Origin of the sequence: Aphanothece hegewaldii CCALA 016 (genome assembly GCF_003007785.1) — a bacterium.
GTDB lineage: Bacteria > Cyanobacteriota > Cyanobacteriia > Cyanobacteriales > Microcystaceae > Chroococcus > Chroococcus hegewaldii.
In genome coordinates this window covers 173,014-230,510 of the sequence record NZ_PXOH01000004.1, presented here as the reverse complement: position 1 = coordinate 230,510, position 57,497 = coordinate 173,014, and the positions used below count along the sequence as shown (strand labels likewise).

Below are 57,497 nucleotides of genomic sequence, written 5' to 3'. Positions count from 1 at the left end.
GTATTATTTTATCGGGTGAAGCTTGGCCAAAACTGCGAGCAAAAACGAAACCGTTACTAATTGCGATCGCTATTCTTTGTGGGTTCTGTTTATTAACCTTTTTATTCGTCAATCTTCCTAATAACGGTTTGTCTAAAGGATTAATAGGAATCAAAATATTACTCGGTTATATTCCTTTAATACTGTGCGGCTATTATTTAATACAACAACCCAAAGATTTATCTACAATTACCCGTTTATTAGTCGTTTTAATTATTATTTGCTGTACGCTCGGTCTAGTTCAATATTTCTTGTTATTACAGGGAATTTGTCCGAATAATATCACTTTAAATAAGCTTCCTTCGATAGTTGATTTGTCTCAAACTAAATATTATCCAGATATCACCAACAAAGCAACACTTAAAGCAAATTGTTTAGTAGGTGGTTCTATCCTTTATAATCCAAAATTGGACTTAATTCGTCTTTCTGGTACATTTTCCGATCCTTGGCAATGGGGATGGTTTCTCATTTCTAGTGCATTTATTACCTATGCTGTTTGTTTTAGTGATCCGTCGAAATCTTGGCGGATTATTAGTTGGTTTGCTATGGGAATAGTTTTAGTTACAACACTCATTTCTGGCCAAAGAATCGCTTTAATTCTAGTTCCTATAATTTATATAATTTTATTATTAGTGACCGAAAAGCGAAAACAAACATTAGTTATTAAATTAATAATATTATGTACATTAGTTGTTTTCCTAGTCACTCAAATTGGTATTGTAGAGCAGCGTGTTGATGATTTAGTAGAGCGATGGATGTACTCACCACCACATGAATTTATCGCTAAACAATTTGTTTGGATGTCGAGTCGTCTGAGTTTATTCGGACAAGGTTTAGGTGGTTCTACCAGTGGTGCGCGTCGTTTGACGGAAGAAGGAACGTTATTAATTGAAACCTATTACGTTAAATTACTGTATGAGATTGGAGTACTCGGATTTATCGCATTTATGACAGTCGTTTCAATTCTTTCTTTTCTAACATTTAAAGCTTATCGTTCTATTCGTAATCCTGCTTTACGACATTGGGGGCTTTGTGTTTGGATTTTCGTTTTATTTATTAGTTATAATCCATATTATTATCCTTTATCTGTTGAACCTGTTTCGATTTACTATTGGTTATTTGCTGGAATATTATTAAAATTGCCCGAAATCGAAAATAATATTAATCCTACAACAAAAACAATTGAGCCAGAAATTGAACAAGGCGAGCCTTGAGTAAAAATACTGAGAAAAAATTCCTTAAATTCTCTGAGGACAAAAAGATTAAAGATGAAGTATCTTAGAAATAGACATACTATCGGCGCTTTTGTCAAGGCTAATCACTCCTTAATGCTAGATTCTAGGGTCACATTTCATCAACAATTAAATGCTGAAGATTTAATCTGGCGATATGAACAAGGTGAGCGTGAGTTCGGAGCCGTCGATCTTCAACAAATTGATCTGATTCGTCTTAATCTTAGGGACATTAATTTAAGTCGTTGTTCTTTGGATTGGTCGAATTTAAGTGCATCCGATTTAAGTCATGCTAATCTAAACCGTGCGGATTTGAATCATGCGAAGTTATTAGGAACCAATTTAACTGAAGCTAATTTAGCGAGTGCTAATTTTAGTGAGGCTGATTTAAGTTGGGTAAATTTACAGGGTGCAATTCTCACGGGTGCGGATTTTAGTGAAGCCAATTTGAGACAGGCTAAATTGATTAATGCGGATTTAAGTTGCGCGAATTTGAGAGGAGCAAATTTAACAGGAATTGATTTAACTGGCGTTAATTTATGTCGAGCCGATTTGAGACAAGCTAATTTATCGGGCGTTGATCTCAGTGGAGCTAATTTATGTCGAGCCGATTTGAGTGGGGCTAATCTCAATGGGGCTGATTTAAGTCATACTAATCTTTATAAAGCTGATTTAAGTAATAGTTATCTTCGACAAGTTAATCTAGAAAATGCTTTTTTAAAAAGAGCTAGTCTCCGTCGAGCTAATTTAAAAGGTGCTAATTTAAGTGGTGCTGTTTTTCGAGAAATTAATTTAAGTATTGTTAGTTTATCAGAATTTAATTTACAATCGGTTCTTTTATCCAGTCGAATTAATTTAAGTTCAGCGAATCTCAGCGAAGCAAATTTATCAAAAGCCATTCTTACAAAATCTAATTTAAGTTATGCACTTCTCCACGAAACCGCTTTAATAGAAGCTAGTTTACAAGGAGCTAATTTAACTGACGCTTCCTTACTTAATGCCGATTTACGAGGAGCAATGTTAAAAAATAGTAGCTTAAGTGATATTAATTTAACTGAAGCAACAATGCCAGATGGTAGCGTTCATCCTTAAATCAAAGGGATTAGACATCATCTTAATCACCTTCAATAATAAACCCAACTTCAGGAATATACATTACGGCTTTTCCTAATGTTAATGGATCAAGATTGCCCCAATCATAAGGTTCATATTCATCAAGTTGAGATAATTCAGAATCTAACCACGCATCATCTTCAAAAGATTTATGCAAAATAAGTTCGTCATTATTTGTTTGTTGTTTAAGAGGGTCAATAAATTGAGTCATAAAACTTACCTTAAAAATTAGTCCTTATTATCTTAGCAATTTTCTCAATTTGTGCGAAAAAGGGGGGAAAATCCCCCTAATTTTGTTTACTCTGATTTGCTTAACATCAGAATTTCGTAAGCAATTTTCATGCTTTCTGCATACAATACATCCAGTCCCCAGCGTTGTAATTGATGGCTGAGTAACTGTTCTGTTTTTTGATCAGCTAAAGACGTAACTTGTTGAATTCTACAAGATTGTGCGCCGCCTCCTGCTTCCATTCGCATACAGCCCGCCGTTTCTGAACACAATACAGTACAACAGTCCGCCTCTTGATTCGTCGAACTAAGACGTAAACTAATGAGATCCCCCAAAACATTACCCCAGTCTGCTAAAGGAATTCCAGCTAGTTCAGCAGTAATGGTACGATTTTCGCTATTGGTAAAGGTGACTTTTTTCACATCATAATCGCCCCCTTCGTAGGAGTAAGCAACGGGTCGCCATTTTAAACGACTCGCTACCCAACCCAGATACAACAAGGCTTGTACGGTGTTGCCTTTTTCGTAGTCGATCGTAATTTGATCAATTTCCATCGCTGCGTCGCGTCGTTCTGGCGCATCAAAAGCTTCAGCCGTTAATTCTTGCCAAGCGGCAATTCTGCCCCAGTTGAGATCGGCAACTGGTACATCATGTTCTAGCAGTTGTCCAATTTTGAGTAAATCTTCTTCAGGATTAATAAAAGTGCTAGAGTCAAAGATTATGGTGTCACAATGTTCGATCAAGCGTTTAAACAGACCATATTCGCTTTCAGGGCTTGCTTTCCACCAAAGAAATTTAGGCAGATCACTGATCATTAATTCCGAGAGAAGACCACTGATTCGCTCTAGGGCAGTAGCTGTTCCTTTGAGTGTAATATACTCGCAGCAGATCAATGTATTCTGATTTCGTTTGTTGATGGGGCAATAAGCCGATACTTGTGCGGTTACGCCTTCATCTTCCTCAGCCGTCGGACAAAGTGTAATAATTCGACAAGGGTTAGAAGCAGCGATCGAATCTGCAATATTACTACCCTCTAAGTCGGGCGCATAGGTATTAACGATCTTACTTTCTAGTTTTCCCTCGGCTTTTTTTAGTGCGAATTCTTCTTGTACTCTTTTGGAGAAAGCAGGATCAGAAGTTCCGGTAACCTCCATACCAAAGCTTTTTTGAGCGGATTTAATCGCCGCCGTTGTACGGGGGCCAGCAATTCCATCAATAGGACCCGTATAAAAGCCTAAAGCCGCTAAAAGTTGTTGTGTGGCTTCAGGTTCATAAACAATAAAAGTGAAAGTCGTTGCCCGCATAGCGGAAACACCGTCATCATTATTGCTGTATGTTTGCCAAATTCGGCGTAATTCCGACTCAATATCATCAATTGAGACATCCTTGGGAGCTTGTAAAGATACTAGAGAAGGGGATTGTGTAGTCATAGTCAGTTATGGGTATTCGGGTTTTAATTAACTTTTAAGTTTTCTTTTTGAGGATTCACTTTTTAAAGTCTTCTCCATCGTCTACCGTCGCGGTTCAGTAAAAATTCGGCTTCGGTGGGTTCCCAAGTTCCTGCTTCATAGGTGGGAACTGCTGACGGATCAGAAGGGGCATCCCAGACGGATAATGCGGGGGTAACGACACGCCATGCTTCTTCGACTTCATCCGCCCGTGTAAAGAGGGTTTGATCCCCACTCATCGCATCCAGCAAAAGACGACTATAAGCTTCAGCAGTCGCTACACCAAAAGATGAGCCATAACTAAAATCCATTTCAACGGTACGAGTGCGTAAGTCGGCACCTGGCATCTTTGCTTCAAAGCGTAAAGATATCCCTTCGTTTGGCTGAATTCGCATACTCAGTACATTTGCATTAGTTTGATTAGCCACCGATTGGAAAATGAGTAAAGGAACTTCTCGAAACTGAATGGCGATTTCCGAAACTTTTTTCGGTAGACGTTTTCCGGTACGCAGATAGAACGGAACTCCTTTCCATCGCCAGTTATCTACCATTAATTTTAATGCAACAAAGGTAGGGGTTGTCGATTCGGGATTTACGCCAGGTTCTTCTCGGTATCCCGCAACGGGTTTACCTTTCATCCAACCGGCTGTATATTGTCCTCGGATGGCTGATTTTTCTAGGTTATGAATATCAGCTAGGTGCATTGCCTGTAAGACTTTCACCTTCTCATTGCGGATGCTATCAGCATTAAGGGCATTTGGGGCATCCATCGCCGTCAAACAAAGTAGCTGCATCAAGTGGTTTTGCACCATATCTCGCAAAGCACCCGATTTATCATAATAGCCCGCTCGTTCTTCTACGCCAACGGTTTCGGCTACTGTAATTTGAACGTGATCCACAAATTGACGGTTCCAAAGGGGTTCAAAAATCGCATTTGCAAAACGGAAGACTAAGAGGTTTTGTACGGTTTCTTTGCCTAGATAGTGATCGATGCGATAGATTTGATTTTCTTGACAAACTTTCTGTACGATGCGGTTTAACGCTTGGGCTGATCCTAAATCTTTACCAAAGGGTTTTTCAATCACCAGTCGATGTTTTAGGGGATCTGCTAACATTCCTGCTGCACCCAGTTGTTTAATACCAGGTGGGAAAAAGTTCGGCGATACGGCTAAATAAAAGACTCGATTTCCTCTAGTGCCGCGTTTTCCGTCTAAATCGTCTAAAAAAACTTTTAATTTCTCATAACTTTCGGGTTCATCCATATTACCCGAAAAATAAAACAATCCTTGAGCAAAATCAGCCCAAATCTCCTCATTCCCAATGCCATCGGAAAATTCTTCTACGCCTTGGCGCATTTGTTCTCTAAAATAATCATGGCTCCACTCACGTCGCGCAAAACCGACGATCGTTGTTTCTGGAGAGAGTCTTCTTTCTTTTCTCAGTTGATAAATCGCAGGAATTAGCTTTCTTTGGGTTAAGTCACCCGATGCGCCAAAAATGACGAGTATAGAAGGTTCTGGGGTTTTTTGTTGTGATAGTCCAACTCGAAACGGGTTTTCTAATAATGTGACCATAGAATTGAATTTTGCTCCTTGATAGTTTTAAGTTTAGCGGTCAGAATTAAGGTTTATCTATAAAACCTTCCTTAAGGTAATCAAAAATTCTTGACTTTTAATGACTGCTCTGGCTGTTCCTATTTGAACTTTCTTGCCTTTTTGATTAATATTAATGACTGTGAGAATACTCCCTTTACTCACAAATATTTTCAAGATAATGTATCAGTTTGTCTACGTTTGTGTTCACTGATAAAGGATTCAACTAAGTTAACATCTTCTTTGCTACCAATGACTAGGGGTGTTCGATGATGTAGTTTTTCTGGCACAATATCTAATAAGTTTTGCTCTCCATTGCTGGCACGTCCTCCCGCTTGTTCAATCAAAAAGGCTAACGGGGCTGTTTCATAAAGTAATCTGAGTTTTCCTTGTGGATTTTTCACCGTTCCAGGATACAAGAAAACACCACCTTGCATTAAAATTCGATGAATATCGCCGACTAATGCTCCACTATAACGGGCGGTATATCCTTCATGACGATGGACATAACGAGTATAATCTCTAATAGATTCATCCCATTGCCAGAAATTCCCCTCATTAGTGCTGTATATTGGCCCATGTTCGGGAATCTTGATATTTTCTTGAGCGAGAATAAATTCCCCTAAACTGGGATCAAGAATAAACGAGTGAGCGCCACGACCAATAGAATAAACTAACATGGTCGAAGGTCCGTATAAAATGTAACCCGCAGCGATTTGCTGTCGTCCATTTTGTTGTAGTAAATCTTCTGCTTCTCCGTTAAGATCTTCGCCTTGTTGTTGACGAATTGCAAAGATTGAACCAACATTAATATTAATATCGACATTCGATGAGCCATCGATCGGGTCATACAATAGGGTATAACGACCAATGGGACAATTTTCGGGAATGTAATAAGGTTTTTCCATCTCTTCTGAAGCAAGGCGACAGACTAACCCACTTTGTTTAAAAACTGATATAAACACCTCATTGGCGTAGATATCCATCTTTTTCACTGATTCCCCTTGGACATTCGTTTCCCCAGTAAATCCCAAGACATCCGCCATTAAACCCGCACGACTGAGACGACGAGAGATTAATTTTCCAGCAAGGGCAATACGACTCATAATCGCACTAAGATCCTGTGCTTCTGGGGAAAAACTTTCTGATTGCTGTAGAACATGGCGCGAAAGAGTTGTACAATCTCGATCTAATGCTTGTTCTGGAATGTTAAAGGATTGAAGAGTGCTTGTCATGATTAATTATTTTACTCCTGACTTTAAGCTAAACCTGTTTTAAGGCGAAAGCTCCCTACTATTGATCTATCTTAGGGAAAAAAAACAGGGGATTTATTAAAGAGACATTAAAATCTTTCTTTCTGCTAGGCAAGCTACGCAATACGCTTTCATACGGTATAGTGGTGTTGGCTTTTTAACGAGATAACAGCCGAATAACCGATAATATAATTAACTCCCCAAATGTAGGAACTCTGGGGGATGGAAAAATCTTTCTACTAATAGGAGTTTAGCACTCAATGTCCACACTTACAGAAGGCGATTTAAAGCGGTTAGAAGATTTAATTAACAATGGGTTTAGTGAGTTAGACCGAAAAATAGACGAGAAAGTAGATGCTCTTGAGAAAAAGTTAGACGAGAAAGTAGATGCTCTTGAGAAAAAGTTAGACGAGAAAATAGATGCTCTTGAGAAAAAGTTAGACGGTAAAATAGATGCTCTTGAGAAAAAGTTAGATGTTTATATCGCTAAAACCGATGAACAGCTAAAAGGCATTGAAAAAAGACTTGATGATAACAATGCACGTTTAGGAAGTATTGATACTCGTTTCAATACCTTTATGATTGCTTTTTTAAGCATCATTGGTGTTCTTACCGCAGGAATTTTAGCGATTTTCAGTAGAATTGTTTTTTCTCAAAATCCTTAAATTACCGATAGGGGGGACCACACATTACCCCTATTTTTTCGAGGCGTAAGGGTGAATTAGTACATTTACTGCTAAAAAAAGGTAGATAAGTAGGTTGGCATTTTTTGTGCTTTTAAAGGTTGACAAGGCTTAATTTCTTGAAAGCATACATAACGGCAGCAAGACGAGATTGAACCCCAAATTTATTGTAGTTGCCAGGCTTCCATCGGTTTACGGGCAATTCCGCAACCCTGACCATTTTTCCACCCCGTTAACCGTTCTGAACGGGCTTAAGCGTAATAGTCAAAACATGGGTGGCAAAAAGTCACCCGATTTAAATCATTTTAGATAGGTTTTAGGTTTAAAATCGAAGCGCATGAATGCGGTACTCACCCAAAGATCCTTTTATCATGGAAAAAGATACTGTTATCTTTGTAAAAATAATATGCAACCAGTTGAAGCACAAGTCACAACCTCCGACGCGATGGATACCCCAAAGTTGGGTTTACCCGTAACGATTATTACAGGTTTCCTCGGTAGTGGGAAGACGACCTTACTTAATTATATTCTGACGAATCAGCAAGGTTTGAAGACAGCCGTTTTAGTTAATGAGTTTGGTGAAATTGGTATTGATAATGAATTAATTGTCACTACCGATGAAAATATGGTGGAACTCAACAACGGATGTATCTGCTGTACGATTAATGAAGATCTTGTGCAAGCTGTTTATAAGGTTTTAGAACGTCCTGAAAAAATTGATTATCTAGTGGTTGAAACTACGGGTTTAGCCGATCCTTTACCCGTTGCGCTGACTTTTTTAGGCACAGAATTACGCGATATGACTCGACTCGATTCGATCGTTACCCTTGTCGATTGTGCTAATTTTAGTCTAGATTTATTTAATTCACAAGCGGCTTACAGTCAGATTGCTTACGGAGATGTTATTGTTTTAAATAAAACTGACTTGGTGGATGAAGCCGATGTTGACCTTTTAGAAGTCAGAATTAGAGAAATCAAACAAGATGCGCGAATTCTTCGTACCACTAAATCTCAGGTTTCTTTACCGCTTATTTTAAGTGTTGGTTTATTTGATTCTGAGCAATATTTTGATCAAGTTGAAGATCATCACGAACACGATCATGTACACGATGAACACTGTCATCATGATGATCATGAGCATCATCACCACCATGCTCATGAGCATCATCATCACCATTCTGATCACTTAGAAAATGATGGTTTTACTTCGATTTCTTTTGCAAGTGATCAACCTTTTTCAATTCGTAAATTCCAATATTTTCTCGATAATCAATTAAGCGCAAATATTTTTCGTGCTAAAGGTATTCTTTGGTTTGATGAAAGTCCAAAACGTCATATTTTTCATTTGAGTGGAAAACGATTTACTATTGAAGACGACGAATGGAAAGGAAAACCGAAAAATCAACTCGTTTTAATCGGGCAAAATTTGGATCACGAAAAACTCAAAGAACAGATTAATCATTGTCTCTGTTTACCTTCTACCACACGCGGTAAAGGATTTGGTAAATAATTATTACGGGGTGGACTAAACCACCCTATATTGTGTTTGGATCAACACCAAGCGATCGCAATATTTCTTCTAATTGTTGACTACGATTTTGCGCTTCTAGGGCTTGTTGTTGGGCTTCTAAGGCTTGTTGTTGAGCTTGTTGTGTTTGTTCTTCTGGAGACAAATAACGCCTTCTGTGCTCATCATACCAGTATAGCCATTCACGCTCAACGCGATCGTGTATGCCCCAAGCTCGTCCAATTCCTAAACCGACTTCAGGCATCCAAAACGGTTCACTAATAAGTCTTTGATAAATTCCATCCACTAAACGATACATCTCAAAGGGTTCGTGTTGATCTCTTAGCCAGTATTCGGGATTATAGATAAGATAGTACAATACGCCTAATTTTGCGTAGATTTCCATCTTTTCGTCATATTCATCGCCAGGTGTTTGTGAGACGACTTCTAGGGCGAAAATGGGTACAATATTTTTTTCTTCCCAAACCACATAACTTGAGCGTAATTTTCCTTTGCGTTTTGGTAAAAGTCGATCAATTCCTAAACTCAGAAAACCATCGGGAACAATCGGAATTTTTAGATTAATGCCTGTAGTATGATATACTCCCATATTAACCCCAAAAAACCAGTCTAAACGACTCGACCAGATAAAACTCAGGATAAAACGCAGAAAATTAGGGACTAGAGTATGTAATTCATTATCCACAGGTAAATCGTCCGAGTCGAGAAGTTCGTCACTGGTAGGAAGTTGTAAAGTTGGGTCAAACTGTACCATAATTTAAAATGAACAATACTATTGTTCTATCAATCTAAATTATATATTGATTTATGCGAGTTGTAATTCAACGGGTCAAATCTTCACAGGTGAAAGTGAATGATCAAATAATTGGAAAAATCGATAAAGGCTTAAATTTATTACTAGGAATTGTTACAACCGATACAGACATTCAATTAGATTGGATGGTGAAAAAATGTTTAGAATTACGGTTATTTCCAGCCGAAAGCGATGGCGAAAAATGGGAAAAATCAGTACAAGATATTCAAGGCGAAATTTTAGTCATTAGTCAATTTACGCTATATGGAGACTGTCGTAAAGGTCGTCGTCCTTCATTTAGTGATGCAGCACCCCCCGAACAAGCCGAAAAACTTTATAATCGATTTGTCGAAAAGTTAAAAACCAGTGGTTTAAAGATAGAAACAGGACAATTTGGCGCAATGATGCAAGTGAGTATTGAAAATGATGGCCCAGTTACTTTAATTTTAGAAAAATAGAGACACGCTATAGCACGTCTCTACATCATGTTATTATTTACTACCAACAGTTGCGCGATCGTTACTTGTTGTAAAAGCGGCTTTTTTCGCTCTTGCTTCAGCTTGTTTGAGAGGGTCCATCCGTTTTTCTAACCATTTAAAGAAATAAGAAGCTAAGGTTGTTAGAACCAGATAAACAAGAGCAACTGCAATATAAATTTGAAACGCTTTATAAGTGGTTGCTACCCCTAATTGTCCTTGACGAAATAACTCTTCAAAACCAATTACCGCCGCTAAACTGGTATCTTTAATTAAGGTAATAAATTCATTTCCTAGAGGGGGCAACATTCGGCGAAATGCTTGCGGAAAAATGACCTCTTTCATCGTTTCTACTGAATTCATACCTAAAGATTGACAAGCTTCCCACTGTCCTTTATCAATGGATTCAATCCCACCGCGCATAATTTCAGCTAAGTAAGCAGCAACGTTTAAACTAAGAGCAATAATCGCCGCCGGAAGTCGATCTAAACTAAAATCAAGTCCAATTCCTTTAAAGAGTGCAGGTAAGCCAAAATAAATAATAAATAACTGCACCAACATCGGCGTACCTCGGAAGAAATCGACATAAATTCTACAGATAACTTTTAGCCATTTGTAGGGAGAAATCAGCGCAATTGCGACCGCAGTTCCACCCAATAAACCAAACAAAAAAGACAAAGAAGTTAATAATAATGTCCAAGGAACACCGTAGAAAATTAGTCTACGGAAGGTATCACCCCAAGCAAAACCCGATTTTGTTTCTCCTTGTAAACCCGGTGCGACTGCGGGTAATGGTGGTGCTTTTCCCGCAAACCATTTTTGAAATATTGCTTCATATTTGCCGTTTTCTAAAAGCGTACTTAAAGCATTATTGATATCATTAACCAAGGGTGAATTCTTGGGTAAAGCAATTCCATAATATTCTTCTGTAATTTGCTCTCCAACTACTTTAACACCTTTTAATCCTGCTTCTTTCACCGCGTAAAGAGTTACGGCTGCATCATTGACAACAGCATCAACTTTTCCGTTTAATAGTTCCTGTAAAGCTAAAGCAGCAGAATCGAATTGAGAAACTTTCGTACCTTCAATTGCAGTGGCTGTACTTGCACCGGTTGTCCCAATTTGAACAGCAATTCTTTTTCCTTTTAAATCATCAAAAGATTTAATACTATCATTGCTTTCTTGAACGGCGATCGCTAAACCTGCTTTAAAATAGGGACGAGAAAAACTGAGAGTTTGGGCGCGTTCTGGTGTAATTGTCATTCCCGAAACGGCTGCATCAATACTACCCGATTGTAAGGCGGGAATCAATCCATCAAAGGGTAAACTTACCCACTCAATGGGTCTTTTTAATTCTTCCCCAATTGCTTCTAATAATTCAATATCGAACCCAGTTAGTTTTCCCGTATTCTTATCCTGCATTTCAAACGGGGGGAAAGTCGGTTCAGTTCCAATTCTTAAAGGTTTGCTATCTTGAGAAATCGCTGGAATTGCACTAAGAGTCAAAGCTATAATTAGTCCAATCACACCGAGCGCTAAACCCCGTATTTTTTTAAACCGCCTAAATTTAAACATTTTTATAATTTCCTTCTCAATATTGAGATAAGTTATATAAGTTTTAAGGATATGATGCCATCGATAGTATCAATCCTAAACTTGTTGCAAAATGTAACATCACATACAATAAGCCTGAAAAAACTACGATAATTTAGATGAAATAGATAAATCAGCTAATTTTTAAAGTTATGCCAGATTCGACAGCCGTTATATCCTGTAATAATTTACGCAAAAGCTTTGGTTCTCTAGAAGTTTTGAAAGGAGTAACGAGTCAAATTCATAAGGGCGATGTCGTTTCAGTAATTGGCCCTTCTGGATGTGGTAAAACAACCTTTATACGCTGTCTGAATCGTTTAGAAACCATTACCAGTGGACAGTTAGAAGTAATGGGGATGGATATGTCTTCCTCAAAAGTGAGCCAAACCGCTTTGAGAACAATGCGGAGTAAGGTCAATATGGTGTTTCAACACTTCAACCTGTTTCCCCATTTGACGGTCTTAGAAAATTTGATGTTAGCTCCTCGTAAAGTTCTCAAGCATCCAGACAGTGAATGTAAAGATAGAGCAATGTATTACCTAGATAAAGTAGGATTGTCCGCGAAAGCCGATTTTTATCCCGATCAACTTTCAGGAGGACAAAAACAACGAGTGGCGATCGCCCGCAGTCTATGTATGAAACCTGAAGTGATTCTCTTTGATGAACCGACTAGCGCACTCGATCCCGAACTCGTTGGCGAAGTTTTAGAAGTGATGCGGAAAATGGCAGAAGCAGGAATGACAATGGTTGTTGTTACCCATGAGATGCAGTTTGCTTCAGAAGTCGCTAACCGAGTCTTCTTTTTTAATCAAGGTGTGATCGAAGAGGATGGAGATCCTAAAGTTGTTTTTAATAATCCAAAAAGCGATCGTCTTAAAGCTTTCCTAAGTCGCATTAATAACTAATTTTTTTCAACAACTCTCCTTCTTTTATTCTTCTCCTTGAGTTAGGGGGAGAATTTTAGTTAAGATAAGAAGTTGGCAATTATTACCCATAGGAGGATAATCATATGTCTCGTAGATGTGACTTGACTGGCAAAAAGGCGAATAATGCCTATGCTGTTTCCCACTCGCACCGTCGGACGAAAAAACTACAACAACCTAACCTACAATGGAAACGCATTTGGTGGGCAGAGGGCAACCGTTGGGTTAGACTCCGTATTTCGACTAAAGCCATTAAAACCCTTGAAACCAGAGGGATTCAAGCAATGGCGAAAGAAGCTGGGATTAATCTTAATCACTACTAATTTCTGTAGTATAAATGAACAGGACTTGGGGTTTCAATACCCCTTTTGTTTTTTTAGGATCTTAACTAATGGCTCACCAACTGGCTTTTCTTGGACTCGGCGTAATGGGCGCACCAATGACCGTTAATTTAGTACGTCATGGCTTTTCTGTCAATGCTTGGAATCGTACCCCAAACACAATAGGTGTAGAAATCGTCAAACAATCTGGGGCGAATGTGGTAGATTCGATTCAAGAAGCTGTAGCGACGGCTGAAATTATTTTTACCTGTGTCGGAGATGTTGCCGATGTTGAAGAAGTTTTATTAGGGGATAATGGGGTGATTCATTTTGCCCAAGTGGGTACATTAATTGTAGATCTAAGTACGATCGGTTCTCAAGCAGCTAAAAAGATTGCCTCGGAATTAGAAAAATATGATTTACGGTTTCTCGATGCGCCTGTGTCGGGCGGTGATATCGGCGCACAAAAGGGAACACTAACGATAATGGTGGGTGGAGAAGAACAAGATTTTATTGAGTGTCAGCCTTATTTCGCAGCAATAGGCAAAACCATCCGTTTATGTGGTGCGGTGGGTAGTGGGCAAGCGGTGAAACTCTGTAATCAGGTTTTAGGGGCGGTTCATATGGTAGCCTTGTGTGAAGCGATCTATATGGCAAAAATCCAGGGAATTGACCCTAGTTTAATGATAGAGGTTTGTCAAACAGGGGCGGCAGGTTCTTGGGCCTTATCGAATTTAGGACCGAAAATTGTCGCATCAGATTTAGAACCCGGTTTTATGATTAAACATATCCTAAAAGATTTACGATTTGTTCAAGAAATTGTAGCCGCTAGTGAAGAAAATTTACTTGGTGTTGAATTAGCCGATCGCTTATTTAAAATTGTAGCCGAATTAGACCAAGGTGCACAACAAGGCACACAAGCTATGATTCGCGCTTATCTAAAGGATGAGTAAAAATATAAAAAAACCGCCAGACTATTGACAAATCTGCGGTTTAATGCTAAGAAAAATAAAGTTTACATTGAAGAACCTAAACCAGCGTAGGCTCCATAAAAGAAAATTCCAACAACAGTGATAATGCCCATACCAGCGATTGTTGCAACGATCCAAAGGGGAATTCTACCTTGAGCGAACATAATTTTATCCTCCTAATTGCTTCTAAAAATGATCTAATGAATTCGTCTAGTTAAAGAAATAACTGGAGAATAGAATACCGAGAACAGCAATCAACAATAAACCGAGGTACAAAGAAGTACGGTTTAATTCAACGGGCTGTCTGTTGGGGTTGACTTTTCTTTCCATTTTCGGCTTCTCCTATCGCTGAATAAATTGCATTGCGGTAATTGCGCCAATGAAAAAGACGCTAGGAACAGCTAACGTATGAACCGCTAACCATCTGACGGTAAAAATCGGATAAGTAATGGGCTGATTGGGGTTTTGAGTTGCCATCGTATGAATGCTCCTTCTCTATTTTAGATTTACTTCTTAAACTCTTGAATTTCTTGACTTGCTTTAAAGCGGTCAGAAATGATTGGTAATTCTTGACGATCTTGGGTAAAGTATTCATCAGGACGAGGGGTTCCAAAAGCATCATAAGCTAGACCTGTGCTGACAAATAACCAACCCGCAACAAATAACATCGGAATGGTGATGCTGTGAATAATCCAGTAACGAACACTGGTGATAATGTCGCCAAAGGGGCGTTCTCCGGTACTACCTGATGACATAATTTGTTCTCTCCTACAAGGTTATTGATGTAAAAAAATCCAATGTCTATAATAGAGAATTATCTTGTCTCTACACAAGTTTTAGGCCGCTTCGGCTTTGGGAGTATACTTGAGTACTATCCCGTCTTGACCAAGGATAAAACCTTGATCTGGACTGATAAAATCAATTTTGTAGAAATTAGTGGGTACACTTTCTACTTCTCGATCTTTTTCCCAAGTTTTGCCATTATCGAAGCTAACCAGTAAGTTACCGCTACCACCTGCAACCCAAATTTCTTCGGGAGTTCGATAGGTGATGTCTAGTAAACCCCAACTGGTACCGGGTTCAGGATAAATAACTTCATCCCATGCCCCCTCTTCATCCAAGTTAGCCACATCGGGTTTAGTAAATTGAAGTTGTCCACCTCTAGCAATTAACCAAATGCGACCATCTTCACTGTAACCCATACGCTGCAAACGTCGAGAAGAATTACGATTATAGGGTTTCCACTCAGAGTCGCCAGGTGTCCAAGTCGAGTAAAAATTCCCTCTAGCAGAAACAGCAACATATTTACCATCTGTAGAACGTTCAATCGTGCGGGCAACACCAACTGCACCTTCTACTAAGGCTTGCCAGGTGCGACCTCCGTTCTTAGTCCGGTAAATCGCCCCTAAATCTGTGACCATTTCCGCCGTTTGCGGTCCTAGGGCAATCACGCCATCGGGTGCGCCTGGTAATTTATCACTCAAAGGAATCCGTGACCAAGTTTTACCACCATCCTCTGTATGTAATAGGATAGCAGGTTTCCCCGTGATCCAGCCTTCTTGACCATCAAAACTAACCGCATTAAAGCTAACTTTTTCGTCTCCTAGGTCAAGCTTTCTTTCTTGCCAAGTTTCGCCCCCATCGGTGCTTTCAAATAAAGCATTTTTGGTTCCGACTAACCAACCGTGATTTGGATCTGATGTAAATGCGACATCAGAAAAAGTAGCGTCAGTTTGTAAATTTAACACTTTCCAAGGGTTATAGCTAATTGAAGGCAGACGACTACAACTGATACAGAATACGCAAACGATAAGTAATATTACGATTTGTTTTAGTCTTCTCATTAATAAGTTCATAGACCGTTAAAGAAAGGCAGGGTTTTTGAGTCCCTGAATTTAAAGCAAAATTTATCTTTTGGGAGCTTAGTTTAAAGTGTATAAACTCAGAAAGAAGAGGAAGGCTACAACGAGTCCTCCATAAATCAGAAGACTTTTTTGTCCAGGTGTCAAGTTATTGACCCCTAAACCGTAATTTAAGTTTTCCTGAAAACCCGAAGGAGCATTAGTCGCCCCAACATTAGCAAATTGGGAACGCGGAACACCACATACGGGACATTTCCAGTTAGTGGGTAACTCTTCAAATGCAGTCCCTGGCGGAATATTGGCTTTACTATCTCCCTTATCGGGTTCGTAAACATAGCCGCAGGCACGACATTCGTAATTAGGTGAGGCAAGTTCTGCCAGTGTGAGTTCTTTGGGTCGTTCGCTCATGGCTTTAAAATTAAGCAAATCTTTAAACTCTGTTACAAATTATCGCACAAAGTTACACTTTCATCTGTTGTCGTCGCGCTTCATATAAAATTACGGCAGTAGCGATCGCCACATTCAAGGATTCAACTTGACCCGCTAAGGGAATTTTCACGGCACAATCAGCTAATGAGGTTAAGCTTTCCGATAATCCTGCTCCTTCATTCCCCAGTATAATTAAACTGGGTTGAGTGTAATCAATTTCCCAATGGAGTTTAGTCGCATTCAGGTTAGTAGCGATAATTTGTACCCCTTGCTTTTGATAATTTTTGATCACATCTGCTAAATTTTCACTCACCGTCATCGGTAAACGAAACCATTCACCCGAAGAAGCGCGAATTACTTTAGGATGATCTAAATCTACGCTATCTGAACTTAACCAAAGTTGCTCGACTTCTGTCGCTGCTGCAGTCCGAATAATTGTACCCAAATTACCAGGATCTTGTAAACGTTCTAAAATTAATCCCAGTCTTAGAGTTTTTGGGGAGATACTTTGAAACGATTTTCGCTCAACTGTTGCAATCACACCATCAGGGTTAACGGTTGTTGCTAAGGCGCTTAAAACTTCTTTTGTGACAATTTCGACCCTTTTCGCTTTTTTTGCGATTTGTTCAGATAATTCTAAATGCTGTTCTTGCCATTGCTGTGTAAAACAGACTGTCATGATGGAACTATCCACCTCACAGGCCGTCTCAAGCAGATGTGTTCCTTCAATTAAAAAGAGATGATGTTCTCGTCTCCCTTTAGGAAGATGTAACAAGCGGATTTGCTTAACCAAAGGATTTTGTAAACTGCTAATCATCTGTTATTTTTTGATGCGGAACTCGGGACTTGAACCCGAAAGTCCTTGCGAACACTAGAACCTGAATCTAGCGCGTCTACCAATTCCGCCAGTTCCGCAGTTTCTACACACAAACAACCATTATAAATAATCTAGAAAAATAAGTCAATATGCTAACTTTATAACTATCTTTTAGATAGAATTCTTAGCAAAATTGTGAAATAATCCGATATGATTCTCTAGGTTCTGAAGGATTTTCATCATAAAACACCCATTTAGATTAACGGATAATTCCATGCTCATTTCTGACAATCAACCCTATCTTGAAATCAAAGGACGTACTTCTTTATCTGGAGAAGTAACGATTAGCGGAGCGAAAAACTCAGCATTAGCGATTATGGCCGGAGCGTTATTATGTTCCGATGAATGCCGAATTACTAATGTGCCGTCTTTGGCCGATATTGCTCGCATGGGAAAAATTTTATCCGCGTTGGGGATCAAAATTACTCAACAAGGTAATGTTTTAGACATTGATGCGCGTCATTTGGTTCAATCTCACGCCCCTTATGATCTTGTTTCTCAAATGCGGGCTAGTTTCTTCGTCATTGGCCCATTATTAACCCGCTTAGGAGAAGCTAAAGTCCCTTTACCTGGGGGTTGTGCGATCGGGGAAAGACCTGTAGATTTACACGTAAGAGGACTTCAGGCGATGGGGGCTGAGGTTTATATTGAACATGGAATTGTCCACGCTAACCTTAAAGGAAGTCGGAAACGCTTAACGGGAGCCAAAATTTATTTAGATTATCCGAGTGTGGGAGCCACTGAAACAATTATGATGGCGGCAACCCTCGCCGAAGGTGTTACCATCATTGAAAATGCAGCCAAAGAACCAGAAGTATCGGATTTAGCTAACTTTTGTAACTCAATGGGTGCAAAAATCTCTGGAGCCGGAACCGATACAATTATTATTGAAGGGGTAGAGCGTTTAGGCACAACCGATTATCCGATTATTCCCGATCGCATCGAAGCAGGAACCTTTTTAATCGCTGGTGCAATTACTTATTCAGAAATTAGCTTGTATCCCGTACTGCCCGATCATTTAGTCCCCGTTATTGCCAAACTACAGGAAATCGGCGCAAAAATCATCGTTGAAGAGCCTCGTCGTTTGCGAATCATTCCAGGAGAACTAAAAGCGGCTGATATTGAAACCTTACCTCATCCTGGTTTTCCGACTGATATGCAGGCTCAGTTTATGGCATTACTAACGCTGAGTGAAGGGAGTTGCGTAGTGACTGAAACCGTCTTTGAAAACCGTCTGCGTCATGTTGCCGAGTTAAAACGCATGGGCGCGGATATTAAAGTAAAGGGAAATGTGGCTTTAGTTCAAGGAGTACCATTCCTATCAGGTGCACCCGTTATGGCGACTGATTTACGCGCTTCTGCTGCTTTAGTCGTTGCAGGTTTAGCAGCACAAGGTACCACAATTATTCAAGGATTACATCATCTTGATCGCGGTTACGACAATATAGAAGCTAAATTACAACGCTTAGGAGCTTCCCTACGGCGCGTCACCCCATTAGCGGATGATCCTTTTCTTAATCTATCAAAAAAGACTGAAGTGATGTCTTGATTCTAGCTCCCCCATCTCCTTGTAGGAGAGGGGTTGGGGGTGAGGTAGATTAGCTATGATCTAAAAATAATCCTACTAATTAAACATACATGACTGAGGTTTTACAGATTGCCCAATTGGGACACCCAATTTTAAGACAGATTGCTTCTCCCGTAGAAAATATCAGTGATCCCATCATCCAAAATTTAATTGATGACTTGACAAAAACTGCTCAATGTGCTAATGGAGTGGGGATAGCTGCTCCGCAAGTTGCCCAGTCTTATCGCTTGTTTATTGTCGCCTCTCGCCCTAACCCTCGGTATCCTGACGCGCCAGAAATGGAACCCACCGCGATGATTAACCCTTCAATTGTCGATGTTTGGGGTGAACGGCTAAAAGGATGGGAAGGCTGTTTAAGTGTACCTTCTTTGCGGGGATTAGTGCCGCGTTATCAGACGATCAAAGTAGAATATCAGGATAGAGAAGGAAACTTACAGCGTAAAATATTTAGTGATTTTGTCGCCAGAATTATTCAACATGAGTTAGATCATTTGGATGGTTTAGTCTTTTTAGACCGTCTAGAAAGTACACAAGACCTTTATACTGAGCAAGAGTACGAGCAACTGTTACAGGAAACGCAATGAGTAAAACGGTTATTGGGATTGATTTAGGGGGAACAGCGATTAAATTAGGTCGCTTTTTAGCTTCGGGAACCTGTTTAAGTTCCTTAACTATTCCGACACCCCAACCCGCAACCCCAGAAGCAGTAACAAAAGCGATCGCAATAGCCGTTCAACAAATCAATACTGATGGAACTTGTTTAGCCATCGGACTTGGAACCCCAGGGCCTGCCGACGTATCCGGAAAAGTCGCTCTTGTTGCGATAAACTTATCAGGATGGCATGATGTACCCTTAGCAGAATGGTTAGAACGCAAAACAAATCTACCGACTATCATAGCGAATGATGCCAATTGTGCGGGTTTAGGCGAAGCTTGGTTAGGTGCAGGACAAAAGTACCAAAATTTAATTCTTTTGACTTTAGGAACGGGAGTCGGAGGAGCAGTTATTCTCGATGGTAAGCTATTTACAGGTCATCAGGGAGCCGCCGCCGAGTTAGGATTGATTACAATTAATTTAGATGGACTGCCTTGTAATAGCGGGAATCAAGGCTCTTTAGAACAATATATCTCAATCGGAGCGATTCGCCGTCAGACGGGAAAAGAACCTATAGAATTAGGATTAGCAGCCGAACAAGGAGACAAAGACGCGATCCATTTTTGGCATCAATACGGCAGACTTTTAGGAGTAGGTTTAGCGAGTCTAATTTATGTCCTAACGCCAGAAGCTATTATTATCGGTGGTGGCGTGAGTGCAAGTGCTAAATTTTTCCTTCCATCAGCTTATCAAGAAATTGAAAAACGAGTGATACCGATTTCTCGTGTCGGATTAAAATTATTAACAGCCCAATTAGGAAATAATGCGGGAATGGTTGGGGCTGCAAAATTAGCATGGCAGATAGTAGCTCAAAAACCCGAATAAAAAATACTCTTAAATTAAAGCTTCTTCAACATTTCTTCATCAACACGCTTCCACACCAAAGCTTAAAATAAAGTGGAGTTGGCTAGATAAAATTCCCAAAGCATTAGATAGAAATGGTAAGACAAAGAATGCTAAACAAGAGTACATTGATTTGGACTATTATTCCTGTTAATCTGATATTAAACACATTTCCAGCGATCGCTTTAAGTTTAACAGGTAAAGTGAACAGTGGTAATCTGACTCCGTTGGGCAACTCCACCGTTTCTCTTTACCAAGCAGGAAATAGTAAAAGTCAACCAGCAAATCTTTTACAGTCTGTTCAAGCTGATGCTCAAGGAAATTTTTTCTTTGATTACACACCAACTAATTCAAGTGATTTACTTTATGTGGTTGCCAGTGGGGGGACTGTAGGGGGCGCCAATAATAATAACACTCGTCTAGCAGCGATTCTCGGTTCAAGTACACAAGCTCCAGACAACGTTATTATAAACGAATTAACAACCGTAGCTACCGCTTGGTCAATGTCCCAATTCCTCACAGGGAATTCTATCTCAGGGAAATATCCCGCACTACCTGTAGCTGCTGCCACTAATCGTAACCTTGTTGATGTTACCACAGGAGAAGCCGCCTCACGTTTAGTTAACACTACCCCAAGTTGGCAAAAATTTAACACGATCGCTAATATTTTAGCTGGATGCGTCAATCAAAGTACTTCAACAAGCTGTAGTGATTTATTTACCTCTGCGAGTGCAACCAATGGTAGTCAACCAAAAGATACTCTACAAGCTGCCCTTAATCTCGCTCAAAATCCCCTCAATACCTCAACTGAATTATTTGCTCAGTCTTTCGTCAATCCAGTATATGCTAACGCCTTACCTGCAACAAGTCCCCCTCAAGCGTGGGATATTTTTATCCAACATTTCGGCAATGATCCCAATAATTCCCCGTTTGATGGGCCTGGTAATTTAGCGATCGACAAAGATGGGAATCTGTGGATCACCAATAATTTTATACCTGGAAGTTCTAACAATGGAGAACCGCCTCTACCAGGTAATACGCTGATCGGTTTGACCCCTGGTGGCGATTTACTCACAGGTGCGCCGATCCAAGGCGGAGGCTTATACGGAGCGGGATTTGGCATTACCATTGACCCTGATGGTCATATCTGGTTAGGAAATTTTGGCTTTGGCAATGATAGTATTCTTGGTATTGTGGGTAATGGTAATAGTGTTTCTGAATTTGACCCTAATGGTAATCCTCTGTCTCCTCCTCGCACAGATTTTTCTAATCTTAGAGAACCGTCTGGGGGTTATACGGTGGGTGATTTTTTTGGACCTCAAGGAACTGTTTCAGATCAAAAAGGGAATATTTGGATTGCGAGTAATGATCCTGGTCAAGGAAGTGGTCGAAGTAAGGTAGTTTTGTATATTAATGGCGACCCGAATAATCCAAATAATCTAACGATCGATAATGGACAACTCAATCCTTTTGATATTGCCATTGATGCTGCGGGGAATGCTTGGGTTACTTACCGAGGAAGTAATAGCATTGCTAAAATTACTCCTCAAGGAGACTCTCAGATTATTACAGGTGGCGGTTTACAAGAACCCCTCGGAATAGCGATCGATAGTTTAGGTAATATTTGGGTTGTCAATAATAATAATCTTGCTGGTAATAGTGTCAGTGTCTTTGATGCACAAGGAAAACCCTATCCTAACTCTCCTTTTTTCTTAGCTCCTTCTTCATCTAATGCGTCTGGACCCTGGGGAATTAGCATTGATGGTAATGATAATGTTTATGTCGCTGGTTTTAGCGGAGAGCAATTATTTGTTTTATGTGGTTTTAGGACAGAACGGTGTTCAGGGGGGAAAAAAACTGGAGAACTTTTATCCCCTGCTAATGGCTATCAATACTCAGATTTTATCCTACGTTTGACGGGAGTTGAAGTAGATGCGGCTGGGAATGTTTGGGTCATGAATAATTTTAAGACTGATGCTTTGTCGTTAGATCCCGGGGGAAATAGTATCGTACAGTTTGTGGGGTTAGGATCTCCAGTGCAAACGCCTTCAATAGGCCCAGTAAAACCCTTAGAAACCGTCCCTGAACCTCGTTCTTGGCTGGGATTTTTAGCGATCGCTCTCTTTGGGAGATCACCAAATCCGACAAAAACATAATAAATAATCATTAATTTTTATATGAATGACATTCCGCCAAGTCCCTGTGTATGGTTTGAAATTCCGATCGCTCGCCCAGAAATTACTCTCAATTTCTATCAACAGGTGTTTCAATGGCAATTAAAACCATTTAATGATGCTCCCGAAGACAGCCGCCATCAACTATGGCACATCTACGAATCACTAGATCTTCCCTGTGGTGGGCTGTATGTAAATCCTGACTCGGCTGGAAAAAACGGGATCGAATTGTATTTACGGGTCGAAAATGTGGAAAAAACCCTAAATTTAGCTAGAAAGTATAATGGCTCTATCGTTCTCGAAAAAACGAAACGTCCTGATGGTTCTGGCTTCTATGCAAGGATTCAAGATCCTGATGGGAATTATTTAGGTGTATGGGGAATTATTTAATTATGCTTTACTCAAAAAAATTTATTGATCAATCATTGGACAACAATGCTTAAATTTTCAACTTTTTCTAGTGTGCTATTATCTGTAGGGACTACGATCTCTTTCTCGTTAAGCGCATCTGCAACGACCCTCGAATCTTCTACTATTAACAATGCCACCCCTCTAGAAATTGCAGTACAGGCTTATATCTGGGGCTATCCTCTAATTAGTTTAAGACGAACAGAAGCACTTAGTTTGGTATCAGAAGCCCCGATTAATCAGTTTTCTTATCGTTCTACCTTGGCGACTCCTGCTGATACTGCGGTAGTCCGTCCCAATAATGATACCCTCTATGCGAGTGCTTTTTTGGATCTCAGTCAAAATCCCTTGATTTTAGATATTCCCGATACGAACGATCGCTATTATTCCCTACAATTTTTAGATGCGTATACGAATACCTTTGCCTATGTGGGAACGAGAGAAAATAATATAACGGCGGGACGATACGGAATTATTGGACCAAATTGGCAAGGAACCCTACCAAATGACTTAACAAATACTATTCAGGCTCCCAGTAATACTGTTTGGTTATTGGGACGTACTCTCGTCGATGGGCCCGATGATGTGGCTGCTGCCGATGCTGTTCAACAACAGTATAGCTTGTCTTATTACCCCGCGCCACCTACTCAGCCCTTTCCGCCTGTCCCCATTACTGGTAGTCCTCAAACGATCCCAGATAGTGGTTTAGAGTTTTATAGTGAATTAAATAATAATTTAATTACGAATCCTCCGCCAGCAGACCAAGCAGACCTACTGCAAACTTTTGCTATGATCGGAGTCGGGGCAGGACTCACCCCCACCATCGACCAGGCAACAGCCGAACAAGCGATCGCCATTGGTGAATCTTTAATCGCTCAGACCATATCACAAGTTAGTGTAAATGTCAATAATTGGCTAGTCAATTACAGTATTGGTGATTATGGTGATAATTATTTATTAAGGGCGGCTACGGCTAAATTCGGTCTAGGCGCGAATACGGCCGAAGAATCTCTCTATTTTAACGCTTTTAAGGATGTACAGGGGAATGCTTTAGTGGGTAATAAATCCTATCGGTTAAGTTTTAAAGCTGGTGAGTTACCTCCAGTTTCCCCCTTGGGTTTTTGGTCATTGACCCTTTATGATGCTAATGGGTTTTTGGTCGAAAATCCAATCGATCGCTATTCGATCGGGAATCGTACTTCTGGTTTGCGATATAATCCTGATGGCTCTCTCGATATATATATTCAAGATCAGCCCCCCATCGGTTGGGAATCTAATTGGTTACCTGCACCGACAGACTCTTTTAATTTAACCCTGCGGACTTATTTACCACAAGACGCGCTTTTAGATCAATCATATAAACTTCGAGGTATTCAAGCCGTTTCCGAACCTTCAACTATTCTAGGTCTTTTTGCTATTCTGGGTTTTAGTTTTTTAGGACAACGGGAAAATAATACATCTCAAAACCAGAAAGATTCAGATTAAAAGTAAATTTTTGTTAAAAAGGTTTTATTCTTTTTATAAATCTTATAAAGCATAAAATATGATTCGGACGTTACTAATTACAGGTGGTGCAGGTTTCATCGGTTCTAATTTTGTTCATCATTGGTGCGAAACTTATCCAGACGATCGCGTTGTCGTCCTAGATGCTTTGACTTATGCGGGTAATAGAAAGACTCTCGCTAAATTGGAAAATAGCAATAATTTTCGTTTTGTACAAGGGAATATCTGCGATCGCTCTTTGGTTGATTCTCTGTTTAGGGAAGAAAAAATCGATACGGTTGCCCATTTTGCCGCAGAATCTCACGTCGATCGCTCTATTTTGGGGCCAGATGCTTTTATTCAAACCAATGTCGTCGGCAGTTTTACCCTTCTCGAAAGTTTTCGCTACTTTTGGCTTGAACAAGGAAAACCAGATACCTATCGCTTTCTACACGTATCTACAGATGAGGTTTACGGCAGTTTAGAACTCGATGACCCCGCTTTTTGCGAAAACACCCCATATGCACCGAATAGTCCTTATTCGGCTTCTAAAGCTGGAAGTGATCATCTCGCTCGTGCTTATTATCATACCTATGGCTTGCCCACGATAATTACTAACTGTTCTAATAATTATGGCCCTTATCATTTCCCAGAAAAGTTAATCCCGTTGATGTGTATTAATATTCTTCTGGGTAAACCGCTTCCCGTTTATGGCGATGGACAAAATATTCGAGATTGGCTATATGTTGGCGATCATTGTCAAGCTTTAGATACAGTTCTTCATAAAGGAAAACCGGGCGAAACCTATAATATTGGGGGTAATAATGAGGTAAAAAATCTTGATCTCGTCTATAAACTATGTGAATTAATGGATGAGTTAGCCCCAGACTTACCCGTGAAACCTGCCAAAGAATTGATTACATTTGTTAAAGATCGCCCAGGACACGATCGCCGTTATGCGATTGATGCGACTAAAATTAAAACAGAGTTGGGCTGGACTCCCCAAGAAACAGTAGATGGGGGTTTACGTCGTACTATCACTTGGTATCTCAATAACCGAGAATGGTGGCAACCTTTGTTATCTAAAGATTATCAAGCCTATTATGATCAAGTTTACGGCGTTAAAAGTTAGTCGTCTATCTTGTAGAGACGTGATAAATAAGGGGCTGTCTGCGACACCTGTGGGCGCAGTTTATAAGCTTCGTCGCGTCTTTGAGCTACCGCGTCTCTGATAGACGGGTATTTAAACCCCTGGCTCTAAATTTACAAATTACTAAAGACTTTTCTGATATCTTTAAAAGAAGTTTCGTTAGTAAAAGTCGTAATCAGTTCACCTTTCATGCCGTTTTTATACATTTCGATTTCTTGGGTAAAATGATTGTAACAAAAAGCGTATTTCACGCCTTTTATATGCGTCCAAATTAGATTTTTGGAGCTACCATTTTTTTCTCTAATTAAAATGGGTCGATCTTCATCTTTTTTCCAGAGAATGGCTCCTATTAGTGCTAAAATAATTTCGTTGACAGGTCCACCATGATGATCAACACGCGCCATCATACCATTAATGTAGTCTTGCAACATATTAATATCAGTAAGTTTTAATGCCATTGATAGATGTTCCTTTTGGTTAAATTTTTGTTTTTATAATTCCCCTAAATTCCGAAAAAATTGACATTAACCGGAAAATAGTTAATTTTTGATAAATTGTACACAAATTCAAATGATTTAGCAATATATAATTTAATGAATCTTCCTTTAAATAATTCAGAAACTCCTCTTTTAGCTCAACTCAAAAAACTCGCTAATCTTAGTGATGCGGCTTTTTATGCACCAGGACATAAAAAAGGACAAGGAATATCACAATTATTAGCTAATTTAGTCGGATATCGTGTTTTCAAAGCTGATTTACCCGAATTACCAGAACTCGATAATTTATTTGCACCTAATGGAGTCATTCAAGAGGCACAAGTTTTAGCAGCAGAAGCATTTGGAGCAAAAGAAACATGGTTTTTAGTCAATGGTTCAACTTGTGGAGTTATTGCCTCTATTTTGGCAACCTGTACAGAAGGTGATAAAATTATTATTCCTCGAAATTGTCATCAGTCGGTCATTTCGGGTTTAATTCTTTCTGGTGCCATTCCAGTTTTTATCGCTCCAGAATATAATGATCAGCAAGATTTACTTTATAGCGTTACACCAAAATCTGTAAAACAAGCTTTAAAAGAACATCCAGAAACAAAAGCAGTGATGTTAGTTTACCCAACTTATCACGGAATTTGCTGTGATTTAACACAAATTGCACAGATTACCCATGATTATGAAATTCCTTTAATTGTAGATGAGGCACACGGCGCACATTTTACCTTTCATCCTAATTTACCTCCATCGGCTTTATCTTTGGGTGCAGATCTCGCCATACAATCAACCCATAAGGTTTTAGGTGCAATGACGCAAGCTTCTATGTTACACCTAAATAGCGATCGCATTGATACTTCTAAAATCAGTCAAGCTTTACAACTTCTCCAAAGTTCTAGCCCTAGTTATCTATTATTAGCCTCTTTGGATGCGGCTAGACAACAAATGGCATTATCGGGGTATAACTTATTAAACCAAACTTTAGAATTAGCCGAAATTGCCAGAGAGCAATTAAGTCAGATCCCCTTACTTTCTGTGTTAGACTTTGCTCATCAGATGCCTAGTTTTCATTATTTAGATTCTACTCGTTTGACCGTTTTTGTCGATCAACTGGGAATGACTGGCTATGAAGTTGATGATGAGCTACGTCAACGAGGAGTAACAGCAGAGTTACCCATGATGCGCCATCTGACTTTTATTATCTCAATTGGTAATACTGTATCGGATATCGAAAAACTTGTCACAGGGTTTCAGTCTCTTTCACCTAAAGCTTTTGTGCTTCCCTCTGTGGTGTTTCCTCCCGCTTCTGACTTTGCTATATCTCCCCGTAAAGCGTTTTTTTCTCCAACTGATTTTGTCGCTATTGAGAAAAGTGTTGGTTTAATCAGTGCAGAGTTAATATGTCCTTATCCGCCTGGTATTCCCGTTTTAATGCCTGGTGAAATCATAACATCAGATGCGATCGACTATTTATTACAAGTTTCTAAAATGGGTGCAAGCATTACAGGATGTAGCGATCCAAATCTTGCCGTTTTAAAAGTATGTCTATAGACTTGACAAAATTACAATTTAATGTATATGGATTTGAGGGAATTCTGAATAATATTGATTTCAAAGAACTTGTAATGCGGATGGGGAGACTCGAACTCCCAAGACGTGAGTCACACGCACCTCAAGCGTGCGCGTATACCAATTCCGCCACATCCGCAGGATTTTTTCAACTTTCCAATAATAGCACAAGATAGAAATAAGATGCAAGAAAAATCAAGGGATTTTTTGGCGAATTAGTTACCTCTTTATGGGGAAAAAACAGACGGAACAAAATGTTAAACTCTCTCGTAAGATACAAGGGCGCGGAGTTAGATGAATGAAACATGAAGCGATCGCAACTAATTTTAAAGCTAGAGGTGTCGTGTTGATGCAATTTATTATTACTGTATAAAAGTTATGTCGCCTAACGGCTCTAGTTCTAAAATGACAGCTTTGATGGATTCAGAAATTTATCAAGCTCTAAAAGCCGGTCAACAATCAGCCTTAGCTATTCTTTATGATCGTTATGGTAAACTTGTTTATGGATTAGCTTTAAAAATTTTAAAACATTCTCAAGAAGCAGAAGATTTAACACAAGAGATTTTTTTAGCACTTTGGCGCAGTGATATTTATGATCCAACTCGTGGTTCACTGAGTAATTTTCTTACAATCATGACGCGCTCACGAGCGATCGATAAACTTCGTTCATATAATACATCTGTAAGATTTTTCGAGCGTTGGTCAAAAATAATTCCAACTGAAACATTAACAAATACGCCATTTGAACAAGCATCAGTGGCCGAGCGATCGCAAAAAATCCGACAAGCTTTAGCACAGTTATCTACAAAACAACGTCAGATTCTAGAGATGCTGTATTACGAAGGATTGAGTCAGTCGGAAATCGCCCAACAACTCAATATTCCTCTAGGAACCGTAAAAACGCGATCGCGCCTTGGTTTATTAAAGCTACGACAATATTTAGAAGATTTCATGAGCTAGTGAAACGATGAACCAATCCCCACCACCCAACAATATAGAAGAGCTATTAGCAGGATATGTTCTCGATGATCTTTCTAGTGAAGAAATCCAAATAGTTGAACAACTCCTCAGAGATGATCCTACTTTAGTTTTAGAAGTAAAACGTCTCCAAGAAGCATTTGATTTACTCCCTTATGCGCTAGACGAAGTAGAACCCACCGCCCAACTGGGCCAAACCATCCTTAAAGAAATATCTCCTAAAATCCCTTCTAAATCAATCCCTTGGGCAAAAATTATAGCAGGTGTGTCAGCTTTAGTAGCTTTGTTTTTAGGATTAGATAATATTCGTCTTAGACAAGAACTTAAACTGGTGCAAAATCAGAAAAATGTGATCAACGTCTTACAAACAGCAAATACTCGTGTATTTACCTTAGTGGGAACCGACAAAGCAAAGACAGCATCTGGAAGTGTGGCGATCGATCCATTAGGGAAAAAAGCCGTAATTGTTTTGCAAAACCTCCCTACGCCCTCAGAAAAACAGATTTATCGACTTTGGGCAATTATAGACGATAAAAAGATTGCTTGTGCTGATTTTAGGGCATCTAGTGAAGGAAAAGTCTTACAAGAATTCGTTTTACCAGTTGATGTTTGTGGTTCAACTAAATCAACCTTAGCTGTTACCCTAGAACCATTACCCGCACCGCCGCAGCCTGTGGGACCTGCAATGATGATCGAAAAGAGTTAGATTAATAATAAAAAACTACACTGAATAAACAGTGTAGTCATGGGATTATTTATTAATTAATCAGTTATCGCCAAATTCGATTACCATCTTCATCTACTCGTGCTTGACGAATAACATCAGAAATTTCTTCCGCATCTTTGACATGATGAAGAGCTTTTTTCTCTCCATCGGGTTCATCGACAATAAAATAAGTCGGTACTTTAATGTGATCACCCGTAATATCGGGAACATCGACAGCGATCTGTGTAGCTTTTTCTTCAATGGTTTGAGGTTCGTCAGAAATGCGATCGCCTGGATTTGCTGTTAAGTTTCTAGCTTTCGGGCTTACTTCTTCATCTCTTGAACCAGATTCATAAGTAATTTCTTGCTCTGATTGATTTTTAGTTTCTTCTGTCATATCAATTCTCCTATTTATATTATCCTGTTTTTAATGGTTCTACTATTGATCACGAGAATCATTGTCAGAGGTTTTATCACCTTTGTTAGCGATTTCCCGTTGTTTCTCTTTATTTATTGAGGCAAAACCGCGTTTACTGGTGTCTGCCATGATCAAGATTCAGTTTTAAACGTCTGATTTAATTTAAAAACTGCTTTAGACTTCTTTTTTTAATTTAAAACACACATCATTGATAAACATCTCTCAAAATAAGGAGTTTAATCTCAACCTGTAAGCAGATATAAAATTCAGGATTATCATTAAACTTCAGGCAAAAGTTAGATGAAAAATTGTTTAGTTAGTTTTGCTGTTCTAACTTTACGGCTGTTTTTTGAATAAAGAATTTAGTCTCAACTGGTAACAAGTGCAAAAATTCCCTTTAATTTTGAGTAATTAAACAAAAATTCTTGTTTATAATAAAAAAATAACGATAAAAAAATGAACATTCATGAAGTCTAGTTTAGTAGAAAAAACATCTAACTTTTCCGTTACAGAAGCCATTAATACTGTAAAGTGTCAGTCTCATTGTCTTGTAGAACCTGAAAACTTAGAACCCATCAAAAGTCAAATTTTATCGTCTCAAAAAGCCCAGTATATGGCTGAGTTTTTTAGTCAATTGGGAGATGCTAACCGTTTAAGAATTCTATCTGTATTAGCCCATCATGAACTCTGTGTTTGCGATTTAGCGGAAATTCTGGCGATGAGTGAGTCTGCTGTTTCTCATCAATTACGGACGCTTAAAGCGATGCGTTTAGTCAGTTATCAAAAAAGAGGACGTAAAGTCTTTTATCGACTGCAAGATCATCACGTTTTAGAACTCTATCAATCGGTTGCTGAACATCTGGAAGAAACGGATGAGTAGAGACGCAAACAAATAACGTCCCTACCATTAATAAAGACTAGACAGCAGCAGCGTAATTTTCTGCGACAAAATCCCAGTTAATTAAAGAATTGACAAAATCGCCGATATAATCAGGACGACGGTTTTGATAATCAAGATAATAGGCGTGTTCCCATACATCCATTGTGAGTAAAGGAACTTGTCCCGCCGTTAAAGGATTTTCTGCGTTTAGTGTTTTAGTTACTTTAAGCGTTCCATTGTCGAGAACTAACCAAGCCCAACCGCTACCAAATTGGGTTGCACCCGCTTTTTTGAACTCTTCGACAAAGTTTTCGTAGCTACCGAAATCAGCCTTAATTTTATCAGCCAATTCACCCGTTGGTTGACCACCGCCACCCGATTTCATGCAATTCCAATAAAAGGTATGATTCCAAGCTTGAGCCGCATTATTAAACAAACCGGACTTAGAAGCATCGCCAGCGATCGTCTTGATGACATCTTCAATTGAATGAGAGTCTAGATCTGTTCCAGCAACTGCATTATTGTAATTATTCACATAAGCCGCATGATGTTTATCGTGATGAAACTCTAGCGTACTTTTGGAAATATAAGGCTCTAGGGCTGTATATTCGTAAGGTAGTGCAGGAAGTTGATAAGCCATGTTCTATCCTCTCTAATTGCTCAAAAAAAGCGATAATTTGCACTGCTCGTTGCTATTCAGCTTGTAGTTAGTAAACCCTTAAGCTAATGCAATGAAACTTTACGTTTTGATTTTATCTTAAAATTGTTCTTTGAAGCTTAAGCCTTTGGATAATTCGATTTTCAGTCTAGCGAGGAATTGACGAGAGTTAGATGCAAAGATTGGGGAACACTAAAAGAGACCCTTCTAGCAAAAACCATTCTTTAACCCTAAAATTGTTAGGGAGTGGTGAGGAGATAGTCTCATGAAGTTAAAGCAAAAAACATTTTACTTTTTTTCTAAAAAGTATGGATGGCTGACGATGCTTTTATGGTTGCTTTTCATTGCACCCGTAAGCGCGGCAGTCGAACTAAGAGTCGCTGTAATTAAAGCAGCTAGTCAGGTTAATGTCGGCAGTTCAACAGATGCACTGATTAAAGATGGCGCTGGGCGAACCCTAGGAACATTATCCGCGATGAGTTCTTTTGTCGCTGAACCTGAAAAAAACAACGTAGCGATTGAAAAATGGAAATCACAACAAATTGTTATTGAACCTAGCAACGAGGGTTATGTTTGGATTAAAGATCGTTGGTATCGTGGGCGAACTCGTTTACTGTTGCAAGGAAAGGGTGTAACGGCAGTTAATCTAGTGGATCTAGAATCTTATTTATATAGTGTTGTTGGTTCAGAAGCGATCGCAACCTGGCCCATCGAAGCCCTGAAAGCCCAAGCAGTAGCCGCTCGTACTTACGCTTTAAACAAAAGTTCTACGGGAAGTAATCGATTTTATGATCTCGATACTACTGTACAAACCCAAGTCTATAAAGGTTTACAGACTGAATATTCAAGTACCCATGAAGCGGTTAATCAAACATCTGGACAAATCTTAACCTACAACGGTAAGGCAATTTTAGCCGTTTTCCATTCTTCTTCGGGTGGGCATACAGAAAATGTTGAGGAGGTTTGGAGTTCAGCATTACCCTATTTAAGAGGGGTTGTTGACTATGATCAAACCGCACCCGTTTTTCAATGGGAAAAGAGTTTTAATACGAATCAAATTGGTAATCTTTTAGGTGTTGGTACCGTTAAGTCGTTTATTCCTGAGAGAATTACTCGAAATGGACGAATTATTACTTTAAAAGTTATTGGCGAAAAAGGTTCTAAAATCATCGATGATAGTCATCTTCGTAAAGTTTTAGATCTCAAAAGCACGCTTTTTACGGTATCAGTTCAAGATAATTTAGTTGAAATTAAAGGTAGAGGCTACGGACATGGGATAGGTTTAAGTCAATGGGGTGCTTATTATTTGTCCTTGCAGGGTGTCTCTTACAATGATATTTTGTCTCATTATTATCAAAATGTAAAATTAACTAAAATTCAGGCAAATTAAGACAAATAAAGAGGTTTACCTAATTCAGTTAAGTTTAAAACATAGCCGCCTGTAACTAAATAAACCTGATTAGCAATTAAGCCAATTTGACGCGTTAGAGACCCTAATCGATCCCGAAATAAACGACCACTTTTATAAGAAGGAACGACACCCCATCCCGTTTCTTCGGCTACTAAAATGATATCTAATTGAGTTTGTTGTAAATTGACCAGTAAGTTAGCATTTATTGTTTCCCAGGCGGTTTCATCTTGTTCTAATAAATTAGCCACCCAAGTTCCTAAAGAATCAATTAACAAGCAATTTGGGGGTGTAAACTCGGCAAAAATTGAGGCTAAATCAAGAGGAATTTCTAAAGTTTTCCAATGATTAGCCCGTCTTTGTCGATGTTTGCTGATTCTCTCCCTCCATTCTAAATCATTCGGGTCATGTCGAGCCGTAGCTACATAAATGACTGGTTTGTTGAGTTGGGTTGCCAACTGTTCGGCCCATTCACTTTTGCCTGAGCGAGCAGGTCCTGTGACAAGAATAATTTGACGGTTGGAAATCATAATAAAAATGAAATGTAAAAGTATAGAGTATAGGCTTTACTAATCTTAAAAGTATAGTAAGATCAAAAAAATTCTTAAATCTGTTGAGATGTGTACCTCACATCATAAAGTTATAAGAGAAAGGCGATCGGCAACCTCTAACTCCTGTTTACCCATGTATAGCCAATTAGAAAAAATTCCTGTCTCGGTTCTAATTCCAGCTAAAGATGAAGAATACAACCTTCCTGCTTGTCTAGAAAGTGTCGCTCTTGCAGATGAAGTTTTTGTGATCGATTCTCAAAGCAGCGATCGCTCTGTGGAAATTTGCGAAAGTTATGGCGCGAAAGTCGTCCAATTTTATTTTAAAGGAGGTTGGCCAAAGAAAAAAAACTGGTCACTCGATAATCTGCCGTTTCGTAATGACTGGGTATTAATCGTAGACTGTGATGAACGCATTACCCCAGAATTATGGGATGAAATCGCTTTTCGGATTAAAGATCCCAGTTTTGCGGGTTATTATCTCAATCGTCGCGTTTTTTTCCTAGGTAAATGGATTCGTCACGGGGGGAAATATCCAGACTGGAATTTACGTCTATTTAAGCACCGATTGGGGCGCTACGAAAATTTGAAAACCGAAGATATTCCCAATACAGGTGATAATGAGGTTCATGAACACGTGATCCTCAATGGTCAAGTTGGCTATCTTAAAAACGATATGCTACACATTGATTTTAGAGATATTTATCATTGGTTAGCAAGACATAATCGCTATTCTAACTGGGAAGCCAGAGTTTATTACAATTTACTCACAGATAATAGTGATAATGGTACGATTGGCGCGAATTTATTTGGCGACTCGGTACAACGTAAACGCTTTTTAAAGAAAATTTGGGTGAGATTACCTTTTAAACCCTTTCTCCGGTTTATTCTGTTTTATTTTATTCGTCTGGGGTTCTTAGACGGAAAACCTGGCTATACTTATGGTCGTCTGTTGAGTCAGTATGAGTATCAAATTGGCGTAAAATTGTATGAACTGCGTCAGTTTGGCGGACGTTTGAATCAACCTGTACCGTCCGAAAAATCCTTATCTGAGTCTGTCGCTAAAGAACCAGCAAAACTATCTTAAGCATGGCATCTAACCTTCAATCTGATTCTGAACTTAAGGATCTTCCTTTAGTAGACTTGCGCTTATATAATCAATCTGGGTTTGAGCGGGGTCGTTCGGGTTGGTATATTTTAATTTGGTGGTTTGTCCAAGCGATCGCTTTTCCCCTCAGCATTCATAATATGGATGGGTTTCGCTGTCAGATTTTGCGAATATTTGGGGCAAAAATTGGCCAAGGAGTCAAAATACGTCCAACGGCTCGTTTTACTTATCCTTGGAAAGTGAGCATCGGCGACTATAGTTGGATTGGAGATGATGTCGTAATTTATAGTTTAGATCAGATTGCGATCGGTTCTCATTGTGTGATTTCCCAAAAATCTTATCTGTGTACGGGAAGTCATGATCTTAATGATATTGCATTTAGCTTAAAAACGGCTCCGATTTCTGTTGAAAATGGGGCTTGGATCGCTACAGATTGTTTTATCGCTCCTGGAGTCAAAATTGGAGCTAATGCGGTTATTGGGGCAAGAAGTAGCGTTTTTAGTGATATTCCTTCTCAACAAGTCGCTTGGGGTTCTCCCTGTCGCCCTCAGTATCAAAGAGAAATTAATTAGTTGCCATTTGCTTAATGTGCTTTCTTGGGTTTAATCATTAAATCTTACTTTTGACTTGTAAATATTAAAAAAAAATTGCAATAATATTAAGAAATATAAATAACGCTAAGATAATATAAGGCCTCAAAAAACTATCAAACATCATGTTCAACCCCCAACCTACTAGCAACGAACTACTTAAAACCGTTCTAGAGCCTTTGTTAGAAGACTTTCAGTACTGGTTTTCCAGAGCGCAGGTTTTATTAGAATCAGAAAGCTTAACTATTTTAAGCGAAGATGAGCAAGCAAATTTATTAGAACGAGTCAAACAAGCTCAACAAGAGGTTTCTACAGCACAAATGTTGTTTAAAGCAATTGGAGAGCAAGCGGGGATTGAACCGAGTATGCTATTACCTTGGCATCACTTAGTCGCTGAGTGTTGGCAAGTTTCATTAAAATGGCGTTCTTTTAAAAAAGAAATGGGGCAAATCTGAAAAGTCTTTTTTCACCGAGGAAGGACAGAAAAGGTAAGCTAAGACTATAAATCTTTTTCTTAAAATTTCAAGTTAAATAAATAAGTCTCATGGAGGAAGGATAGATGTTACATTTAATTTACATTTTTGCTTTTACAATCATTGCTTTTTTGACCATTAGCAATCTAATTCGGAGTCTGATTACGGTTAGCATGAACTCTCAACGTCCTTATTCTAATCGAACAAATATGTATGGTTCTAAGGGCGCACCTCATCCAGAATTGCTCGATGATAAGGGAATACCGATTAATGAGCCTTTATTAGTCATGCGCTCGGTTAGTGTAGAAGATGCTCGTCAGCAGCTAGACGCTCTCTATAAAGCTTCTCCTAGTCAAACCATTGATGTTGATGAAGAAAAATAGTTTGATTTTAAGATCAGCAATCCTCTGTGACAAATCAGTATATTTACTTACACGGCTTTGCATCGAGTCCAGATTCGGCTAAAGCTCAGTATATCAGCGATCGCTTTTCCAGTTTATCTCTTCCTCTAATTATTCCTGATCTCAATCAAAATGATTTTACTCATCTAACTCTAAGTCGGCAAATTAAACAGGTTCAAAAGCTTTTTTCTCCCTTAGAAACTTCTGTAACGCTTTTGGGTTCGAGTTTTGGGGGATTAACTTCTGCTTATTTAGCCGAAAAATGTCCCCAGGTTGAGCGATTAGTTTTACTCGCTCCTGCATTCGGTTTTTTAGAGGAGTGGTTAAACCGACTTGGTACAGACACAGTAGAAAAATGGAAAAATTCTGGGTATTTAAAAGTTTATCATTATGGAGAACAGCGATCGCTTCCTCTGCATTATCAATTTGTGGAAGATACTGAACAATATTGCGAAGAACAGTTACAGCGTAGCGTTCCAACCTTGATTATACATGGGCGTAACGATGAAGTGATTCCCCTTAAATATAGTCGAGACTTTGCTAAAACTCGTCCTTGGGTCGAACTGGTAGAAGTAGAAAGCGATCACGCCTTAACGAATGTTTTGCTCGATATTTGGCATTTAACGAAAGAATTCTGCCATCTATAAATACAATCTATAAACACAAGTTTACCCGTCTAAGGAGACGGGTTAATAACTGTACAAAACGATATGGACTCCTAAAATTTAAGAAACGAATAAGCAACTAAGGTTTACTAAACAAGTCACAACAGCCTTTGACACATTCTAAAATCTTTCTGTACCAACGTCAGGTATTGGATTATGGCTAACCTCTCATAACACATTTTAGGAATACTTCCTTAAAGGCGAGGCTAAAACCATCTTATGATGAGAAGAAATAATTTTAGATGGTCGAACAAACTAGATGAAAAAAAACTAGAAGGATGTTGGTTGAGTCAGAGCAGATAGCACAGGCTCTAATCTCTTTGTCCTGTAGGAAGTTGAGTCGCTTCCTTTGTGCATATTTTTAGAATAGCACCGTTTTTTTAGTGTGCAATACTATTGCAAGACAATTTAATAGTTTGTTTCTCATCTCAATTTATCGCAACAAAACTTAATAAAATACGAGTCAAGGGTTTTGATTACAATTTGATTACAATATAGATCTGTTGAACTAATTTTGTCGAATACTTATGACTAGCCACAGTGACTTAATGATACTCATTGACGGACATTCACTCGCCTTTCGTGCCTATTATGCTTTTTCCAACTCGCGTCAAGGTACATTACGCACATCTAACGGTATTCCGACGAGTGTCTGCTTTGGGTTTATTAATTCTCTAACGCAAGTCATAGAGTCGCAACGTCCTAAGTATATTGTGGTAGCCTTTGATTTACAAGAACCGTCTTTCCGTCACCAAGCGGATGAAAAATATAAAGCAACCCGCAAAGAGACACCAGAAGAGTTTATTACTGACTTAGAAAATTTAAAAAGTTTACTAAGTGCCTTAAATTTACAAATTATTACAGCCGTTGGTTATGAAGCAGATGATGTGTTAGGAACTTTGGCGCAAAAAGCAAGTAAAGAAGGATACAAAGTTAAAATATTAACAGGTGATAGAGATTTATTTCAACTCGTTGATTCTCAAAAAAATATTAGTGTTTTATATTTATCTAGAAATTTCCGTAACCCATTAGATAGCGGTTATACAGAATTTGATGAATTAGCAGTTGAAGGAAAATTAGGTGTTAAACCTACTCAAGTAGTAGACTATAAAGCATTGTGTGGCGATACTTCGGATAATATTCCAGGAGTTAAAGGAATTGGTGAAAAAACGGCTGTTAAGTTATTACAAGAATATGAAACACTAGATAATATTTATCAAAATATAGAGAAAATACAAGGAAGTTTAAAAACAAAGTTAGTTACGGGAAAAGAAGACGCTAAACAATCACGTTTTCTGGCACAGCTAATGAATGAGATACCCATAGAAATTAATTTAAAAGATTGTTTATTAAAAGGGTTTGATACTCAACAAGTAAAACCTATACTAGAAAAACTGGAATTAAAAACGTTTATCAAAAAAATTGAGCAATTACAAGAGTCTTTTGGTGGAACAATAGAAACCCTATCACAAGAAGAACCAGCCCAACAACAATTATCTATTTTCCCCCAGGTAACAACAACCATAGTTAAAACAGATGAAACCACCGAAAAAGAATCAGAACAAATTTCTATTCAACCACAAATAATAGATACTCCTGAAAAACTAAATACTTTAATAAATCATCTTAAAAAATATCAAAATTCTCAATTTCCTGTAGCTTGGGATACTGAAACAACTTCTTTAAAACCAAGAAAATCTATTTTAGTTGGTATTGGCTGTTGTTGGGGAACTCAATTAACAGATATTGCTTATATTCCGCTTCATCATACCCAAGGAAATAATTTAGCTCATGTAGAAGTTTTAAACGCTTTACGAGAGATTTTAGAAAGTGATGATTATCCAAAAGCTTTTCAGAATACAAAATTTGATCGATTGGTTTTAAAACACCAAGGAATTAACCTTGTTGGTGTCGTTTTTGATACTATGCTGGCTAGTTATGTATTGCATCCAGAGAAAAGCCATAATTTGAGTGATTTGTCAGAAAGATATTTATCTAAAATTCAATCAAAAAGTTATAAACAGTTGGCTATTCCTAAAGGAAAATCAATAGCAGATTTGGATATTATAACCGTTGCTGATTATTGTGGAATGGATGCTTATGCTACTTATAATCTAGTGGCAAAATTACAAGCAGAATTAGAACAAGTTCCCGAATTATCTAAACTCTTATCAGAAGTTGAACAACCTTTAGAAGCAGTTTTAGCAGCAATGGAAGATCAAGGAGTTAGATTAAATGTTCCTTATCTAAAAGACTTTTCTCAACAACTCGAAAAAACTTTGCAAGAATTGGAAATCAAAGCTTATGAAGCAGCAGGAGAAACCTTTAATTTAGCCTCGCCAAAACAACTGAGTGATTTACTTTTTGTCAAATTGGGTTTAAATACAAAAAAAACTCGTAAAATAAAAACTGGCTATTCCACAGACCATGCTACATTAGAAAAATTACAGGGAGATCATCCCGTAATTGATTATATTTTAGAACAACGAACTTTAGCCAAATTAAAATCTACTTATGTTGATGCTTTACCTAAATTAATTGAACCGAAAACAAACCGAGTTCATACAGATTTTAATCAAACTGTAACAACAACTGGGAGATTATCTTCATCGAATCCTAATTTACAAAATATTCCCATACGCAGTGAATTTTCGCGTCGAATTAGACAAGCTTTTATTCCTGATGATGGATATTTATTAGTTTCGGCTGACTATTCTCAAATTGAACTTAGAATATTAGCTCATTTGTGTCAAGAACCTGTCTTAGTTGAAGCCTATCGAAAAGGAGAAGATGTTCACGCTGTAACAGCAAAACTTATTTTTGAAAAAGACCAAGTTACACCTCTAGAAAGAAACCTAGGAAAAACGATTAATTTTGGTGTAATTTATGGTATGGGAGCGCAAAGATTTGCCAGAGAATCTGGTTTATCTGTAGCACAAGGAAAGGAATTTATTGAGAAATATCAAGAACGATATGCTAAGGTATTTAAATATTTAGAAAGAGTCAAAAAAGAAGCGATTTCTTTGGGTTATGTTCAGACTATTTTAGGAAGAAGACGTTATTTTGATTTTAGTAGCGATTTACTTAGTAAATTTAAGGGACATCCGATAGAAAGTATTAATTTAGATGAACTAAAAATTCATTATGAAGAAGCACAATTATTAAGGGCGGCGGCTAATGCTCCTATTCAAGGTTCGAGTGCTGATATTATTAAAATAGCGATGATCAAACTCCATTCTATTTTACAAAATTATCAAGCTAAATTATTATTGCAAGTTCATGACGAACTCGTTTTAGAAGTTCCCGTTGATGAATGGCAAGAATTAGAACCTAAAATTAAAGCAACAATGGAAAATGCTGTACTTTTAAGTATTCCTTTAGTGGTTGAAGTGAATGTTGGTAAAAACTGGATGGAAGCGAAATAATTGTCTTTCTATCAACAAAAGTCTTATATCACTGAAGTCTAGCCGCTTTTTAGACAAAATAACAAAAAAATAAGACAGAGAAAAAATCGTCTCTCTGTCCTACTTTATATATATCTTCCTAAGCAACTAAGGCATCTTGAACGGTTTTATTGTAAATAATCCGTCCTGCGGTAGTACGAATATATTGGCAAATCACTTCACCATTTTTATCTTCTCTGATCTTACGTTCTCGATAATGTTTCCAAATCGTACCATCAGTCATTTCTTCAGTACTTAAGATTTCATCATCGGGTTTATCATTCATTACAGGCCCGTCATGTCGTAACCAAACAGAAGCGTGTAACTCTAATAAACCGTGTTCATAAGCTTTGAGAGCATCATCTAAACTGCCAAAGTAACGCCCTGCACCTTTTTTAGCGTTGGGGTTTTCTGCGGTTAGATAGTAGCAACCCAAAACCATATCTTGAGATGGCGCCACAATCGGACGACCTGTCGCAGGAGATAGAATATTATGACAAGCCAACATTAATAAACGTGCTTCGGCTTGAGATTCGATCGATAATGGAACGTGTACCGCCATTTGGTCACCGTCGAAGTCGGCGTTAAATGCTGGACAGACTAAGGGGTGTAATTGAATTGCGCGTCCTTCTACGATAATCGGTTCAAAGGATTGAATTCCTAAACGGTGTAGGGTTGGTGCGCGGTTGAGTAAAACTGGGTGTCCGGTGATGACTTCTTCTAAAACATTCCAAATTATGGGATCGCTTCGTTGGATCATTTTCTTGGCTGCTTTAATATTATTCACAATACCAAGACGTATGAGACGATGAATCACAAAAGGTTGGAATAATTCGATCGCCATTTCTCTCGGTAGCCCACACTGATAAATTTTCAGTTTTGGTCCAACTACAATAACAGAACGTCCCGAATAGTCAACCCGTTTACCCAAAAGGTTTTGACGGAAACGACCTTGTTTTCCTTCGATAATATCAGACAAGGATTTCAAAGCACGATTATTTGCACCAACGACTGTACGTCCCCGACGACCATTATCGATCAATGCGTCTACTGCTTCTTGTAACATTCGTTTTTCGTTACGAACGATAATTTCTGGGGCGAGTATTTCTTGTAGACGAGATAAACGGTTATTACGGTTAATCACCCGACGATAAAGATCATTTAAGTCAGAGGTGGCAAAACGTCCACCGTCGAGTTGTACCATTGGGCGTAAGTCTGGTGGAATGACAGGAATGACACTTAAAACCATCCAGTCAGGTAATGAACCTGTTGCGATAAAGTTATCAATCACTCGTAAGCGTTTAATTAACTTAGCCCGCTTTTGTCCTTTGCTTTCGACGATTTCTTCGCGTAATTTTTCCGCTTCTTCTTCTAAATTAATTTCCTGAAGCAGTCGTTCGATCGCTTCTGCACCTATTCCGACTTCAATACCGACTAATTCCGAATCTTCGGCATAAATTTGCTCTTCAATTTCTAGCCATTGATCTTCGGTTAATAATTGTTTGTACTGAAGATTTCCTGCGTTTCCAGGTTCTAGGACAACATAAGCATTAAAGTAAACAATTTGTTCGACATCCCGTAAAGGCATATCGAGCAGAATACTTAAATAACTGGGAATTCCTTTAAGATACCAAACATGAGTCACGGGGGCCGCTAGTTTTATGAAACCCATCCGGTGACGACGCACACGAGATTCTGTGACTTCTACACCGCAACGCTCACAGACAATTCCCCGATGACGAACTCTTTTATATTTACCGCACCAGCATTCCCAGTCTTTGGATGGTCCAAAAATCCTTTCACAGAATAACCCATCCATTTCAGGTTTTAGGGTACGATAGTTGATGGTTTCTGGTTTGGTCACTTCTCCTACAAGAATGCCATTAGGTAAGGTTCTTTCGCCCCAATGACGAATTCTTTCTGGAGAGGCTAAACCAATTTTTACATAGTCAAACCGTTGATCTGCTGGGGTTTTCATTCTGATGCTCTGTTGAATGCAAGTTAATTAATTTAAAAACTTAAGAGAAAGCTTAAGACTGAGGTTATTTTCCTCACTAAGAGGGTTAAGAGTGCAAGCTTATTTTTTTCTTTTTCCTTTTATCATCAGTTTTGTTGGAATAGAATAAAGGAGCAAATGGTTATTACTCTCACAGAGAGTCACTACAAAAGTTTGACTCAGGACAAACTGAATCTAAGATCTTATATTATACTACTCGCCTGCTAAATTTGGTTAGATCAATTGGATGAGCAGAAAGCGTTAAGGTTTTACCCATCTTTCTTAATTCAATTGTAAATGCTTTTTGCTGCGCTTAAGATCGTGCCATAGAGTTTTAACTTGCTCATAAGCGTCATTTGATTCTAGCTTACCCCCTGTATGTAAACCAGCAATAAACGATACTCTGGTGGCAAATTCCTGTAAATTAGCGTTAAAAGCCAGACTTGTGGGGGAAAAATCCCCGTGATAAGAGCTTCTTGGACAGATAAAATTATCTTTCATTCCCCACTTGTTATCTTCCATGACTGACCCCCTTATATCCCTTTCTTTATTGTACCTTCTTAACCTATTATTAATATATTCTTAATCTAAATCATCGTTCAAAAGTTACAAAATGCCCAGAGTCGGTAACTTAATTCGAGTTTTGCATCCTGATTATGCGGCAGGAATTTTAGGATCTATCCAAGCGCAAGAAACATCAGGACGTTGGTTAGTCCGCTTACTCGATAATCCTTTAGAAAATATCAATGAACCGCTTATTCTTTCCTTAGAGGAATCAGACTTTGAAGTGCTTGACTCACAATCCCCCCAATCCTAAAGCGATGCAGTTTTTGCATCATGGTAGGTGGCAATCAAAGGCATCAACCAGCATTACTCACTTCATTGATCGATGTTTAAATTTTTCACAAAAAAACTCGCTCAAAACTTAAATCAAAACCCAAATATCTATTATTTTGAGATACTAATTCGCCTAGTCGCTCTGCCTCCAAAATCATTAAGCTCGATTAAAGACAAAATTAAGAAAAAATAAAGTGAGTCGCACTTATACTGCATACAATGGCTGATTCAATAAGCTTTAAATTCAAACCGTGAGTGACACTTTATTAATTGGCATAAAGTAAAGCGCAGCGTGAAAAACGATCTAAGGCTTGAATGATAAGCATTCGACAGATAATCATCAATAAAATTAGTGATAGTTATCAAAAATATTGGTTTAAAACCTCGTCATTTAGGACGGCTTCATGATAGAATTTCAGGCACAGGAAAAGGTAATTAACCTGTCTAAAAACCTAGCTATCTAACGATAGACGCACCTTGAAAACTAGGATTAGAGGATTCTGCACAGAACACGCTTGTGTAGGTAAAAGTCCTAAGCAACAAGTACTAGAGAAACTTTCGATTTAAGTTTTGAATAGTACCGCCATAGCAGTCGGGAACTAGGCTCCTGCAATGGAGTTGAACGCTTGGGTATAGAATCACCTCTGGCTTAAAAACCGCAAGGGATTTAGGGTAAGTGAACTAGATGAACCAAGAATCCTTGTCAAATGGAGACGAGGAGTGTCAACCAAATTGGAGAGTTATCCCATAGAATAAGGGTATGGTTTTTTTCAAAAGCCAAACATCGTAATCAAAAATTCAATCCATATTTAGGTGTGAGGATTGACACTATGTCTAAATTAGCAAAAAACTTACTAAAGGCTGCACCAATAGTATTAGGTGCTTCTTTTCTAGCGGGTCAAAGTGCGATCGCTGCTCCTAGCGATGCAGAAAAAATCAAAAAAACGGAAAACGCTTCCTTCACTCAAGATTTACTACTGGCACAAGCGGCCCCTCAAACTCCAGCAACGGAAGCAGAGGTATTAAATCAAATTAATCGGTACAACACCAAGCGTTTTGACTCTGGGATTTACAATAATCCCATGTCACAAGTCACCAGCGTTAACCAACTTCGTGACGTTGAACCCACCGCTTGGGCTTTTGAAGCACTTCGTAGCTTAGTCGAGCGTTATGGTTGTATCGTAGGTTATCCAGACCGAACATTTCGCGGTAATCGTGCCTTATCCCGTTGGGAATTTGCGGCAGGTTTAAACGCTTGTATGAACGTAATGGAACGCTTAATCCAAGATGGCGTAGGTGTTCTACGGGAAGACATCGATAAACTCAAAAGACTAGCCCAAGAATTTGAATCGGAATTAGCCGCACTTGGCGCAAGAGTTGACAACTTAGAACAGCGTGTCGCTTTCTTAGAAGATCACCAGTTCTCGACAACCACCAAACTAAAAGGGGAAGTCATCTTCAGTATCGCTGATACCTTCGGCGATCGGGCCAGTGGTGGTATTCCCGATCAAGGTGGTGGTGATGAAACCCAAACCGTATTCCAAGATCGAGTCCGTCTCAACTTTGAAACCAGTTTCACAGGTAAAGATTTACTAAGAACTCGTTTACAAGCGGGTAACTTTGGTGGTAACCAATTTAACGCAAGAAGCGGAACGGGAACCAACATGACTCGTTTAGCCTATGATGATGGTACTGATAATGACGTGACGATCGACGATTTATGGTATCGCACTGGCATTGGACCTGTCACCTTGTGGGTTGGTACAAGCGGTCTAAACTTGGATGACGTTTTTGACACAGGTAACCCTTATCTATCTGATAGTGGAATCGGTGCTTTATCTCGTGGACAAAGATACAACAACTTACTCTACAGAGGTCCCTCTGGTGCTGGTGGTGCTCTTAAATTCGGCAATGATTTTATTAGCGTGACCGCAGCTTATCTAGCGGGTGAAGCCGCTAACCCAGTTGAAGGCGCTGGTTTATTCAACGGTGACTATTCTGCTGGTGCTCAAATTGGCTTTAACTACAAGGATTACTTCAAAATTGCTGCAACATACATTCACACCTATCAGGAAAATACCAATCCTAATAGTGTTAGTGGTTTATTTGGTGGCGTTAGCAGTTTAAATGCTGAGTTTCCTTTTGACACAACTACACCAATGACAGCCGATCGTTATGGTTTACAAGCAAGTACAAGAATTGCTTTTGTTAACCTTGCTGCTTGGGGTGGCTTTGCTCAAGTCCAATCTCAAGATAAAGACATTAATTTTAATGATCAAGATGTCTGGACTTGGAACGTCAACGCTTCTTTAGTCGATCTTTTAGTTGAAGGTTCATTATTCTGGGTTGGTGGTGGTATGCCTCCCAAAGCAAATGAAGGTGGAACCTCCTACATGGTTGAAACCGGTTTCAGAATTCCTGTAACTAAAAACATTTTTGTTACTCCTGGTGGATACGTGGTCTTCAATCCTAATAATGACGGAAGCAACGATGCCATTTATGTTGGTGTTCTCCGTACCACCTTCAAATTCTAAATTTAAGGTTTCTTGAGTTAAGTAGGGTTTGGTCAATTGGCCAAGCCCTTATTTTTATGTTAACTGAGGCTTTCTTTGCATCGCGGCTTTCATTAATAAAGATTCAGCAAAAGCGATCGCTTCATCGGCCGAATGTCCTCCAGTCAAGAAAGCGAGTTCATCCCGTCGAGTTTGGAGACTATTAAGAGGAGTCACTCGCACTACCGTCCGAATTTCCGATAAACCAACCGTCGGATCTTCAGAGAAAATCGGTAATTCTTCGATGATCTGTTTTCCAACTCTAAAATGAGCATCCGCCATCGCTGCTACTAAAGGTTGATGAGTCACACATAAAACTTGATGAGTTTGACTCAGTTGATAGAGTTTATCGGCGATCGCTTGAGTCACTTTACCTGATACTCCCGCGTCAATTTCATCAAAAATTAGTGTACTGGAGTGATCTTGAACATGAGAAAAACAGGCTTTAAGAGCTAGTAAAAAACGGCTCATTTCTCCGCCTGAAGCAGTTTCCGACAAAGGCTGAATTTTTTCTCCTGGATTGGGACTAAAATAAAATATCACCATGTCTGCACCCGTAGCCGAAAAAGAACAAGGCATAATTTGACAGACAAAGATAATCTTATCCATCCCTAAAGGTTTTAATTCTCTAATTAACTGTTTTTCTAAATTTGTCGCCGCTTGTTGTCGAAGTTCGGTCAGTTGCTCACACGCTTGTTTTAAAACAATTTCTGCTTCAGTATAATTTTTTTCTAACTCTTCAATCGTTTGACTTTGATCCGTTAACTCATCTTTTTCTTGTTGTAGTTTTTCATAATAAGTAATCACTTCAGCTAATGTTGAGCCATATTTCCGACAAATTCGCTTTAGTAAAGTAATTCGTTCTCCAACTTCGGCTAAACGTTCTGGATCTGCTTCTTGTTGATCGCCATAACTATTAACAAGATGTCCAGCATCAACAACTAAATTTAGAGCATCACGAACTATTGCTAAAATCGGTTCAACTGAGCGATCATAATTCGCCATATTCAATAAAATTGATTCAGCTTGTCCAAGTGAATCTGTTACCGAACATTCACCCTGATCATTTTGATAAAGAAGTTGATAAACTTGATAGCTAGACTGTTGTAAATCCACCACATGAGACAGCCTTTCTTGTTCTTGTTCTAGTTGATTTAACTCCGAAGGATCATTCAGTCCAACCTCTTCTAATTCCTTGAGTTGATATAAGAGTAAATCTAATCTTTGTAAACGTTGTTGTTCCGAATGACGGCGGTTTAATAGGGTTTGTTGGGCAATTTGATAAACTTCGTAAAAAGAGCGTACTCGATCGCGTTGTTTTAATAAAACATCACCACCATGCAAATCTAATAACTCTCGTTGTATAACTGAATTCATCAGTTGAACCGTTTGTCCTTGTGCGGTAATTTCCACCAAGTTTGTACGCAGTTGGGAAAGTTGTTGACGGTTGACTAAAACACCATTAATGCGAGAACGTGAACGTAAAGAATTGCCAAAAAGGGTTAATTCTCGACTGACGACTACAGTACTATCTTCTAGGGGATCGATTTCTTGTTCATTTAACCATTCTTGCAAAGATAAATTTATTCTCCAAGTCGCTTCAATAATAGCCTGGTTACTCCCTTGACGAATCAAACGGCTATGGGCTTTCCCTCCTAATACTACATCGATCGCATCGAGAATAATCGATTTACCAGCACCCGTCTCACCTGTGAGGACATTCAAACCCGAACTAAAGGTTAATTCTAGCTGATCGATCAAAGTAAAATTTTTGATTTGCAACAGAGCAAGCATGAAGTTTGAGTAAAATCTTTGACAAGTCCAGTCTTTATTATAGAGAAAACCAGATAGAGAAGAATTCGGCTTTATGTGATCCTAATCTTCACTACCACTGAGGATCACTTTCTAAAAGTGCTGTTGCTTCACATGGAGGTAAAGGTTTAGCAAAAAAGTAACCTTGTCCAAATTCGCAATTAAGAGCGAGCAGAGACCTCATTTGTTCTTCTGTCTCAATTCCTTCGGCAACGACTTCTAAACCTAAATTATGACCCAACATCACCACCGTTCGCACAATTTGGGCATATTTATTATCATTTTCTTCGTGCATCCGTCGGACAAAAGATTGATCGACTTTTAGGGTATCAATGGGAAAACGATGTAAATAACTGAGGTTAGAATATCCCGTACCAAAATCGTCAATACTCAGTCTTAAACCCAATGCTCGGAGACGATGCAGCAGTTGGATCGCTCCTTCAACATTATTAAACATGACTGATTCAGTAATTTCTAACTTTAGACTGTTGCGTTGTTTTTCATCAACCATTTCCTTTAATATATTTTGGATTTGCTGAATTAATAAATCAGGTTGATTAAATTGACGACTTGACAAATTGACACTCATGAGCAGAGGGGGATTGCGAGGGAACTGTTGATGCCACTGTTTCATCTGACAACAAGCTTCTTTTAAGATCCATTCTCCTAGAGGTACAATTAAACCTGTTTCTTCAGCAATAGGGATAAATTGACCTGGAGAAATAAACCCTTTATCCGATGAAGGCCAACGAATTAAGGCTTCAAAACCGACAATTTTATGGGTTCTTAGGGAAATAATCGGTTGATAGTACAGTTTAAATTCTTGTTGTTGAATGGCTTTTCTTAGACCTGTTTCTAATTGCCAGCGTGATTCAGCTTGAGATTTCATGACAGGTGAAAACATTTCATAGCGATCTTTTCCCTTTTCTTTTGCTCGATACATGGCAATATGAGCATGACGTAATAATTCTTCACTTTGGAAAAGGTGATCGATTCTTTCAAGGGCAATACCAATGCTAACACTGGTAAAAATTTCATGGCCAGCCCATTTGAGCGGTTGTTTGAGTTGTTCTTGTAATTGGTTTGCTAAATGAGTGACTTCATCGATATTTTGCACCGTTCTTAACCAGATCGCAAATTCGTCACCCCCTACTCTGGCGATTTGTCCATGTGTTTTGAGCAGTTTTTCTAATCTATGGGCAGTCTCAATTAATAAATAATCACCTGCTTGTTGACATAATCCTTCATTAATTAATTTAAAACGGTCTAAATCTAGAAATAAAATCGCGGCTAAAGGATGTTGAGAGTAAATATGATTATTTTTAAGATGTCGAATTTGTTTTAAAAAAGACCGACGATTTGGTAAATTTGTTAATGAATCATAGTAAAGACTATGATAAGTTTTTCGTACTAAGATCACGGCTCCAGTACCTAATAATCCTAATGTTGGCCCGATTACTGGTAGCCATATAGACTGATTGAATAAAATTAGACTAATTCCCCAAAGACTTATTGTGGCGATCGCTACTGCCATTAAAGCATAAAGTGGTCGATTATACTGCCAGATGAGCATTCCACCGAGTATAGACCATCCCAAAATCCAAAACCATTCTACCCAATCTTGTAAAACTCTGATGGGAGGTTGATTATCTAACACCATACTCAATATTTGGCTAACCATCTGAGCATGTATCATAACTCCACTCATTAAATAATTAGTGTTTTCTGTCGCGCTATAGGGGGTTGCAAAAACATCTTTGACGCTTGGTGCAGTATATCCAATTAAGATTACACGATTTTTTAGCCAACTTGGGTCAATTTTGCCTTCTAGTACTTCAGTTAAACTGACTTGTCGCGCAACTCTATTAGGCGAATGATAACGTAGTAAAATTTGCCATCCGACGGTATCTTTAAGATCAAGTTGATAGCCTCCTGCATTGGGCGTTAAACGGTTAAATTGGGTTGAACCAATTTTTAAAGCATCAGGAGTCACTTGAAAATCTAGATTGTTTAAATACTTTAAACTAACCCGCAGCGCAAAGGAATAAAATTTTGCTGGGTTTGTTAGGTTTGTTGAAAGAAATGGAGATTCAACATACAGTAAATTGCGACGGACTACATTATCTATATCGACAATTAGATCACTAAACCCCACTTGCATAGATGGAACTTCTGGGGGAGAAGACACCGCATCGCTCTCTCTTTCCTCTCCTTTGGCGATCGTAATGACATTTTTAGCTTGTAGTTGTTTTACTAATTCCTCATGTCCGACACCTTGGGGAATATCTCGATAAACGTCTAAACCGATGACTTTGGGTTGATGCTGCTGTAATTTTTGTAACAGTCTTGCAATAATTTGATCAGACAATGGCCAGCGTTTTTGTTTTTGAATATCGCTTTCAGAAATGCCGACTATTAATAGTCGTTCATCTGGTTGATGAGGAATGGAACGTCTAACAAGATGATCATAAGCCGCGAGTTCAAAAACTTGTAATCCTTTAGTTTGTCTCACCCCCATAATGGCTAAAGTGATCAATAAACTTGCGATCAGCACTCTTTGAACTCGAACGCGCAATGAAGCTGTTAGATTTTTGGCCTTATAATAAGGAACTTTGTCGCCAAGCACTCAATAAATTCACCATTATTTACAGAAAGAACTTTTGACAAGGGTTAAAAACATAGAATCTTTACTATCTCAATTTGTTAAGAATTATCTAAATGTTTTTTGCTGTTACTTATGCAGACAATCATACAACTCAAAAACGGAGTAAGCAATAATTGTGCGGAATTTCTTCTCATTTTATACCCCCCCTAAGCATTCTTATTAAATCTTCATAAAATATCCGTAGTTTCACTCATTGCTTTTAAAACAAATTTTGTTAGTATTTTAAAATATAAGTTATTTTACGGAAATATCCTATAATAAGCAAAAATTAACTTTAAGTCTTTTTGACTAAAACAAAAGACAATTAGAAAAATTTAATAGAGTAAAAATGTATTAACTTAACAATCAAGGCAACCCACGAGAATGAAAGCAGTTTTATGAGTATTTGCTTATTTAGAACCCATCAAAGATCGTTGATCAGTCTAACCTTAATTTTGACTTTCTTGTCTATTTTATTTACAGAAAATGGCTGGACAAAAAGTCAAGCAGAAAATCGACAAGGTTGGCCAACACGTAGAGTTGGTGGTGGTTCGCGGGGTTGTAGCTTAGAAAATATAGATGATTATACAAGAACGCAATATTGCCGACCTTTAATTGCTTTAATTTCTGAAGGTCTCACCCTAACAACTCAAAGCTTACCTAGTTTATGGTTTTATTTTCCTTTTTTTAAAAACTCAGATCAAATAATGGTTGAATTTGTTTTACGAGATGAAGCAGATCAACTGATTTACGAAGCCACTTTTAAACCGACGACACAACAGGAAATTACGTCTTTTCAACTGTCCCAGACTCAGACATTTAAAGGACTAGCAGAAGGAAAAGCTTATCACTGGTATCTTTCGGTTATTTACAAAGCGACCGATCGCGCCCATGATGATGTTGTAGAAGGATGGGTTCAACGAGTCCCACTCCGTACCGAAATAGCACAACAATTACGGCAAGCGACACCCCTCGAAAAAGTACGGATTTATCAAGAGGCTCATTTGTGGCCAGAAGCGATCGCCATCCTCGCCAATTTGAAACAAATGCAACCGAATGATCCAGGACTCTCTCAACTCTGGGAAAAACTGATAGCTTCTCTAGAAATTCCTTCATCAAGCAACAGCCTCTAACTGGGAAAAAGCGATCGTAAAAAGAACAGAGGCAAAACTAACATCCGTCGCCAGCGCCAAGGTTCTTGATACAAACGATACAACCATTCAAGATGATTATCTCGTAGCAATCGCGGGGCGCGAGTCTTAGTTCCCGACCAAATATCAAAACTTCCCCCAACACCGATCCAAGTCGCATGAGGACAAAGAGAACGATTTTGACGAATCCAGTATTCTTGGCGAGGCACACCCAACCCCACTAAGATTAACTTGGGCTGTTTTTCTATAAGGGTTTGTTGCCATTGTTTTTGTTCAATTTCGCTCAAATAACCATGATTAGACAAAATAGAAATTTCAGGAATCTTAGATCGCCACGTTTGGGCTGCTTGCTCAGTTACACCAGGTTGTCCGCCAAAAAAAACGATCGGATATTGCTCACCATCAATTCCCAATTGAGTCAATAACGACTCAGCGAGTTCAATACCCGGACATCTCGACTGTTGATGACCACGTAACTTTAAGTATAAAATAACGCCGGCTCCATCAGGAATGACTAAATCGGCCGAACGAATGATCTCAGCTACTGATTTATCTTGTTCGGCTAACATAGCCATTTCAGCATTTAGCGTTACGACATGGGTTCCGACATTTTGCTCAATCCGTTTTTTGAGCCATGTTGTATAGTTATCTAGCAAATGTACAGGCAAATTCAAGACAGGAACAGAATTAGGAGTTTTTAACATAACCAAAAATTGAAAGCTCACGGATTAGAATTATCATATATTGAACGAAATTGATTAACCACTTGATTTAAACCCACTGAATTAGAGGCTTTAAAAAGAATGCGATCGCCACTTTGAACGATTTCTTGCAGGCGTAAAATCAACGCCTCATGAGTCTTAAAACACTCGGCTAGAACCCCGTTGGCTCCTTCTACAATTGCCTCGGTTTCGGGTTCATCGACATAAATCAATAGTCGATCTATGCCCAGTTTTTGAGCCATTTCACCCACTTGATAGTGCAATCGCCACCCAGCTTCACCGAGTTCTTTCATCGTCCCTAAAACGGCAATATGACGCGTTCCAGGCGTTTCTTTAAGCAGGTTTAGAGCCGCTAACATTGATTCTAAACCAGCATTATAAGTTTCATCGAGAATTAGTACATCATTATCTAACTGATAACGTTGCGATCGGCCTTTTGGTAATTGAACGGATAATCCTTGCGTTAATGGTGTCCAGTCGAGATCTAAAACTTTTGCTACAGCTAAGGCCGCTAAATAATTCAGCGCGTTATGACGACCCGCGAGAGGTAAAGTAAAATCTACACCATTGACTCTGAGGGTTTGAGGATCGATAATTTGTCCGCAAAGATCGCCACCTTCTAAACCATAGGTTAAAGTGGTTCCAGTCCAATACTGAGGGGCTGTTTTCATCAAACGCTCATTATCATGATTGAGAATAGCGATACTACTACTTGGCATTTGAGCGAGTAATTCACATTTAGCTTGTGCGATCGCTTCTTCTGAGCCGAGTCGTCCGATATGAGCGGTTCCAACATTAGTAATTATACCGATGTCAGGTTGAGTAATTTGTGTTAATAAAGCAATTTCGCCTCTAGCACGCATCCCCATTTCGATGACAGCATAATCATGACTGGTATTTAAAGCAAGTAAGGTTTTTGGCACGCCAATTTCATTATTATTATTCCCTTCGGTTTTATGGACTAGACCTTGAGTTCCTAAAACAGCCGCAATTAATTCTTTAGTTGTTGTTTTGCCCACCGAACCGGTGATCCCAATAATCGGAATTTTAAATTGTTGCCGCCACCACAAAGCAATTTTTTGATAAGCGACTAAAGTATCTTCGACGAACAATTGTGGAATTTGCTTAAATAATTCCACTGAAATCGGTTGACTAATAATTAAAGCGATCGCACCTAACTTTACCGCATCTTCAAGAAAATCATGACCATCAAAATTATTTCCTTGTAAAGCTAAAAATATTTCTCCTGGCTTCAAGGTACGTGTGTCTGTAGTAATTCCCGTAACTTTTAGGATTTCATTTTCGTCAAAATACTGGGATTGAATAGGATCGAGAATCGAAATTATTTGATTAAGTAATAACTGAGAAGCCATAAAACTAAAATTACTCACTGAAAATAAAAAAAAAATATGAGTTAGTGATCAAGATCACTGACAAACTGTGCTTTGTTCCGCTATTCTAGGTAATACAACATATTGATGATTTGGGGATCAGCCTTCTGAACTCCTCAATTAGTCAATTTAATAAATAACTCTAGCCGTCATTAGTTTTTTTCTGACTGGCGATCATTGAATCGATAGACAACTGTTCAAAGTAGCCTTAAGATAAAAAGATCGCTTACGCAAGAAAATACTACTGATAGTATTCAGGGTGGCTATTGATAAAAATGATAGTAAACCAAGATCGATTATTAAACAACTGTTGTAATCTAGCTTTGATATTTTATCGGCTTATTATTAGGGAGGGCTGACTAGAATGACACTCGCTAGTCCCCAAGGAAACACAAAACACACAAGAGAAGAAGAGCAATTATTGTACGACTATTTGCTAGATAGCGTACAAAGAGAGACTCCTGAAATATTACTGGAAGATTTTCGCCGTTTGTTTATCGAGGGGCGAGGATATCGTAATGCTCAAGTTTATATGGCTCTTGAGCGAATTGTTAAAGCCAAAGATGCTGAGTTCTCTTTTTATCATTTTTTTAATCGTTGTTGCCATATTTTGATTAACCGTTGGCAAATGAGTCCTCAACATCAGCCAGCCATTCCCGAATTAGTTGGCTTATTAGAAAATTTAGCACCCGCTAGACAAGGACATCACGGAACAGCTAACAGTCTGCGGCAGTTGGTAAAAAATTTCACTTTATCTGAACATTACGTTAAATTACAACGTTTAGCTCGTATTATTAGCAGTAAGTACAGTGAAAAAAGTTCTACTTCTGTAGGAACTTTGATTAATCGTTATCCTTATCTTTACGATCATTGTTTACTGGGTGATGAAAGTTCTCAAGAACACCAACAAACCGTTAGACATATTAAATCTAAAACAGAGCGACGTTTTGAAGTCAATTTATCTCGCTATGTGACTTACAAAGTTCGTTTAGCCCAATTATCAAACTCGTCCGATTTTTCAGCAGAAGCAGGCAGAATTATTCAACCTGTTAAAAATCCAACTCTGTTAAGCGATCGTGAGTTAAACCGCGCTTTAAAACAATATGTTGGAAACGTTGACAATGGGCATACCTATCGAGATCTATCACAAAGTTTTTTAACACAAACAGCTTATGTACCAACATATCAAGCATTTAAAGACGAATTATACGAATATCTGATTACTTCTGCTGATTATGGAAAAGGACAATTTAATCGAAAACTATACGATGTCTTACAAAATACCTTACCGCAATGTAATCATCAAAAACCAAGTGAATTTTTAGTATTACGAACCTCTTCTCAGTTACTTAATTATCTGATTGTCGAAAGCCCACAGAAGCCAGAGCATTATATTTTTATCGATATGATTACTAATATGGGCGTAACTGGGACTGTTGGTTTATTACTCAAGCTGGTTTTGATGTGTCGCAAGGTCAAACCTTATCTTGATAAACGGTTGTCGATTTTATTTAATCACTATGAAGGTTTTTCCAGCGATGGTGTTCCTTGGTTAATCAAATCTTTAGAAAATGTCCAAGTAGGTTTTAGTATCCATTTTGGGAAAGCTGATCTATCCTGTTTAAAACAAATTGGCTCATAAAAATAGGATGTAAAAAAAGCGAATCATTGATGTTAAATATACATATAGCTTCGTTTAAATGGGTGGGAAAGCCGATAATAATAAAGTATATCCATCTTCAAACCGAACTAAATGATCGCCAATGTTAGCCAAGCTGAATACCGCCAAAATTGAACTTGAGCAAGCCAACTGGACGCTCGCCAGCCAAATTTTACAGCAACTCTTGAGCGAAAAACAAGAACACACCGACGATCCAAATGTCAGGGATGTTGAATGGGAAATGATTTTAAATTTGGCTATACAGATTTTATGCGAGAGTGACTTTGGACAAAGATGGGAAATTGCTAAACTATTTCCTAAACTGGGAAATCGTGCGATCGCACCGCTCATTAGTCTTTTAGAAGATGAAAGTCTTGATTTAGAAATACGTTGGTTTGTTGGTCGAATTTTGAGTCAATTTCATCACCCTGATTGTGTGTTAGCTTTAGCAAAACTCACGCAACAAACTCAAGAAGAAGATCTATCTATAATGGCAGCCCAAGCTTTATCAGAAATTGGGCTCTTGGCAACTGAAGCATTAACGGAATTACTTCAAATACCCGAAACGCGACTCCTTGCGACAAAAGCTCTGTCGCAGATGCGTCATTGTGAGACAATTTCTCCTTTATTAACCGTCGCCTGTGATGATGATCCTAACGTTCGAGCTATTGCTATTGAAGCGTTAGGAAGTTTTAAAAATTCCCAGATTTACCCTATTCTTGTCGCAGCTTTAAAAGATCAAGCCGCTAAAGTTAGAAAAGAAGCGATTATTGCATTAGGCTATTTTACCGAAAAATCTGTATTGAATGATACAGTTAATCATTTAATTCCCTTATTGTATGATTTCAAACTCGAAATTTGTCAGCAAACCGTGATTACATTGGGGCGGCTCGGTACACCAGAAGCGATCGCGGCTTTATTTTCAGTTCTCAAATCACCTGTAACACCAAACGAATTAAAACAAGAGATTGTCAGGGCGTTGGGATGGATTGAATCTGTTGATGCACTTTTATACTTACAGGAAGCTTTAGAATGGGGTGATGGGGACATTTGTCAAGAGATTATTACTGTTTTGAGTCGCCAAAAAGAGCCTCAGTTAAAACAACAAGCCGCTCATATTTTAGTAGAGTTTTATCAATCAGGACAAAAAGTTTTACAAGATTCGACGATTAGACAAACTTTAGCTACTTCTTTGGGAGACTTAGGAGAAATAGAAGGACACTCATTATTGAGTAACCTCGCACAAGATAATAATCAAAGAGTAAAACTTCACGCGATTTCTGCTTTAAAAAAATTAACAAAACAACATGATAACCTTTTTGAAGATTTAACCTAGAATAACCGAAAATTAAAATAAAGAAATCTGTCGTGATCTTGGTCAATCAAAAATTTATATAAAATTTTAACTCAGAAATGGTAGAAGCAGAAACATTTCTACTTAGCGCGTAACCAAACTCTTAAAAAACAGGGAACAGGTTTGACAAACGAGTTGTCTGGTGAAAAAAATAAGAAACTGTAAGCGGTAGTCCGTTCTTGATCTCCTTTGTTGCTAAAATCTAATCTCAAGAAAAATTGGTAAAAAAACATTATGAGTCATCTATCTAAAAAAAGATCTTTTAAATCTCCTCTTACTTTAACTTTAGCAGTTGTGGCGATCGCTGCTGGTCTAGTTACCCAAGCTTGTAGCGGTGGTACGAATACAACTCAAACTGAAACCCCCGCGCCCGAAGGTGGGCTTAAACTCGGTTCCCTGTTGCCTGTTACTGGGGATCTCTCTGCTATTGGTCAAAATATGCCAGAAGCAGCGACTTTAGCGGTTGATACGATTAATGCTTGTGGTGGTGTCAACGGAAAGCCTGTTACTCTTGTTAAAGAAGATGATCAAACAGATCCAGCAGCCGGTGCATCAGCTATGACTAAACTAGCAGAAGTGGATAAAGTTGCGGGTGTTGTCGGCTCATTTGCGAGTAGTGTTTCCAGTGCCGCCGTTGATATTGCCGCACGGGATAAAGTAGTATTAATCTCACCAGGTAGTACCAGTCCTGTTTTTACAGATCGAGCGAAAAAAGGGGAATTTGGGGGATATTGGGCAAGAACCGCCCCTCCTGACACTTATCAAGCCCAAGCCTTAGCCGCATTAGCTCATAAAAAAGGTTTTAAGAATGTGGCAACAGTAGTGATTAATAATGATTATGGGGTAGGGTTTGAAAAAGAATTTGTTAAAGCTTTTGAAAAACTCGGCGGTAATATTGTTAATAAAGATAAACCCGTTCGTTATGATCCAAAAGCTGCAACCTTTGATAGTGAAGCAACAGCCGCGTTTAGTAATAAACCCGATGCAGTAGTAGCCGTTCTTTATTCAGAAACTGGAAGTTTACTCATACAGTCCGCTTACAAACAAGGTTTAATGAAAGGTGTTACTCTTCTGTTAACCGATGGAGTCTATTCAGAAGATTTTACCAAAGCAGTTGGCGAAAGCAAAGATAATAAATCGATTGTTAGTGGCGCATTAGGAACGGTTCCGGGGGCTGATGGACAAGCTTTAGCCGCTTTTACAACGTTATGGAAAGATAAAACAGGTAAAGATATTACCGCTTATATTCCTCATACTTGGGATGCAACCGTCTTATTGATGTTAGCCGCCGAAGCCGCTAAAACGAATACGGGAGAAGGAATTCAAAGTAAAATTAGAGAAGTCGCTAACGCACCTGGTAAAGAGGTGACAGATGCTTGTGAAGCGA

General features: G+C 38.7%; 56 protein-coding genes and 2 tRNA genes (2 of these 58 only partly in view). 32 read left to right on the top strand and 26 right to left on the bottom strand.

Annotated features, from left to right (window positions below):
• Together C7H19_RS05740 and C7H19_RS05735 are read left to right on the top strand one after the other, a co-directional pair.
• Positions 1-1,253: the 3' portion of a hypothetical protein gene (locus C7H19_RS05740; RefSeq protein ID WP_106455929.1), read on the top strand. The gene continues 313 nt to the left of window position 1, outside the view; only the last 1,253 of its 1,566 coding nucleotides appear in the window; its start codon lies off the left edge, out of view; the stop codon is at positions 1,251-1,253.
• Positions 1,254-1,367: 114 nt separating this feature from the next.
• Positions 1,368-2,363: a pentapeptide repeat-containing protein gene (locus C7H19_RS05735; protein ID WP_106455928.1), complete on the top strand. Its 996-nt coding sequence runs from the start codon at positions 1,368-1,370 to the stop codon at positions 2,361-2,363.
• 22 nt (positions 2,364-2,385) lie between these two features.
• On the opposite strand, the gene C7H19_RS05730 is transcribed toward C7H19_RS05735, so the two are convergent.
• The 4 genes from C7H19_RS05730 to fbp all read right to left on the bottom strand — a co-directional run bounded on the left by C7H19_RS05730 (position 2,386) and on the right by fbp (position 6,888).
• The gene (locus C7H19_RS05730; protein ID WP_106455927.1) at positions 2,386-2,595 is read right to left on the bottom strand and encodes a hypothetical protein; all 210 of its coding nucleotides are present in this window, start codon (positions 2,593-2,595) and stop codon (positions 2,386-2,388) included.
• A gap of 86 nt (positions 2,596-2,681) precedes the next feature.
• Complete coding sequence (opcA, locus tag C7H19_RS05725; protein WP_106455926.1) at positions 2,682-4,043, bottom strand: glucose-6-phosphate dehydrogenase assembly protein OpcA; 1,362 nt, start codon at positions 4,041-4,043, stop codon at positions 2,682-2,684.
• A 62-nt stretch (positions 4,044-4,105) separates the two neighbouring features.
• A complete protein-coding gene (gene zwf, locus C7H19_RS05720) occupies positions 4,106-5,635 on the bottom strand; it encodes a glucose-6-phosphate dehydrogenase (protein ID WP_106455925.1) in 1,530 nt (509 codons plus the stop codon).
• A 191-nt stretch (positions 5,636-5,826) separates the two neighbouring features.
• Positions 5,827-6,888, bottom strand: a complete 1,062-nt coding sequence (gene fbp / locus C7H19_RS05715; protein WP_106455924.1) for a class 1 fructose-bisphosphatase — start codon at positions 6,886-6,888, stop codon at positions 5,827-5,829.
• A gap of 278 nt (positions 6,889-7,166) precedes the next feature.
• On the opposite strand from fbp, the gene C7H19_RS05710 reads away from it, so the two are divergent.
• Positions 7,167-7,571, top strand: coding sequence for a hypothetical protein (locus C7H19_RS05710; protein ID WP_106455923.1), 405 nt, complete (start codon positions 7,167-7,169; stop codon positions 7,569-7,571).
• A gap of 424 nt (positions 7,572-7,995) precedes the next feature.
• Positions 7,996-9,099 carry a CobW family GTP-binding protein gene (locus tag C7H19_RS05705; protein WP_106455922.1) on the top strand — a complete coding sequence of 368 codons (1,104 nt, stop codon included), beginning with the start codon at positions 7,996-7,998 and terminating at the stop codon, positions 9,097-9,099.
• Positions 9,100-9,124: 25 nt separating this feature from the next.
• Here the strand turns inward: C7H19_RS05705 and C7H19_RS05700 are convergent, their stop codons facing one another.
• Positions 9,125-9,871 carry a Uma2 family endonuclease gene (locus C7H19_RS05700; protein ID WP_106455921.1) on the bottom strand — a complete coding sequence of 249 codons (747 nt, stop codon included), beginning with the start codon at positions 9,869-9,871 and terminating at the stop codon, positions 9,125-9,127.
• 53 nt (positions 9,872-9,924) lie between these two features.
• On the opposite strand from C7H19_RS05700, the gene dtd reads away from it, so the two are divergent.
• Positions 9,925-10,368 (top strand): D-aminoacyl-tRNA deacylase, encoded by a 444-nt coding sequence (gene dtd, locus C7H19_RS05695; protein WP_106455920.1) that lies wholly within the window; start codon positions 9,925-9,927, stop codon positions 10,366-10,368.
• Between the two features lie 33 nt (positions 10,369-10,401).
• Here dtd and C7H19_RS05690 read toward each other — a convergent pair whose 3' ends face one another.
• Complete coding sequence (locus tag C7H19_RS05690; protein WP_106455919.1) at positions 10,402-11,961, bottom strand: ABC transporter permease subunit; 1,560 nt, start codon at positions 11,959-11,961, stop codon at positions 10,402-10,404.
• A 170-nt stretch (positions 11,962-12,131) separates the two neighbouring features.
• On the opposite strand from C7H19_RS05690, the gene C7H19_RS05685 reads away from it, so the two are divergent.
• The 3 genes from C7H19_RS05685 (at position 12,132) to C7H19_RS05675 (ending at position 14,175) form a co-directional block, all read left to right on the top strand.
• Positions 12,132-12,884: an amino acid ABC transporter ATP-binding protein gene (locus C7H19_RS05685; RefSeq protein WP_106455918.1), complete on the top strand. Its 753-nt coding sequence runs from the start codon at positions 12,132-12,134 to the stop codon at positions 12,882-12,884.
• Between the two features lie 104 nt (positions 12,885-12,988).
• The gene (gene rpmB, locus C7H19_RS05680; protein ID WP_106455917.1) at positions 12,989-13,225 is read left to right on the top strand and encodes a 50S ribosomal protein L28; all 237 of its coding nucleotides are present in this window, start codon (positions 12,989-12,991) and stop codon (positions 13,223-13,225) included.
• Between the two features lie 68 nt (positions 13,226-13,293).
• Positions 13,294-14,175, top strand: coding sequence for an NAD(P)-dependent oxidoreductase (locus C7H19_RS05675; protein WP_106455916.1), 882 nt, complete (start codon positions 13,294-13,296; stop codon positions 14,173-14,175).
• Between the two features lie 62 nt (positions 14,176-14,237).
• Here the strand turns inward: C7H19_RS05675 and C7H19_RS05670 are convergent, their stop codons facing one another.
• The 8 genes from C7H19_RS05670 to C7H19_RS05635 form a co-directional block, all read right to left on the bottom strand.
• Positions 14,238-14,357: a photosystem II reaction center protein J gene (locus C7H19_RS05670; protein ID WP_106455915.1), complete on the bottom strand. Its 120-nt coding sequence runs from the start codon at positions 14,355-14,357 to the stop codon at positions 14,238-14,240.
• Positions 14,358-14,403: 46 nt separating this feature from the next.
• On the bottom strand, positions 14,404-14,523 hold the full coding sequence (gene psbL / locus C7H19_RS05665) for a photosystem II reaction center protein PsbL (protein ID WP_106455914.1): 120 nt from the start codon (positions 14,521-14,523) through the stop codon (positions 14,404-14,406).
• A gap of 12 nt (positions 14,524-14,535) precedes the next feature.
• Complete coding sequence (gene psbF, locus C7H19_RS05660) at positions 14,536-14,670, bottom strand: cytochrome b559 subunit beta (protein ID WP_106455913.1); 135 nt, start codon at positions 14,668-14,670, stop codon at positions 14,536-14,538.
• A 29-nt stretch (positions 14,671-14,699) separates the two neighbouring features.
• Positions 14,700-14,948 (bottom strand): cytochrome b559 subunit alpha, encoded by a 249-nt coding sequence (psbE, locus tag C7H19_RS05655; RefSeq protein ID WP_106455912.1) that lies wholly within the window; start codon positions 14,946-14,948, stop codon positions 14,700-14,702.
• An 81-nt stretch (positions 14,949-15,029) separates the two neighbouring features.
• Positions 15,030-16,037 carry a photosynthesis system II assembly factor Ycf48 gene (locus C7H19_RS05650; RefSeq protein WP_106455911.1) on the bottom strand — a complete coding sequence of 336 codons (1,008 nt, stop codon included), beginning with the start codon at positions 16,035-16,037 and terminating at the stop codon, positions 15,030-15,032.
• Positions 16,038-16,115: 78 nt separating this feature from the next.
• On the bottom strand, positions 16,116-16,463 hold the full coding sequence (locus C7H19_RS05645; protein ID WP_106455910.1) for a rubredoxin: 348 nt from the start codon (positions 16,461-16,463) through the stop codon (positions 16,116-16,118).
• A gap of 52 nt (positions 16,464-16,515) precedes the next feature.
• Positions 16,516-17,301 carry a TrmH family RNA methyltransferase gene (locus C7H19_RS05640; RefSeq protein ID WP_106455909.1) on the bottom strand — a complete coding sequence of 262 codons (786 nt, stop codon included), beginning with the start codon at positions 17,299-17,301 and terminating at the stop codon, positions 16,516-16,518.
• Positions 17,302-17,315: 14 nt separating this feature from the next.
• Positions 17,316-17,399, bottom strand: a tRNA-Leu gene (locus C7H19_RS05635).
• A gap of 176 nt (positions 17,400-17,575) precedes the next feature.
• On the opposite strand from C7H19_RS05635, the gene murA reads away from it, so the two are divergent.
• The 7 genes from murA (at position 17,576) to rfbB (ending at position 25,643) form a co-directional block, all read left to right on the top strand.
• On the top strand, positions 17,576-18,910 hold the full coding sequence (murA, locus tag C7H19_RS05630) for a UDP-N-acetylglucosamine 1-carboxyvinyltransferase (RefSeq protein WP_106455908.1): 1,335 nt from the start codon (positions 17,576-17,578) through the stop codon (positions 18,908-18,910).
• An 89-nt stretch (positions 18,911-18,999) separates the two neighbouring features.
• Positions 19,000-19,533: a peptide deformylase gene (def, locus tag C7H19_RS05625; protein WP_106455907.1), complete on the top strand. Its 534-nt coding sequence runs from the start codon at positions 19,000-19,002 to the stop codon at positions 19,531-19,533.
• Entirely contained in the window at positions 19,530-20,429 is a 900-nt protein-coding gene (locus tag C7H19_RS05620) for an ROK family protein (protein ID WP_106455906.1), read from the top strand. Before def ends, C7H19_RS05620 begins: the two co-directional genes overlap by 4 nt.
• A 113-nt stretch (positions 20,430-20,542) precedes the next feature.
• Positions 20,543-22,603, top strand: coding sequence for a Vgb family protein (locus tag C7H19_RS05615; RefSeq protein ID WP_219907589.1), 2,061 nt, complete (start codon positions 20,543-20,545; stop codon positions 22,601-22,603).
• Positions 22,604-22,624: 21 nt separating this feature from the next.
• On the top strand, positions 22,625-23,011 hold the full coding sequence (locus tag C7H19_RS05610) for a VOC family protein (RefSeq protein WP_106455904.1): 387 nt from the start codon (positions 22,625-22,627) through the stop codon (positions 23,009-23,011).
• Positions 23,012-23,056: 45 nt separating this feature from the next.
• A complete protein-coding gene (locus C7H19_RS05605; protein WP_106455903.1) occupies positions 23,057-24,514 on the top strand; it encodes a DUF1254 domain-containing protein in 1,458 nt (485 codons plus the stop codon).
• Positions 24,515-24,572: 58 nt separating this feature from the next.
• Positions 24,573-25,643: a dTDP-glucose 4,6-dehydratase gene (gene rfbB, locus C7H19_RS05600; protein WP_106455902.1), complete on the top strand. Its 1,071-nt coding sequence runs from the start codon at positions 24,573-24,575 to the stop codon at positions 25,641-25,643.
• 131 nt (positions 25,644-25,774) lie between these two features.
• Here rfbB and C7H19_RS05595 read toward each other — a convergent pair whose 3' ends face one another.
• Positions 25,775-26,119: a hypothetical protein gene (locus C7H19_RS05595; RefSeq protein ID WP_106455901.1), complete on the bottom strand. Its 345-nt coding sequence runs from the start codon at positions 26,117-26,119 to the stop codon at positions 25,775-25,777.
• A gap of 135 nt (positions 26,120-26,254) precedes the next feature.
• Between C7H19_RS05595 and C7H19_RS05590 the strand changes: the two genes are divergently transcribed.
• Positions 26,255-27,697, top strand: coding sequence for an aminotransferase class I/II-fold pyridoxal phosphate-dependent enzyme (locus tag C7H19_RS05590; RefSeq protein ID WP_106455900.1), 1,443 nt, complete (start codon positions 26,255-26,257; stop codon positions 27,695-27,697).
• A gap of 75 nt (positions 27,698-27,772) precedes the next feature.
• Here C7H19_RS05590 and C7H19_RS05585 read toward each other — a convergent pair.
• Positions 27,773-27,854, bottom strand: a tRNA-Leu gene (locus C7H19_RS05585).
• A 278-nt stretch (positions 27,855-28,132) separates the two neighbouring features.
• Here C7H19_RS05585 and C7H19_RS05580 point away from each other — a divergent pair.
• The gene (locus tag C7H19_RS05580; protein WP_245927325.1) at positions 28,133-28,675 is read left to right on the top strand and encodes a sigma-70 family RNA polymerase sigma factor; all 543 of its coding nucleotides are present in this window, start codon (positions 28,133-28,135) and stop codon (positions 28,673-28,675) included.
• Between the two features lie 7 nt (positions 28,676-28,682).
• Positions 28,683-29,399, top strand: coding sequence for an anti-sigma factor (locus tag C7H19_RS05575; protein ID WP_106455898.1), 717 nt, complete (start codon positions 28,683-28,685; stop codon positions 29,397-29,399).
• A gap of 64 nt (positions 29,400-29,463) precedes the next feature.
• On the opposite strand, the gene C7H19_RS05570 is transcribed toward C7H19_RS05575, so the two are convergent.
• Both C7H19_RS05570 and C7H19_RS27145 read right to left on the bottom strand, forming a co-directional pair.
• Positions 29,464-29,796, bottom strand: coding sequence for a hypothetical protein (locus tag C7H19_RS05570; RefSeq protein ID WP_106455897.1), 333 nt, complete (start codon positions 29,794-29,796; stop codon positions 29,464-29,466).
• Between the two features lie 42 nt (positions 29,797-29,838).
• Positions 29,839-29,946 carry a KGG domain-containing protein gene (locus tag C7H19_RS27145; RefSeq protein ID WP_146136493.1) on the bottom strand — a complete coding sequence of 36 codons (108 nt, stop codon included), beginning with the start codon at positions 29,944-29,946 and terminating at the stop codon, positions 29,839-29,841.
• A 337-nt stretch (positions 29,947-30,283) separates the two neighbouring features.
• Here C7H19_RS27145 and C7H19_RS05565 point away from each other — a divergent pair, with 337 nt between their 5' ends.
• Positions 30,284-30,697: an ArsR/SmtB family transcription factor gene (locus C7H19_RS05565; protein WP_106455896.1), complete on the top strand. Its 414-nt coding sequence runs from the start codon at positions 30,284-30,286 to the stop codon at positions 30,695-30,697.
• A 37-nt stretch (positions 30,698-30,734) separates the two neighbouring features.
• On the opposite strand, the gene C7H19_RS05560 is transcribed toward C7H19_RS05565, so the two are convergent.
• Positions 30,735-31,337: a superoxide dismutase gene (locus C7H19_RS05560; protein ID WP_106455895.1), complete on the bottom strand. Its 603-nt coding sequence runs from the start codon at positions 31,335-31,337 to the stop codon at positions 30,735-30,737.
• Between the two features lie 283 nt (positions 31,338-31,620).
• Here C7H19_RS05560 and C7H19_RS05555 point away from each other — a divergent pair, with 283 nt between their 5' ends.
• A complete protein-coding gene (locus C7H19_RS05555; RefSeq protein WP_106455894.1) occupies positions 31,621-32,745 on the top strand; it encodes a SpoIID/LytB domain-containing protein in 1,125 nt (374 codons plus the stop codon).
• Here C7H19_RS05555 and cobU read toward each other — a convergent pair.
• Complete coding sequence (gene cobU, locus C7H19_RS05550) at positions 32,742-33,293, bottom strand: bifunctional adenosylcobinamide kinase/adenosylcobinamide-phosphate guanylyltransferase (RefSeq protein ID WP_106455893.1); 552 nt, start codon at positions 33,291-33,293, stop codon at positions 32,742-32,744. The two genes, C7H19_RS05555 and cobU, sit on opposite strands and share 4 nt — an antisense overlap.
• 154 nt (positions 33,294-33,447) lie before the next feature.
• On the opposite strand from cobU, the gene C7H19_RS05545 reads away from it, so the two are divergent.
• From C7H19_RS05545 to polA, 6 genes are all read left to right on the top strand, one after another.
• Positions 33,448-34,398 carry a glycosyltransferase family 2 protein gene (locus tag C7H19_RS05545; RefSeq protein WP_106455892.1) on the top strand — a complete coding sequence of 317 codons (951 nt, stop codon included), beginning with the start codon at positions 33,448-33,450 and terminating at the stop codon, positions 34,396-34,398.
• 2 nt (positions 34,399-34,400) lie between these two features.
• Positions 34,401-34,991 (top strand): hormogonium polysaccharide biosynthesis acetyltransferase HpsU, encoded by a 591-nt coding sequence (gene hpsU / locus C7H19_RS05540; protein WP_106455891.1) that lies wholly within the window; start codon positions 34,401-34,403, stop codon positions 34,989-34,991.
• Between the two features lie 143 nt (positions 34,992-35,134).
• Positions 35,135-35,464 carry a DUF2605 domain-containing protein gene (locus C7H19_RS05535; RefSeq protein WP_106455890.1) on the top strand — a complete coding sequence of 110 codons (330 nt, stop codon included), beginning with the start codon at positions 35,135-35,137 and terminating at the stop codon, positions 35,462-35,464.
• A gap of 104 nt (positions 35,465-35,568) precedes the next feature.
• Positions 35,569-35,865 (top strand): DUF2973 domain-containing protein, encoded by a 297-nt coding sequence (locus tag C7H19_RS05530; RefSeq protein WP_106455889.1) that lies wholly within the window; start codon positions 35,569-35,571, stop codon positions 35,863-35,865.
• A gap of 26 nt (positions 35,866-35,891) precedes the next feature.
• Complete coding sequence (locus tag C7H19_RS05525) at positions 35,892-36,530, top strand: YqiA/YcfP family alpha/beta fold hydrolase (RefSeq protein WP_106455888.1); 639 nt, start codon at positions 35,892-35,894, stop codon at positions 36,528-36,530.
• Positions 36,531-37,075: 545 nt separating this feature from the next.
• Positions 37,076-39,973 carry a DNA polymerase I gene (gene polA, locus C7H19_RS05520; protein ID WP_106455887.1) on the top strand — a complete coding sequence of 966 codons (2,898 nt, stop codon included), beginning with the start codon at positions 37,076-37,078 and terminating at the stop codon, positions 39,971-39,973.
• A 118-nt stretch (positions 39,974-40,091) separates the two neighbouring features.
• On the opposite strand, the gene C7H19_RS05515 is transcribed toward polA, so the two are convergent.
• Together C7H19_RS05515 and C7H19_RS05510 are read right to left on the bottom strand one after the other, a co-directional pair.
• Entirely contained in the window at positions 40,092-41,969 is a 1,878-nt protein-coding gene (locus C7H19_RS05515; protein WP_106455886.1) for a DNA-directed RNA polymerase subunit gamma, read from the bottom strand.
• Positions 41,970-42,269: 300 nt separating this feature from the next.
• Positions 42,270-42,509, bottom strand: a complete 240-nt coding sequence (locus tag C7H19_RS05510; protein WP_106455885.1) for a DUF7219 family protein — start codon at positions 42,507-42,509, stop codon at positions 42,270-42,272.
• A 91-nt stretch (positions 42,510-42,600) separates the two neighbouring features.
• On the opposite strand from C7H19_RS05510, the gene C7H19_RS05505 reads away from it, so the two are divergent.
• Together C7H19_RS05505 and C7H19_RS05500 are read left to right on the top strand one after the other, a co-directional pair.
• The gene (locus C7H19_RS05505; protein ID WP_106455884.1) at positions 42,601-42,804 is read left to right on the top strand and encodes a hypothetical protein; all 204 of its coding nucleotides are present in this window, start codon (positions 42,601-42,603) and stop codon (positions 42,802-42,804) included.
• Positions 42,805-43,654: 850 nt separating this feature from the next.
• Complete coding sequence (locus tag C7H19_RS05500; protein WP_106455883.1) at positions 43,655-45,358, top strand: iron uptake porin; 1,704 nt, start codon at positions 43,655-43,657, stop codon at positions 45,356-45,358.
• A 54-nt stretch (positions 45,359-45,412) separates the two neighbouring features.
• Here C7H19_RS05500 and recN read toward each other — a convergent pair whose 3' ends face one another.
• On the bottom strand, positions 45,413-47,170 hold the full coding sequence (gene recN, locus C7H19_RS05495) for a DNA repair protein RecN (RefSeq protein ID WP_106455882.1): 1,758 nt from the start codon (positions 47,168-47,170) through the stop codon (positions 45,413-45,415).
• 91 nt (positions 47,171-47,261) lie between these two features.
• The gene (locus C7H19_RS05490; protein WP_106455881.1) at positions 47,262-49,814 is read right to left on the bottom strand and encodes an EAL domain-containing protein; all 2,553 of its coding nucleotides are present in this window, start codon (positions 49,812-49,814) and stop codon (positions 47,262-47,264) included.
• Positions 49,815-50,230: 416 nt separating this feature from the next.
• Here C7H19_RS05490 and C7H19_RS05485 point away from each other — a divergent pair, with 416 nt between their 5' ends.
• The gene (locus C7H19_RS05485) at positions 50,231-50,965 is read left to right on the top strand and encodes a DUF928 domain-containing protein (RefSeq protein ID WP_106455880.1); all 735 of its coding nucleotides are present in this window, start codon (positions 50,231-50,233) and stop codon (positions 50,963-50,965) included.
• Here C7H19_RS05485 and C7H19_RS05480 read toward each other — a convergent pair.
• Positions 50,962-51,687, bottom strand: coding sequence for a WecB/TagA/CpsF family glycosyltransferase (locus C7H19_RS05480; protein WP_106455982.1), 726 nt, complete (start codon positions 51,685-51,687; stop codon positions 50,962-50,964). The genes C7H19_RS05485 and C7H19_RS05480 overlap by 4 nt on opposite strands.
• Before the next feature lie 17 nt (positions 51,688-51,704).
• Positions 51,705-53,078 carry a UDP-N-acetylmuramoyl-tripeptide--D-alanyl-D-alanine ligase gene (locus tag C7H19_RS05475; RefSeq protein ID WP_106455879.1) on the bottom strand — a complete coding sequence of 458 codons (1,374 nt, stop codon included), beginning with the start codon at positions 53,076-53,078 and terminating at the stop codon, positions 51,705-51,707.
• 382 nt (positions 53,079-53,460) lie between these two features.
• On the opposite strand from C7H19_RS05475, the gene C7H19_RS05470 reads away from it, so the two are divergent.
• From C7H19_RS05470 to C7H19_RS05460, 3 genes are all read left to right on the top strand, one after another.
• The gene (locus tag C7H19_RS05470; RefSeq protein WP_106455878.1) at positions 53,461-54,738 is read left to right on the top strand and encodes a hypothetical protein; all 1,278 of its coding nucleotides are present in this window, start codon (positions 53,461-53,463) and stop codon (positions 54,736-54,738) included.
• 121 nt (positions 54,739-54,859) lie between these two features.
• A complete protein-coding gene (locus tag C7H19_RS05465; RefSeq protein ID WP_106455877.1) occupies positions 54,860-56,092 on the top strand; it encodes a HEAT repeat domain-containing protein in 1,233 nt (410 codons plus the stop codon).
• 252 nt (positions 56,093-56,344) lie between these two features.
• A protein-coding gene (locus tag C7H19_RS05460) for an ABC transporter substrate-binding protein (protein WP_106455876.1) crosses the window boundary here: on the top strand, positions 56,345-57,497 show its 5' portion. It continues 158 nt past the right edge of the window; 1,153 of the gene's 1,311 nt are visible here — the first part of the coding sequence; the start codon lies at positions 56,345-56,347; the stop codon falls past the right edge of the window.

Coding starts and splice junctions, on each gene's coding strand:
- C7H19_RS05735 (WP_106455928.1), top strand. CDS start 1,368: ATGCTAGATTCTAGGGTCACATTTCATCAACAATTAAATGCTGAAGAT.
- C7H19_RS05730 (WP_106455927.1), bottom strand. CDS start 2,595: ATGACTCAATTTATTGACCCTCTTAAACAACAAACAAATAATGACGAA.
- opcA (WP_106455926.1), bottom strand. CDS start 4,043: ATGACTACACAATCCCCTTCTCTAGTATCTTTACAAGCTCCCAAGGAT.
- zwf (WP_106455925.1), bottom strand. CDS start 5,635: ATGGTCACATTATTAGAAAACCCGTTTCGAGTTGGACTATCACAACAA.
- fbp (WP_106455924.1), bottom strand. CDS start 6,888: ATGACAAGCACTCTTCAATCCTTTAACATTCCAGAACAAGCATTAGAT.
- C7H19_RS05710 (WP_106455923.1), top strand. CDS start 7,167: ATGTCCACACTTACAGAAGGCGATTTAAAGCGGTTAGAAGATTTAATT.
- C7H19_RS05705 (WP_106455922.1), top strand. CDS start 7,996: ATGCAACCAGTTGAAGCACAAGTCACAACCTCCGACGCGATGGATACC.
- C7H19_RS05700 (WP_106455921.1), bottom strand. CDS start 9,871: ATGGTACAGTTTGACCCAACTTTACAACTTCCTACCAGTGACGAACTT.
- dtd (WP_106455920.1), top strand. CDS start 9,925: ATGCGAGTTGTAATTCAACGGGTCAAATCTTCACAGGTGAAAGTGAAT.
- C7H19_RS05690 (WP_106455919.1), bottom strand. CDS start 11,961: ATGTTTAAATTTAGGCGGTTTAAAAAAATACGGGGTTTAGCGCTCGGT.
- C7H19_RS05685 (WP_106455918.1), top strand. CDS start 12,132: ATGCCAGATTCGACAGCCGTTATATCCTGTAATAATTTACGCAAAAGC.
- rpmB (WP_106455917.1), top strand. CDS start 12,989: ATGTCTCGTAGATGTGACTTGACTGGCAAAAAGGCGAATAATGCCTAT.
- C7H19_RS05675 (WP_106455916.1), top strand. CDS start 13,294: ATGGCTCACCAACTGGCTTTTCTTGGACTCGGCGTAATGGGCGCACCA.
- C7H19_RS05670 (WP_106455915.1), bottom strand. CDS start 14,357: ATGTTCGCTCAAGGTAGAATTCCCCTTTGGATCGTTGCAACAATCGCT.
- psbL (WP_106455914.1), bottom strand. CDS start 14,523: ATGGAAAGAAAAGTCAACCCCAACAGACAGCCCGTTGAATTAAACCGT.
- psbF (WP_106455913.1), bottom strand. CDS start 14,670: ATGGCAACTCAAAACCCCAATCAGCCCATTACTTATCCGATTTTTACC.
- psbE (WP_106455912.1), bottom strand. CDS start 14,948: ATGTCATCAGGTAGTACCGGAGAACGCCCCTTTGGCGACATTATCACC.
- C7H19_RS05650 (WP_106455911.1), bottom strand. CDS start 16,037: ATGAGAAGACTAAAACAAATCGTAATATTACTTATCGTTTGCGTATTC.
- C7H19_RS05645 (WP_106455910.1), bottom strand. CDS start 16,463: ATGAGCGAACGACCCAAAGAACTCACACTGGCAGAACTTGCCTCACCT.
- C7H19_RS05640 (WP_106455909.1), bottom strand. CDS start 17,301: ATGATTAGCAGTTTACAAAATCCTTTGGTTAAGCAAATCCGCTTGTTA.
- murA (WP_106455908.1), top strand. CDS start 17,576: ATGCTCATTTCTGACAATCAACCCTATCTTGAAATCAAAGGACGTACT.
- def (WP_106455907.1), top strand. CDS start 19,000: ATGACTGAGGTTTTACAGATTGCCCAATTGGGACACCCAATTTTAAGA.
- C7H19_RS05620 (WP_106455906.1), top strand. CDS start 19,530: ATGAGTAAAACGGTTATTGGGATTGATTTAGGGGGAACAGCGATTAAA.
- C7H19_RS05615 (WP_219907589.1), top strand. CDS start 20,543: ATGGTAAGACAAAGAATGCTAAACAAGAGTACATTGATTTGGACTATT.
- C7H19_RS05610 (WP_106455904.1), top strand. CDS start 22,625: ATGAATGACATTCCGCCAAGTCCCTGTGTATGGTTTGAAATTCCGATC.
- C7H19_RS05605 (WP_106455903.1), top strand. CDS start 23,057: ATGCTTAAATTTTCAACTTTTTCTAGTGTGCTATTATCTGTAGGGACT.
- rfbB (WP_106455902.1), top strand. CDS start 24,573: ATGATTCGGACGTTACTAATTACAGGTGGTGCAGGTTTCATCGGTTCT.
- C7H19_RS05595 (WP_106455901.1), bottom strand. CDS start 26,119: ATGGCATTAAAACTTACTGATATTAATATGTTGCAAGACTACATTAAT.
- C7H19_RS05590 (WP_106455900.1), top strand. CDS start 26,255: ATGAATCTTCCTTTAAATAATTCAGAAACTCCTCTTTTAGCTCAACTC.
- C7H19_RS05580 (WP_245927325.1), top strand. CDS start 28,133: ATGGATTCAGAAATTTATCAAGCTCTAAAAGCCGGTCAACAATCAGCC.
- C7H19_RS05575 (WP_106455898.1), top strand. CDS start 28,683: ATGAACCAATCCCCACCACCCAACAATATAGAAGAGCTATTAGCAGGA.
- C7H19_RS05570 (WP_106455897.1), bottom strand. CDS start 29,796: ATGACAGAAGAAACTAAAAATCAATCAGAGCAAGAAATTACTTATGAA.
- C7H19_RS27145 (WP_146136493.1), bottom strand. CDS start 29,946: ATGGCAGACACCAGTAAACGCGGTTTTGCCTCAATAAATAAAGAGAAA.
- C7H19_RS05565 (WP_106455896.1), top strand. CDS start 30,284: ATGAAGTCTAGTTTAGTAGAAAAAACATCTAACTTTTCCGTTACAGAA.
- C7H19_RS05560 (WP_106455895.1), bottom strand. CDS start 31,337: ATGGCTTATCAACTTCCTGCACTACCTTACGAATATACAGCCCTAGAG.
- C7H19_RS05555 (WP_106455894.1), top strand. CDS start 31,621: ATGAAGTTAAAGCAAAAAACATTTTACTTTTTTTCTAAAAAGTATGGA.
- cobU (WP_106455893.1), bottom strand. CDS start 33,293: ATGATTTCCAACCGTCAAATTATTCTTGTCACAGGACCTGCTCGCTCA.
- C7H19_RS05545 (WP_106455892.1), top strand. CDS start 33,448: ATGTATAGCCAATTAGAAAAAATTCCTGTCTCGGTTCTAATTCCAGCT.
- hpsU (WP_106455891.1), top strand. CDS start 34,401: ATGGCATCTAACCTTCAATCTGATTCTGAACTTAAGGATCTTCCTTTA.
- C7H19_RS05535 (WP_106455890.1), top strand. CDS start 35,135: ATGTTCAACCCCCAACCTACTAGCAACGAACTACTTAAAACCGTTCTA.
- C7H19_RS05530 (WP_106455889.1), top strand. CDS start 35,569: ATGTTACATTTAATTTACATTTTTGCTTTTACAATCATTGCTTTTTTG.
- polA (WP_106455887.1), top strand. CDS start 37,076: ATGACTAGCCACAGTGACTTAATGATACTCATTGACGGACATTCACTC.
- C7H19_RS05515 (WP_106455886.1), bottom strand. CDS start 41,969: ATGAAAACCCCAGCAGATCAACGGTTTGACTATGTAAAAATTGGTTTA.
- C7H19_RS05510 (WP_106455885.1), bottom strand. CDS start 42,509: ATGGAAGATAACAAGTGGGGAATGAAAGATAATTTTATCTGTCCAAGA.
- C7H19_RS05505 (WP_106455884.1), top strand. CDS start 42,601: ATGCCCAGAGTCGGTAACTTAATTCGAGTTTTGCATCCTGATTATGCG.
- C7H19_RS05500 (WP_106455883.1), top strand. CDS start 43,655: ATGTCTAAATTAGCAAAAAACTTACTAAAGGCTGCACCAATAGTATTA.
- recN (WP_106455882.1), bottom strand. CDS start 47,170: ATGCTTGCTCTGTTGCAAATCAAAAATTTTACTTTGATCGATCAGCTA.
- C7H19_RS05485 (WP_106455880.1), top strand. CDS start 50,231: ATGAGTATTTGCTTATTTAGAACCCATCAAAGATCGTTGATCAGTCTA.
- C7H19_RS05480 (WP_106455982.1), bottom strand. CDS start 51,687: ATGTTAAAAACTCCTAATTCTGTTCCTGTCTTGAATTTGCCTGTACAT.
- C7H19_RS05475 (WP_106455879.1), bottom strand. CDS start 53,078: ATGGCTTCTCAGTTATTACTTAATCAAATAATTTCGATTCTCGATCCT.
- C7H19_RS05470 (WP_106455878.1), top strand. CDS start 53,461: ATGACACTCGCTAGTCCCCAAGGAAACACAAAACACACAAGAGAAGAA.
- C7H19_RS05465 (WP_106455877.1), top strand. CDS start 54,860: ATGTTAGCCAAGCTGAATACCGCCAAAATTGAACTTGAGCAAGCCAAC.